This is a genomic window from Microcoleus sp. Aus8_D2, assembly GCF_036702665.1.
In the GTDB taxonomy this organism is placed as follows: Bacteria; Cyanobacteriota; Cyanobacteriia; order Cyanobacteriales; family Microcoleaceae; genus Microcoleus.
Genome location: NZ_JAUBUN010000036.1, coordinates 1 through 57,671 on the forward strand (window position 1 = coordinate 1; position 57,671 = coordinate 57,671).

45 protein-coding genes and 1 pseudogene (1 of these 46 running past the window's edge) are annotated in these 57,671 nt (G+C 47.0%); 26 read left to right on the plus strand and 20 right to left on the minus strand.

Annotated features, from left to right (window positions below; genetic code table 11):
* The first annotated feature begins 275 nt into the window (after positions 1 to 275).
* Positions 276 to 500, plus strand: a complete 225-nt coding sequence (locus QUB64_RS23830; RefSeq protein ID WP_333268624.1) for a hypothetical protein — start codon at positions 276 to 278, stop codon at positions 498 to 500.
* 315 nt (positions 501 to 815) lie between these two features.
* Positions 816 to 3,935, plus strand: coding sequence for a phosphoenolpyruvate carboxylase (gene ppc / locus QUB64_RS23835; protein ID WP_333268626.1), 3,120 nt, complete (start codon positions 816 to 818; stop codon positions 3,933 to 3,935).
* A gap of 442 nt (positions 3,936 to 4,377) precedes the next feature.
* Here ppc and QUB64_RS23840 read toward each other — a convergent pair whose 3' ends face one another.
* Complete coding sequence (locus tag QUB64_RS23840) at positions 4,378 to 4,515, minus strand: hypothetical protein (protein WP_333268628.1); 138 nt, start codon at positions 4,513 to 4,515, stop codon at positions 4,378 to 4,380.
* Positions 4,516 to 4,550: 35 nt separating this feature from the next.
* Between QUB64_RS23840 and QUB64_RS23845 the strand changes: the two genes are divergently transcribed.
* Positions 4,551 to 5,726, plus strand: coding sequence for a phosphodiester glycosidase family protein (locus tag QUB64_RS23845; RefSeq protein ID WP_333268630.1), 1,176 nt, complete (start codon positions 4,551 to 4,553; stop codon positions 5,724 to 5,726).
* Between the two features lie 225 nt (positions 5,727 to 5,951).
* Here the strand turns inward: QUB64_RS23845 and QUB64_RS23850 are convergent, their stop codons facing one another.
* The 7 genes from QUB64_RS23850 to recN all read right to left on the minus strand — a co-directional run bounded on the left by QUB64_RS23850 (position 5,952) and on the right by recN (position 16,152).
* A complete protein-coding gene (locus tag QUB64_RS23850) occupies positions 5,952 to 6,518 on the minus strand; it encodes a diheme cytochrome C (protein ID WP_333268632.1) in 567 nt (188 codons plus the stop codon).
* A gap of 74 nt (positions 6,519 to 6,592) precedes the next feature.
* Positions 6,593 to 7,501: an MBL fold metallo-hydrolase gene (locus QUB64_RS23855; RefSeq protein ID WP_442921706.1), complete on the minus strand. Its 909-nt coding sequence runs from the start codon at positions 7,499 to 7,501 to the stop codon at positions 6,593 to 6,595.
* A gap of 552 nt (positions 7,502 to 8,053) precedes the next feature.
* On the minus strand, positions 8,054 to 8,566 hold the full coding sequence (locus QUB64_RS23860; protein ID WP_333268636.1) for an inorganic diphosphatase: 513 nt from the start codon (positions 8,564 to 8,566) through the stop codon (positions 8,054 to 8,056).
* 328 nt (positions 8,567 to 8,894) lie between these two features.
* On the minus strand, positions 8,895 to 9,038 hold the full coding sequence (locus QUB64_RS23865) for a hypothetical protein (RefSeq protein ID WP_333268638.1): 144 nt from the start codon (positions 9,036 to 9,038) through the stop codon (positions 8,895 to 8,897).
* Between the two features lie 124 nt (positions 9,039 to 9,162).
* Positions 9,163 to 9,789, minus strand: coding sequence for an inorganic pyrophosphatase (locus tag QUB64_RS23870; RefSeq protein ID WP_333268640.1), 627 nt, complete (start codon positions 9,787 to 9,789; stop codon positions 9,163 to 9,165).
* A gap of 442 nt (positions 9,790 to 10,231) precedes the next feature.
* Complete coding sequence (locus tag QUB64_RS23875) at positions 10,232 to 13,450, minus strand: GAF domain-containing protein (protein WP_333268642.1); 3,219 nt, start codon at positions 13,448 to 13,450, stop codon at positions 10,232 to 10,234.
* 950 nt (positions 13,451 to 14,400) lie between these two features.
* The gene (recN, locus tag QUB64_RS23880; protein ID WP_333268644.1) at positions 14,401 to 16,152 is read right to left on the minus strand and encodes a DNA repair protein RecN; all 1,752 of its coding nucleotides are present in this window, start codon (positions 16,150 to 16,152) and stop codon (positions 14,401 to 14,403) included.
* A gap of 310 nt (positions 16,153 to 16,462) precedes the next feature.
* On the opposite strand from recN, the gene QUB64_RS23885 reads away from it, so the two are divergent.
* Both QUB64_RS23885 and QUB64_RS23890 read left to right on the plus strand, forming a co-directional pair.
* Positions 16,463 to 17,758, plus strand: coding sequence for a TAXI family TRAP transporter solute-binding subunit (locus tag QUB64_RS23885; RefSeq protein WP_333268647.1), 1,296 nt, complete (start codon positions 16,463 to 16,465; stop codon positions 17,756 to 17,758).
* Positions 17,759 to 17,793: 35 nt separating this feature from the next.
* On the plus strand, positions 17,794 to 18,279 hold the full coding sequence (locus QUB64_RS23890) for a hypothetical protein (protein ID WP_333268649.1): 486 nt from the start codon (positions 17,794 to 17,796) through the stop codon (positions 18,277 to 18,279).
* Between the two features lie 497 nt (positions 18,280 to 18,776).
* Here the strand turns inward: QUB64_RS23890 and ruvB are convergent, their stop codons facing one another.
* Positions 18,777 to 19,877, minus strand: coding sequence for a Holliday junction branch migration DNA helicase RuvB (ruvB, locus tag QUB64_RS23895; RefSeq protein ID WP_333268651.1), 1,101 nt, complete (start codon positions 19,875 to 19,877; stop codon positions 18,777 to 18,779).
* 71 nt (positions 19,878 to 19,948) lie between these two features.
* On the opposite strand from ruvB, the gene QUB64_RS23900 reads away from it, so the two are divergent.
* The 8 genes from QUB64_RS23900 (at position 19,949) to QUB64_RS23935 (ending at position 35,800) form a co-directional block, all read left to right on the plus strand.
* Positions 19,949 to 20,485, plus strand: a complete 537-nt coding sequence (locus QUB64_RS23900) for a hypothetical protein (protein ID WP_333268706.1) — start codon at positions 19,949 to 19,951, stop codon at positions 20,483 to 20,485.
* A 263-nt stretch (positions 20,486 to 20,748) separates the two neighbouring features.
* Positions 20,749 to 21,597, plus strand: a complete 849-nt coding sequence (locus QUB64_RS23905; protein WP_333268708.1) for an ABC transporter permease — start codon at positions 20,749 to 20,751, stop codon at positions 21,595 to 21,597.
* A 441-nt stretch (positions 21,598 to 22,038) separates the two neighbouring features.
* Positions 22,039 to 23,451, plus strand: coding sequence for an ABC transporter ATP-binding protein (locus tag QUB64_RS23910; RefSeq protein ID WP_333268653.1), 1,413 nt, complete (start codon positions 22,039 to 22,041; stop codon positions 23,449 to 23,451).
* Positions 23,452 to 23,466: 15 nt separating this feature from the next.
* Positions 23,467 to 24,987: a methyltransferase gene (locus tag QUB64_RS23915; protein WP_333268655.1), complete on the plus strand. Its 1,521-nt coding sequence runs from the start codon at positions 23,467 to 23,469 to the stop codon at positions 24,985 to 24,987.
* A 160-nt stretch (positions 24,988 to 25,147) separates the two neighbouring features.
* Positions 25,148 to 30,526, plus strand: coding sequence for a glycosyltransferase (locus QUB64_RS23920; protein WP_442921710.1), 5,379 nt, complete (start codon positions 25,148 to 25,150; stop codon positions 30,524 to 30,526).
* Positions 30,527 to 30,717: 191 nt separating this feature from the next.
* The gene (locus QUB64_RS23925; protein ID WP_333268657.1) at positions 30,718 to 31,425 is read left to right on the plus strand and encodes a class I SAM-dependent methyltransferase; all 708 of its coding nucleotides are present in this window, start codon (positions 30,718 to 30,720) and stop codon (positions 31,423 to 31,425) included.
* A gap of 384 nt (positions 31,426 to 31,809) precedes the next feature.
* Positions 31,810 to 33,090, plus strand: a complete 1,281-nt coding sequence (locus QUB64_RS23930) for a glycosyltransferase family 4 protein (RefSeq protein WP_333268659.1) — start codon at positions 31,810 to 31,812, stop codon at positions 33,088 to 33,090.
* A 430-nt stretch (positions 33,091 to 33,520) separates the two neighbouring features.
* Positions 33,521 to 35,800, plus strand: coding sequence for a carotenoid oxygenase family protein (locus QUB64_RS23935; protein WP_333268661.1), 2,280 nt, complete (start codon positions 33,521 to 33,523; stop codon positions 35,798 to 35,800).
* An 80-nt stretch (positions 35,801 to 35,880) separates the two neighbouring features.
* Here the strand turns inward: QUB64_RS23935 and gatC are convergent, their stop codons facing one another.
* Positions 35,881 to 36,162, minus strand: coding sequence for an Asp-tRNA(Asn)/Glu-tRNA(Gln) amidotransferase subunit GatC (gatC, locus tag QUB64_RS23940; protein ID WP_293128462.1), 282 nt, complete (start codon positions 36,160 to 36,162; stop codon positions 35,881 to 35,883).
* On the opposite strand from gatC, the gene QUB64_RS23945 reads away from it, so the two are divergent.
* Positions 36,152 to 36,391 carry a hypothetical protein gene (locus QUB64_RS23945; RefSeq protein WP_333268663.1) on the plus strand — a complete coding sequence of 80 codons (240 nt, stop codon included), beginning with the start codon at positions 36,152 to 36,154 and terminating at the stop codon, positions 36,389 to 36,391. The two genes, gatC and QUB64_RS23945, sit on opposite strands and share 11 nt — an antisense overlap.
* Here the strand turns inward: QUB64_RS23945 and QUB64_RS23950 are convergent.
* Together QUB64_RS23950 and QUB64_RS23955 are read right to left on the minus strand one after the other, a co-directional pair.
* A complete protein-coding gene (locus QUB64_RS23950; RefSeq protein ID WP_333268665.1) occupies positions 36,388 to 36,525 on the minus strand; it encodes a hypothetical protein in 138 nt (45 codons plus the stop codon). The two genes, QUB64_RS23945 and QUB64_RS23950, sit on opposite strands and share 4 nt — an antisense overlap.
* Before the next feature lie 6 nt (positions 36,526 to 36,531).
* Positions 36,532 to 37,053 (minus strand): photosystem I assembly protein Ycf3, encoded by a 522-nt coding sequence (locus tag QUB64_RS23955; RefSeq protein ID WP_333268667.1) that lies wholly within the window; start codon positions 37,051 to 37,053, stop codon positions 36,532 to 36,534.
* A gap of 146 nt (positions 37,054 to 37,199) precedes the next feature.
* Here QUB64_RS23955 and QUB64_RS23960 point away from each other — a divergent pair, with 146 nt between their 5' ends.
* The gene (locus QUB64_RS23960) at positions 37,200 to 37,424 is read left to right on the plus strand and encodes a hypothetical protein (protein WP_333268669.1); all 225 of its coding nucleotides are present in this window, start codon (positions 37,200 to 37,202) and stop codon (positions 37,422 to 37,424) included.
* 19 nt (positions 37,425 to 37,443) lie between these two features.
* Positions 37,444 to 38,763 (plus strand): hypothetical protein, encoded by a 1,320-nt coding sequence (locus tag QUB64_RS23965; RefSeq protein ID WP_333268671.1) that lies wholly within the window; start codon positions 37,444 to 37,446, stop codon positions 38,761 to 38,763.
* Between the two features lie 728 nt (positions 38,764 to 39,491).
* Here QUB64_RS23965 and QUB64_RS23970 read toward each other — a convergent pair.
* Entirely contained in the window at positions 39,492 to 40,667 is a 1,176-nt protein-coding gene (locus tag QUB64_RS23970) for a SpoIID/LytB domain-containing protein (RefSeq protein ID WP_333268675.1), read from the minus strand.
* Between the two features lie 261 nt (positions 40,668 to 40,928).
* Between QUB64_RS23970 and QUB64_RS23975 the strand changes: the two genes are divergently transcribed.
* The 5 genes from QUB64_RS23975 (at position 40,929) to secA (ending at position 46,403) form a co-directional block, all read left to right on the plus strand.
* Positions 40,929 to 41,867 (plus strand): ribonuclease Z, encoded by a 939-nt coding sequence (locus tag QUB64_RS23975; protein WP_333268677.1) that lies wholly within the window; start codon positions 40,929 to 40,931, stop codon positions 41,865 to 41,867.
* A 72-nt stretch (positions 41,868 to 41,939) separates the two neighbouring features.
* Complete coding sequence (locus QUB64_RS23980; RefSeq protein ID WP_333268679.1) at positions 41,940 to 42,269, plus strand: hypothetical protein; 330 nt, start codon at positions 41,940 to 41,942, stop codon at positions 42,267 to 42,269.
* The gene (locus QUB64_RS23985; RefSeq protein WP_293128444.1) at positions 42,262 to 42,687 is read left to right on the plus strand and encodes a retroviral-like aspartic protease; all 426 of its coding nucleotides are present in this window, start codon (positions 42,262 to 42,264) and stop codon (positions 42,685 to 42,687) included. Before QUB64_RS23980 ends, QUB64_RS23985 begins: the two co-directional genes overlap by 8 nt.
* Positions 42,688 to 42,756: 69 nt before the next feature.
* Complete coding sequence (locus QUB64_RS23990; RefSeq protein WP_333268681.1) at positions 42,757 to 43,086, plus strand: hypothetical protein; 330 nt, start codon at positions 42,757 to 42,759, stop codon at positions 43,084 to 43,086.
* 500 nt (positions 43,087 to 43,586) lie between these two features.
* Positions 43,587 to 46,403 carry a preprotein translocase subunit SecA gene (gene secA, locus QUB64_RS23995; RefSeq protein WP_333268683.1) on the plus strand — a complete coding sequence of 939 codons (2,817 nt, stop codon included), beginning with the start codon at positions 43,587 to 43,589 and terminating at the stop codon, positions 46,401 to 46,403.
* 664 nt (positions 46,404 to 47,067) lie between these two features.
* Here the strand turns inward: secA and QUB64_RS24000 are convergent.
* The 6 genes from QUB64_RS24000 to QUB64_RS24025 all read right to left on the minus strand — a co-directional run bounded on the left by QUB64_RS24000 (position 47,068) and on the right by QUB64_RS24025 (position 52,410).
* The gene (locus QUB64_RS24000; protein WP_333268685.1) at positions 47,068 to 47,361 is read right to left on the minus strand and encodes a DUF3288 family protein; all 294 of its coding nucleotides are present in this window, start codon (positions 47,359 to 47,361) and stop codon (positions 47,068 to 47,070) included.
* Positions 47,362 to 47,591: 230 nt separating this feature from the next.
* Positions 47,592 to 48,428: an RNA-guided endonuclease InsQ/TnpB family protein gene (locus tag QUB64_RS24005; protein WP_333325670.1), complete on the minus strand. Its 837-nt coding sequence runs from the start codon at positions 48,426 to 48,428 to the stop codon at positions 47,592 to 47,594.
* Positions 48,429 to 48,482: 54 nt separating this feature from the next.
* A complete protein-coding gene (locus QUB64_RS24010) occupies positions 48,483 to 48,842 on the minus strand; it encodes a transposase (protein WP_333278014.1) in 360 nt (119 codons plus the stop codon).
* Positions 48,843 to 48,931: 89 nt separating this feature from the next.
* Positions 48,932 to 50,446: a beta strand repeat-containing protein gene (locus QUB64_RS24015; RefSeq protein WP_333278012.1), complete on the minus strand. Its 1,515-nt coding sequence runs from the start codon at positions 50,444 to 50,446 to the stop codon at positions 48,932 to 48,934.
* Between the two features lie 440 nt (positions 50,447 to 50,886).
* Positions 50,887 to 51,792: a hypothetical protein gene (locus tag QUB64_RS24020; RefSeq protein WP_333278010.1), complete on the minus strand. Its 906-nt coding sequence runs from the start codon at positions 51,790 to 51,792 to the stop codon at positions 50,887 to 50,889.
* Positions 51,793 to 51,864: 72 nt separating this feature from the next.
* Positions 51,865 to 52,410, minus strand: a complete 546-nt coding sequence (locus QUB64_RS24025; RefSeq protein WP_333278008.1) for a tetratricopeptide repeat protein — start codon at positions 52,408 to 52,410, stop codon at positions 51,865 to 51,867.
* 436 nt (positions 52,411 to 52,846) lie between these two features.
* Here QUB64_RS24025 and QUB64_RS24030 point away from each other — a divergent pair, with 436 nt between their 5' ends.
* The 5 genes and pseudogenes from QUB64_RS24030 (at position 52,847) to QUB64_RS24050 (ending at position 55,839) form a co-directional block, all read left to right on the plus strand.
* Positions 52,847 to 53,389, plus strand: coding sequence for an SDR family NAD(P)-dependent oxidoreductase (locus QUB64_RS24030; RefSeq protein WP_333278006.1), 543 nt, complete (start codon positions 52,847 to 52,849; stop codon positions 53,387 to 53,389).
* Between the two features lie 287 nt (positions 53,390 to 53,676).
* Positions 53,677 to 53,790, plus strand: a complete 114-nt coding sequence (locus QUB64_RS24035) for a hypothetical protein (RefSeq protein ID WP_333278004.1) — start codon at positions 53,677 to 53,679, stop codon at positions 53,788 to 53,790.
* Between the two features lie 536 nt (positions 53,791 to 54,326).
* A pseudogene (locus QUB64_RS24040) lies at positions 54,327 to 54,422 on the plus strand (urease subunit gamma); the annotation flags it as partial.
* A 31-nt stretch (positions 54,423 to 54,453) separates the two neighbouring features.
* Complete coding sequence (locus QUB64_RS24045; protein ID WP_333278002.1) at positions 54,454 to 54,714, plus strand: SDR family oxidoreductase; 261 nt, start codon at positions 54,454 to 54,456, stop codon at positions 54,712 to 54,714.
* 138 nt (positions 54,715 to 54,852) lie between these two features.
* Positions 54,853 to 55,839, plus strand: coding sequence for an NADPH:quinone reductase (locus QUB64_RS24050; protein WP_333278000.1), 987 nt, complete (start codon positions 54,853 to 54,855; stop codon positions 55,837 to 55,839).
* Between the two features lie 481 nt (positions 55,840 to 56,320).
* Here the strand turns inward: QUB64_RS24050 and QUB64_RS24055 are convergent, their stop codons facing one another.
* Positions 56,321 to 57,671 carry the 3' portion of a serine/threonine-protein kinase gene (locus QUB64_RS24055; RefSeq protein WP_333277998.1) on the minus strand. Its footprint extends 689 nt past the window's final position, so the window shows 1,351 of its 2,040 coding nt (coding positions 690-2,040); the start codon falls outside the window, past its right edge — the gene reads right to left on this strand; its stop codon occupies positions 56,321 to 56,323.

Genomic DNA, 57,671 nt, shown 5'->3' on the forward strand with positions numbered 1-57,671 from the left:
CTTTTGCTGAGGGAATACAGGGCGTAGTAGTACGTCCGGTAAGGGTCACACCTTACAAAATGGTTGCCCGAGGCAAGTGTAATATTTGCCTAGAAAACCTGTAACTATTTTGGCACAATTAGACCAAGTTAAGCGAAGTGAGAAGTCAAGATGATTATTTTCCCCTGTTTAGCAGTGCCCAAAGATTAGGACGTTCTTAATTGCTGAAACCCTTGCTATTCTTCCTTCTGCCTTCTGCTGTAAACTAAGGATACTGAATTACACAGGAGGGAGCTATGCCGTCGGAAAACCAAGACTTGCCCAAACCTCAAACCCCTAACAATCCTAAGTTGCCAATTCCCTCAGATATTTTATTGAGTTTGGCCGCCTTACCCATGCTGGGCGGTTTGGTGGCGGGCAAAGCTGCTGCTGAGTTTATTAGCTCGATCGGCATTGAAAGCGAAGAAGTCTTTCGGGGCTCGCGCCTCCCGGTGCTCAACTTTCCTCGATCGCAGGACTAGAAAGCCCAAGGAAAGTTCAACGCTAAATTTTTTGACCAAAAAGCTTGACAGTCGGTAGAATCCGTGCTGTGAAAATTTTTCTTTCCTTCTACCTTCTACATAAGTGCCTTCACATCTGATTAGTTTCAAAACAGAAGGGAAGGCTAGGCCCGTACTCCAAACCATGATGTCATAAGTCATCCGCCATCGAAAATCGCAAATCGAAAATCGAAAATTGTATAAGATGTCTCAGATTTGACTGCAAACAAAAGTGTTTTTAGGCGAAACTAAACAATACAATTTTCTTGACACCCGCAGCTATTGAGGAACAGCCCGATGAGTTCAGTCCTCCAGTCTTCAGAACAGGCTATTGATGCAACATCTATTCCCCATTCTGCCCCTTACTCAAAATCAGACCTGTTTCTGCGCAATCGCCTCAAAGTAGTAGAGGACTTGTGGGAATCGGTGCTGCGACAGGAGTGCGGACAGGAATTGGTGGATTTGCTCCAACAAATGCGATCGGTCAATTCGGCCGAGGGACAAGCCACTCACTTTCGCGAGTCGAATGTCCTACAGCTAATCGAAAAGCTCGATCTCAACGCCGCCATCCGCGCAGCCCGGGCTTTTGCACTGTATTTTCAGTTAATCAACATTGTCGAACAGCACTACGAACAGCGAGACCAACAGCTAGCTTACTCTGGCAGCAACGATGCTGGCGGGCGGATGTTTGCTAAGCTGCCGGGACAAGCAACGGATGCACCCGATCGCCCGCGGCACAGGGAAGGCCCGGCCCAAACAGCTCTGAGCAAGGCAAACAGCAGCGAGACGATCGCCAAAGACGCCGGAACATTTCACCAACTGTTCCCGATGCTGCTGCGCTTAAACGTGCCCAGCCAGCAAATCCAGCGCTTGATCGATCAGTTAGACATCCGCTTGGTATTCACTGCTCACCCGACGGAAATTGTCCGCAACACGATCCGCACCAAGCAACGGCGGATGGCGAAGATTCTCCAAAAGCTAGACCAAGTTGACGAGAAATTTCAGGTACTCGGGGCAGACCCTGAAAGCCCCTACCCGGTGTCTTCCTGGGAAGCTGCGACTCTCCAAGAGCAACTAATGGAAGAAATTCGCCTCTGGTGGCGCACTGACGAACTGCACCAATTCAAGCCGACTGTGCTTGACGAGGTGGAGTACACCCTGCACTACTTCGACGAAGTGCTGTTTGATGCTATTCCAGAGCTCTACCAACGCTTAAAGCAAGCGCTGCACGCTTCTTTCCCTTACCTGAAACCACCTAGTTACAATTTTTGCAAGTTCGGTTCTTGGGTGGGCTCCGACAGAGACGGCAATCCTTCTGTCACCCCAAAAGTTACTTGGCAAACTGCTTGCTACCAACGCCATTTAGTGCTGTGCAAGTACATCAGTGCGGTGAAGCGGTTGAACGAACTTTTGAGTTTGTCGCTGCACTGGAGCGACGTATTGCCGGAATTGCTCGAATCTCTCGATCGCGACAAATCGGAATTTCCCGAGGTTTACGAGCAGTGGGCGATCCGCTACCGCCAAGAACCCTATCGGTTGAAACTGGCCTACGTACTCCAGCGGCTGGAAAATACGCGCGATCGCAATTGGCGCCTCTACAAAGGAGACGAGTTGCAGCGGGAGCGCGAAGCTTTGTCGGAACATCCCGGAATGACCGGCCTTTATCGATCGGGAACCGAGTTTTTGACCGAGTTGCAGCTCATCGAGCGAAATTTAATCGAAACAGGTTTGAGCTGTCGGGACTTGGAAAATCTGCTCTGTCAAGTAGAAATCTACGGATTTAACTTGGCTTACTTAGATATCCGCCAAGAGTCAACAGTACACTCCGACGCTTTGAGCGAAATTGCGGAATACTTGCAAATTTTGCCCAAGTCTTACAATCAAATGTCCGAATGCGATCGAATTATTTGGCTCGCCACAGAACTGCAAACTCGCCGCCCATTAATTCCAGCAGAATTGCCATTTTCTCCCAAAACTTGCGAGACGATTAATACCTTCCGCATATTGCGGCAAATGCACCAGGAGTTCGGCCCAGAAATTTGCGAAACCTACGTCATCAGCATGACGCACCATGTCAGCGATATGCTGGCGGTTTTGCTGTTAGCAAAAGAATCAGGACTTTACGATCCAGCGACAGGAATTAGCAGCATTCAAGTAGTCCCCTTGTTTGAAACGGTGGAAGATTTGAAAAAAGCACCGGAAGTAATGCAGCAGATATTTGAACTGCCGCTTTATCGGGCTTTGCTAACTGGAGGATACGCGCAGGAAGTAGCGGAAAAAAGCGAACAAAAGCTGCACTGCTCAATCCAAAATCTTAAATTGCAAGAGGTGATGCTGGGCTATTCCGACAGCAATAAAGATTCGGGTTTCCTCAGCAGCAATTGGGAAATTCACAAAGCTCAAAAAGCTTTGCAAAGAATTGCGGAAAACTACAATGTAGAATTGCGGATTTTTCACGGCCGGGGCGGATCGGTAGGGCGCGGCGGCGGGCCTGCTTACAAGGCGATTTTGGCTCAGCCCGGAAAGAGTATCAGCGGGCGAATTAAGATTACCGAACAAGGCGAGGTTTTGGCTTCTAAATATTCTTTGCCGGAGTTGGCGCTTTACAATTTGGAAACAGTGGCGGCGGCGGTAATTCAAGCTAGTTTGCTGCACACTGGTTTCGATGGCATCGACCCTTGGAACGAGATTATGGAAGAGTTATCGGCGAAATCGCGATCGCACTACCGTCATTTAATCTACGAACAGCCAGATTTAGTCGATTTCTTCCACCACGTTACCCCAATTCAAGAAATCAGTCAGTTGCAAATTAGTTCTCGCCCAGCGCGGCGCGGCGGCAAGAAAGACATCAGCGGTTTGCGAGCAATTCCGTGGGTGTTTAGCTGGACTCAAAGCCGCTTTTTGCTGCCTTCCTGGTACGGTGTCGGCACAGCTTTGCAAGAGTTTTTGCTGGAGGAACCGGAAGAACATTTGAAACTTTTGCAGTATTTTTACCTGAAATGGCCGTTTTTTAGAATGGTAATTTCCAAGGTGGAAATGACGTTATCTAAGGTGGATTTGCAGATTGCTGAACACTACGTGCAGGAGTTGGCTTTGCCGGCCGATCGGGAGCGTTTTAAGGCTTTATTCGAGCAAATTGCTGCGGAATTTTACTTGATTCGGGATTTGGTTTTAACTATTACCGGACACCAGAGTTTGTTGGACGGAGATCCGTCGTTGCAGCGATCGGTACAGTTGCGAAATGCCACGATTGTGCCTTTGGGTTTGTTGCAGGTTGCGCTGCTAAAACGCTTGCGGCAGCACGGTACTGGCGGGGTTCCGGGGGTGATTCACTCGCGTTACAGCAAGGGTGAATTGTTGCGGGGAGCTCTGCTGACGATTAATGGTATTGCTGCGGGGATGCGGAATACGGGCTAAGAAATAGGTTGGTAGTGAGGACTTCAGTCCGGCTGTTTCAGAGGACTAAAATCCTCACTACGAACTGAGGTTGATAGGCTGGTAGTGAGGACTTCAGTCCTTCTTTTTCAGAGGACTTGCATTCCGAACGATCGAACAGGTTTGATCGTGAGGACTTCAGTCCTTCTTTTTCAGAGGACTTGCATTCCGAACGATCGAACTGATGTTGACAGGTTTGATCGTGAGGACTTCAGTCCTTCTTTTTCAGAGGACTTGCATTCCGAACGATCGAACAGGTTTGATCGTGAGGACTTCAGTCCTTCTTTTTCAGAGGACTTGCATTCCGAACGATCGAACTGATGTTGAAAGGTTTGATCGTGAGGACTTCAGTCCTTCTTTTTCAGAGGACTTGCATTCCGAACGATCGAACAGGTTTGATCGTTCGGACTTCAGTCCTTCTTTTTCAGAGGACTTGCATTCCGAACGATCGAACTGATGTTGACAAAAAAAGTGATTTGTAGTAACTGGTAAAATGCGCTGCGGCGCACCTATTGCTGATATTTTCAGAATTAGCGCGATCGCCAGTTGTAGTCAAAGACATAGAAAACCGTTCTCTATCATAGCTGAGATTTTTTTATGTCTAAACGCAAACAGGCTGAAGGTTGTCGCCCGATGCTGCGGCGCACTTTTTTGTTTTTAACCGGCATAGCTTTGGCGCGGGTTTTGGCTGACTATTTGGCGATCGCCCAAAACCGAGATAATTTCTTGACTCTCGCGGGTCAACTGTGGCAAAAATCACTCGCTTTTTTATCAAGTATACAATCAAATCAAACTCCTGAACCTCTACCCAGCAATTTTGTTGTAAAATCAGGAAAAAATCCTCAAAATCTGCCCAACAATCCCATCGTCAAAGCCCAGGAAACTCCTCAACCAAACGCCGCAAATTCTCCTTTGGTGCAGTCTCAACCTCAAATTATCAGACGTTCCGCTAAGCAAGCAAAACCAGTACAATTCAGCAGCCAAACTCTAGCTGGTGCCAGTTTTTATCTAACAACTATTGACCTCGCAGATCCGGAAACTTATATCACTATTGGTTTAGCTAATGATGCAGCTTTAGCAAATAATTCTCAAGTAACGCGGGGCGACGAACCTTTTGAAAATATGGTGGGGCGTTACCGGGCTGCTGTTGTTGCTAACGGGACTTTTTTTGGCAAAGACGACCAAAAAGCTGTGCTGGGAAATATGGTGGCGGCGGGTAAGTTTCTCAAATACAGCCGCTGGGAAAATTATGGCACGACTTTGGCAATAAAAGCGGGAAATCAATTGTCGATGATTACTGCTAGAATTGAAGGCCAGCCGGATTGGCGCGAACATTGGTTTTCTCTAACTTGCGGGCCGAGATTGGTGAAGCAGGGAAAGGTTTGGCTGTCTCCTTTGTCGGAAGGATTTAAGGATTCTCACGTTTTGGGCGTGGGTTCGAGGACGGCGATCGGCTTTCCGGCTTCGAGGGATAAATTATTTTTGGTGACTTTTCTTGACAGTTTGTCTCTGGAAGCTGAAGCTAAAGTTATGCAGGCGATGGCGTCCCGCCCCGCAAGCTACGGCTGTTTGGAAGCGATGAATTTGGACGGCGGTGCTTCGGTGGGTTTGGCTGATCAAGGACAGATTTTATTGCCGCCGGGACGGAATTTGACGAATGTGTTGGCTGTTTACGATCGCGATTATCCGGCGCCGCTTCAGTTAAAGCAGTCTTGGGAGCGATTTCAAAAGGGCTCTCGACCTTCTCCCGATCCGTCGGTTTTTTTTGATTAGACGAGCAATTGCATAAATTTTTGATTGATAGATCCACCGCAGATAAAAGGCAGATAAACACAGATGAACGCAGATGCATTTCCTGAATTGAAAGTGAATGAATGCAATGCAATGCAAGTCTCTTGAAAGATCGCTGTTTTAAAAATTGTTTGTAGTAAGGACGAAGAGTCCTGATTTTCCTATCATTAGGAGGACTGAAGTCCGAACGATCGAACCTCATGTTCGTTACGGGGAGTTTTCCCATTCGGGGGTAAGCTTGCGGAAATTGTACTGAGATACGCCGGGATGACAAGTCACGCAACTGCTGATATTTGCCGGTTGCGCCAGCTTGACTCTGGGGTGCAGAGCTTTGAAATAGCGAGAGGTGGCGACTCGGTAGGCGAGTTCTTCGTCTTTGGCTTGGGGACGGGAAAAAGTTTGCAGGTAGTTCCACACTAGCAGGCGGGGCGGGTCTACTAGGAGTTTCAGGGTTTGTCCGTAGTGTTGCGAATCTTGCAGCAACCGGCGCCAGGTTTCTGTTGGTAATACTTGGGGCGGTAAACCGATGTGACAGGTGGCGCAGTTTTCTAGGTAGAGTTGCTGTCCGAGTTGGTAGCGTTCGGGGATGCGATCGACAGTGCCATTATCTTCAATGGCAGACACCTGAGCAAGTCGCGCCGGAGTGTGAGAGCCGGCAGTCTGGGCTGCCACCCATCCGCCTCCGGTACAGCAGACAATTATCAACACCAGCAACGTTGAGTAAAGCCCCCGCAAGCTACGATAGCGACGCTTGAGGGGGGTTTCGTGGTTCATTGTGTTTCTGCGCATTCTAGCTGCTAATTTCTGCGGTCTGGAAGCATTATTTTCCCAGCCCGCATGGATGTTATCTAAATCACTGGTACGCTCATGCCTTCGCGGGCCAAGCAGCTATTGGCGAAAACTGCTTGCACGTCTGCTTCGACGCGATCGAGAAAATTGTCGTCGTGACCGGGATCGTGGTGAAACATCACGATCTTTTTGACTCCAGCAGCTTTCGCTATTTCTACTCCGGCTTGCCAAGTTGAGTGTCCCCAGCCGACTTTCGGGTTTTTGAAGTCGTAATACTCTTCGTTGGTGTAGTTGGCGTCGTAAATCAGCACGTCTGCGTCGCGAGCTAGGTGTACTACATTCTCGTCGAGTCGATCGGGAAAATGCTCTGTATCGGTGCAGTAGACGGCCGTGTGTCCCTCCCAGGTGACTCGATATCCGATCGCAGTATTGGGGTGATTGAGCAGTGCCGTTTCGATTTTCACATCATCGAGTTCGAGAATATCCCCCGGCGTCAAATCGTTAAATTTGAGGTCTGACGCCATCACTTGGATGGGGACTGGAAAATTGGGGTGGTGCATTTGATCGGCAAGACGCTGTTTGATTGTAGTGCCGTTGGGGGCGATCGCTCCGTAAATGTGAAAGCAGTTCGTCGGGATAAACGCAGGAGTAAAGAACGGAAACCCTTGAATGTGATCCCAGTGAGTGTGACTGAAAAACATATGGGCTTCCACCGGCATTTGCCGCAGCAGGTTGAGGCCCAGAACTCGCAAACCGGTGCCGCCGTCAAATATCAGGCGTTTTTTGCCTAACCGCATTTCTACGCAAGACGTGTTACCTCCGTAGCGAATTGTTTTGCTGCCGGGGGTGGCGATGCTGCCCCGCACGCCCCAAAACTGAACGACAAACTCGGTCAAAGGACTATTTTCCATAGTGGCTTTCTGATCGGAAGGCTGTGGAGTGGTTTGAGAGGGTGCGGAATCTGGCATCTTTTTTAGGTTTGGCGCAGGAACTGGGGAGTTGAGATCTTAGTGTTTAGTTTTTAGTGTTTAGTTTTTAGCAATCCGTACTATAAAACGCTTTATAGGGAAACTATTCGAGTACCGAACCCGGAAATCAGACTTACCTAACACTTTGGCTGTTAGAACCCTCAACCGATGCCAATGTCGGTTGGTGTAGGAGATGTCACGCTCTATAGACCATTGTTTGCACCCTGTGGGCTACCCGGCGTGCGGAACTTTCCTGAGATTAAGATAGCGTTGATGTCAGTGTTCGGGTAAACTTTCCTCAAAAGTAGAACGCCTTCGCCAGCTTGCTGAGAATTTGCGCTTAATCTTACTCTATGATGAGTAGTATTTTTTTCAAGATTGTCGCCGGGGTGGCTGTTTGAGGAATGCCGTTCCGCTGACTCGGCATTCACCAATGATTTTACATTCTAGCCACCCGCTCCTCGACTGCATTCGGAGACGTACACCAGTTGCCTTAAGTTCGGCCTCCTGAATTTTTAGTCTGGTTGCTGTCGAGGAGTGCGGGCTAGGGGCTTATTTGCGATCGGCTGCGATGCACTTTTCCACTAATGGCATTACTTGATCGACATCTTGCCAACCCAAAATTTCTGTGACTTTTTTCTCCAAATTTTTGTAGGTTCTAAAAAATTCGGCTATTTCGTCCAAGCGGTGGGGGGCTACGTCTTTGAGGGACTTCACGTGAGCGTAGCGGGGGTCTTTGTCGGGAACGCACAGCAGTTTTTCGTCCCTGTCGCCTCCGTCGATCATTTCCAGCATTCCGATCGGACGCGCCGCGATTATGCACCCTGGAAATGTGGGCTCGTCCATCATCACCATGCCGTCTAGGGGGTCGCCGTCATCGGCTAAGGTATTGGGTATGAAGCCATAGTCGCAAGGGTATTGCACTGAGGCATAAAGCACCCGATCGAGTGCAAAGGCTTGCATCTCTTTATCAAACTCGTATTTGTTTTTGCTACCGGCGGTAATTTCGATCAGGATGTTAAGCAGTCCTGGTTTCGGCTGTGCCGGAATTAGCGATAAGTCCACAACAATATCTCCAAGTTAACAGGTGAGCGGGGGTGAATGCGATATCGGTTCTCACGGCCGAACCGTACTTTTTCTAGTCCTCGCTCTGCAACCGCCAGACTTGGGCGATGCGGGGCGACAAAGCTAGAAGTAAAGTTGAGCTTGGCCCTGAACCGTTACAGGTTTTGACTGGGGATTGGGAGTTGAATCTCACATTTCCCATTTCAACTTGTCAAACCCCTTTCATAGCATTTTAGGAGCGATCGGGCTTTCTCCAAAGCTTTATTATTGCCGACACATAAATCGTTACGGCGGTTTGAGTCGAATTTTCGAGCGCCTGGCCGATTGTTCAAAAGTGAGCGGCTATTTCTGCGATCGAGAAATCGATCGCCCCGTCACCTACTGAGTCTGCTAAAGTCGATCGTGTTGATGCGCCCGAGTTTATTTGAGCGCCATCGAACTCGCCATCATTGCGCCCGACTTTAGCACCCACCTAGTGTTTTGCTTGGGCTGCCCCTTTTTGCCGATCGGGCAACTTTCCTGATAGTAGTCTCGCTACTGAATACTTGCGGTGTGGCGATCGAGCCTTTGATACATAGTGTCGAGCCGCACCTCTTTTAACGTTGAATTTGCTTGTAAATTGACTGCACGACATCTAGCAGGGTCAAGAGTTGCTGCCATTCGGGAGCGTCTGGTTTGTAGCTTTTGGCGCGCTGACTTTTTAAACTCTGATGCAAGAGATTCAGCAGCGCGTCTGGAGACTGCAAAGAGCTCTCATCTTCATCTGTTGGGCTGTGGGCTGCATTGTCTTTGATTGTTTCTTGGATGCTTTGTGGCTTGTCTGCTAGACTCAAATGTCTGTCTGTTGGGCGGTGGGCTGCCTTTTCTTCTATGGTTTCTTTGATGTTTTGTGCCTGATCTGCCAGACTCAAGGCTCGGCCCGCCAGGTTTTCCGGCATTTTTGGCCGTTCCGACAAAGACTCGCCGGTCAGTTCTTCGAGCAGTTGGCGGACTTGAGCCACCCATTCGGGATCGTTTACCGAAAAAGCATCGGATTTAAAGGCTTGTCCCTGGGATCTTTGCTGAATCCTTTGTAATTTCTGGATCAGGGGAAGAGTTTTTACAGTGATATTTTCGGGGATTCTGGGGATATCTGACAGCGAGCTGCGAGCAATCTCTAGCAATAGTTGGTAAACCTGATCTACCGACTCAATATCTGCCGACTGCGAATTCCAATTATCCATAACTGATGCTAGTAGTTTTTTATATCTAAGACTAGAATGTTGACTATCTGATGAAAACAAGCTGCTTTTACGAGCTACCAACGGTATTAAGGCTGACGCGGGCGGGGTCAAAAATCCGGTTTCTGAGCGGATGTGTTGTCGCCTTTCCCCAAGATTTTCTCAACCAACTGGGTAATGCTGGCGCAAGTCCTAACTATTTTCTCAGCTCTTCTGATGGTAGAAGTGCTTAGTTTGTTCGCGCTCGCGCGCGCCAAACGCGGGCAATTGGCGATCGCGAGCGCGAGCGAGTTCAAGTCCGGTTATCTAACCATGATACCTGTTGGAGCTCTTTAAAATTGGCTCAACAGGATATTCAGGTTAATTGGTCGGATGGGAGGGATCTCAGGATCGCGATCGATCCCCGAACCTGGGCACCGCCGCCAGCATTTGCTGCGACACGCTGCTATTTTTCTGTGAGATTCCACACGCCGTCCCAGTTTAGTACGTCGGGAGGGCTGAGCTTATATAACTTACAGCGATCGACGTGCAATTTAGCTGCCTTGTTTTTGGGGTCAACTTCCAGAACGAGGTTAAATTCGCGTTCGGCGTCTCTAAAAGCTGCCTTGGCTTTTGGTTCTAAGGCTTTCTTAAACTCGCTCAGCAGTTTTTTGACGGGATCTAGTAACAGATTTTCAAATTGGTCATCTAACATTTCTGCAACTGTCTGGGATACCCGGCTTTTAATTTTTGCCTGCAATAGCTGCCTGATCTGTGCGGGTTTGAGCCTCTTGATTTTGGCATTTGAGGGTTCTAAGATGTCTGCTTCCAACAGTTTTTTGACTTCGCCCTCTTGCAAGGATTGAATCTCGTCTGCTGATAGCTGCTTGATTTTGGCTTGCAGCAACATTTTGGCTTCATCTTCCGAGAGGTTTTTGAGACCTTCCAATTTCAGCAGTTGGATTTCCGGCTGCAACAGCACGATCAGTTTGTCTGCTTCGGACAGATTTTTGGGATCGTACTCTGACAGCTTTTTCAGTTGATGTAACAGCTTCTTGAGTTCTTGTTCCAACTGCTGCTCGACATTGTAGGAAAGTTTCTTAATCTCTGCTTCCGGCATTTGCGCGACATTCTCTAAGATGTTTTTCACCTCACTCTCTGAGAGTCTTTGAGTGACTGGTGTCTTGTAATATTCGCGGGCCTTGTTATAATGTTCTACAATTTTTTGCTGCGTTTCGGTTAGTGGCTTGCCAATGGGCGAACATCCTTCTTTGATGCCGACGAGTTCGTAAACGATTACGGGTTCGCTTTTGCCTTTGACAGTAATAAAGTCGAGTTCCCGCACGTAGACTCGATCGGCATACTTTCTGTAAGTATTGTCACTAATGATTAAGTCAGTCCCGTACTGTTTGCTGGCGCCTTCTAAGCGAGAGGCGAGGTTTACGCCGTCGCCGATGGAAGTCAATTCCATGCGTTTACTTGAGCCGATATTGCCGCTGACAACTTGATCCGAATGTATGCCCATGCCGATACTGATGGGCAACTCGCCATTAGCTATGCGAGCCACATTGAATTCTTGCAATTTTTCCCGCATTTCCACTGCGGTTTGCATCGCGCACCACGCATCATCGGTTAGGGGCGCTGGCGAGCCAAAAACTGCCATCAGAGCGTCGCCGATGTATTTGTCGAGAGTACCTCCGTACTTGAATACAACATCTACCATCACTTCAAAATACTTGTTGAGCATCACCACGACTTCTTCGGCTTGCAATTTTTCCGTAAGTGTGGTATAGCCGCGAATATCTGAGAACAGCACCGAAACTTCCTTGCGCTTGCCGCCCAATCCTGTATCTCCTGAAGCTAACAGCGCTTCGGCTACTTCTGGGGTCATGTAACGGTACATCAAGTTTTTGACTTGCTTGGCGCTGCTAATATCTTCCATGACGACTAACGCGCCGTTGACCTTGCTGGGGTCGGTAGCGTCGGTCATTGAGTTGATCGATAGATTGATACTCTGCGATTCTCCTTCACAGGAGAGCAAAACTTGATCTGGGTAATACTGCTGGCGATCGTTATCGTCTTCTGGAGACAAAGACGCATCGAACCACTTGGCAAAATCGCCTTTTTCTAACTTAATTAACTCGCGCAAAGATTGGCCTTCGGCTAATTCGGTATCGCTGACACCCAGTAATTTTTGGGCACTGGGATTTGTCGCGACTATATTGCCTTTTTTATCGGTAGAAATCACGCCGTTAGTCAGGGCGTGCAGCATATCTTTTTGTCTTTGTTCTTGCTGTTTGACTTCTGCAAACAGTTTGGCGTTTTGCAGCGCGACTCCTGCTTGGATGTTAAACGACTTCATGAATTCCAGGTCGTTGCGATTGAAACTCGCTTTCCACTGTTCGGGGGCGTGCGGCCAATCTACCGGGTTGTAGGGCGGGAATTCTCCCTGTCGTTTTTTATTAATTAATTGGGTGACGCCAATCAATATGTTGTCGGAGTTAAACACTGGCATACACAGCATACTGCAAGTGCGGTAGCCTGTTTTTTCGTCTGTTTCTCGCGAAGTTTTGGCGCGGGGATCTTCGTACACGTCAAAGGGAATCAGCAGGGGTTCGCTGGATTGGGCGACGATTCCTGCAAAACCGGCGGTTCTGGGTATGCGAATTTCTGTAAGTGTGCCTTCTTTGTTGGGGAGTTTCGTCCACAGTTCATCTTTATCTCCGTCGATCAGCCACAGGGTGCTGCGATCGGCATTCATGAGTTCTTTTGCCTGATCCATCACCCTTTTTAGGGTATCTTCTAAGTCGAGACTGCTCTTAGAAAGAGCGTTGACGGCATTCATCAGCGCCGTGGCTGCGCGCTGTCTCTGAGTTGCTGCGTAGAAAGATTTGGACGATTCTAGAATTAGGCGAATTGAGGGAGCAAATTCTGTAAAAACTTGTTCGTCTTCTTGAGTAAATCCAGTCCGATCGATTTGTGCGTCTAAAGTAGGATATTTTTCGGGGTTGGGTTTGAGTTTATTAATTAGTTGAACGACTGCTACTAACTCGTTTGTTTCTTCATTGACCAGGGGCATTGCCAGCATTGTATAAGTGCGGTAGCCCGTTTTTTCATCGACTTTTTTGGCGTTAGCCGATCGCGAGTCGTTGTAAAAATCGTAAGGGATGTTAACCACTTTTTTGTGCGTGGCTACTTCTCCTGCAATACCCACGTGGGCGGGAACTCTGATTTCTAGGTTTTTGCCATTTTCGTCTTTAGCGACGATCGCCCAGAGTTCATTTTTTTCGTCGTCTAATAAAAATATTGTGCTGCGATCGGCATTGAGCAATTCCCCGGTTTTGAGGGTAATCGACTGCAACATCTCGTTGAGGATGGCGTCAAATCCCTCGCTCTCCAGGATGTTATCGAGCATTCCCAGGGTTTGATTGACAACCTTAAGTTTTTCTTCTACTTCCTTAACTGCTGCTACGGAACTGTCCTTATCTATGAGACTGAGAATACCGGAGACGTTTCCTTGGCGCCGGATAATTGCACTGCTGGCTGGGGCTGGGGCTGGGGGAGGAGGGGAAGGAGGCGGAGGGGGAGAATAGAGTTCCTGATGATGATTTTCACCGCCGACAACAGCGACATCTATCACGTTGTCCAGAGAAGAGTAATTGGTGGAAGATGCAGAAGAATTCATAGACCTTTACAGAAACTTAAGTGTAAGGGTTAGTCTAAGCTAGGAGAGCGGGCAAGTTGATCTTTTGGGTCACAGGTCGCACAAGCATCAAGTATGTGTGAAACTATTTCCCAGTTTACAGAACTCCTGCCATAGGGCAAGGGAAGGGAAGTTCGCATTGCTGCTCAACTGCTGATGAGACACGGCGACTGTCCCATTGCTGGAATCTTTTTAGAGATTGCGAATTTTGTTTAAATGGTTTATTAACAGATTTTGACATTGTGTGTGCCTGGTTTAAGTAGGTTCGGCCGATCTTGGATGCGATCGCCAGCAGGAAAATGAATGCGTGCTGCTCTCTTGGCTGCTGAAAGAGGGATGACCGCAGTGGGACTAGCGGCAATTGTGACACCAGTAGTTGCTAGTGATGTGTGCCCTGCTCTACACAATAGTGGTTTTTAACTAGAATTTCTGTCAATTTTGCTGCTAGAAGCTTTCATCCAGGGACTAAAGTCACGGGGCTTTGAGCTTTTTTTTTGTAAGGTTTGCGGTTGCTATTTTCAGTGTAACCTCCGGCTCGGAAAAAACTCCGCCTTTTGACCCCCCCGATCGCCTGGAGGGTCGGAAAGCGGGTTTGAGGGACTGAGTTTGACGCCGTTCGACCGTCTGTTGTCCGTTGTCCGTTGTCCGTTGGAGCTTTTGAAGCAGTTTTGCGCATTGAAACTGGTTGTTCAACTCTCATACTACCTTCCTTCAAACCCTGAATCAGATTTAAGAACATCCCGAGAGGGAGAGTGGGAACGCTACAAGACTAGGACTTACGCAGAAGAGATCCCCCAACCCCCTTCTTAAGGGGGCTTTTCAGATTCCCCCCTTAAGAAGGGGGGCTAGGGGGGATCGGGGTTTCAAGCTTCAAGTGCGTCCAGGACTAAAGACTATTTTTGATTGGGGATTCGGGAGCAATTCTCGTACTGTCAAGGTTTGGGGGACTGACTTTGGCGCAATCCGGCGGCTTCGACGAGCAAGGATTCGGCAAAGGCGATCGCCTCTGTGGCTGAGCGGCCGCTGGCGAGTTGCGCGAGTTCTTCGCGCCGCTGTTCGCTGTTGAGGGCGGCAACTCTAACTACTGTGCGTTCCCCCGGTTCGGAGTTGGCTGCGGAGCCGATCGCTGGTTCTGCTTCGATTGTCTGTTTGTTGACGCGAAAATGACAATCAGCCATTGCAGCAATCAAAGGTTGGTGGGTGACGCAGAGAACTTGGTGTTTGTCGGAGAGTTGATAGAGCTTTTTGGCGATCGCGCTGGCGACTCTCCCGGAGACTCCGGCGTCGATTTCGTCAAAAATTAGAGTTCCGGCGCTTTCTATTTGGGAAAAACAGGCTTTGATGGCGAGCAAAAAGCGGCTCATTTCTCCCCCGGAGGCGATCGCCCCCAAAGGTTGCAGCGGTTCGCCCGGGTTGGGGCTGAAACAAAAGGCGATTTGGTCAGCACCGGTGGCGGTTGGCGTACAAGGCGATATCTCAACTTGAAATTGCACTTTTTCCATGGCTAACGGCTTAAGTTCTCCGATGAGGTGAGTTTCGAGTTTGAGGGCTGCGGAGCGCCGCAGGGTGGTGAGGTGGCTGCAAGCGTCTTTTAATTGCTCTAATGCGGTCTGATATGCGAGTTCTAAGGCTTCCATTGACTCGCCTCCTTCTAAAAGTTCGTTTAGTTCGTTTTGGATGCTGTGGTAGTAGGCGATCGCTTCTGAGAGCGGCCCGTATTTGCGGCAAATTTGCTTGAGTTCGCGAATCCGATCTTCTACGAATTCGAGTCTTTCGGGATCTGCTTCTAGTTGTTCGCCGTAGCTGCTAATTTGGCTGCTGGCTTCTGTGGCTTGAGCTAGGGCGTCGCTGACCATTTCTAAAATTGGTTGCAACTGGACATCGTAGACTACCATGTCGTTTAAAATTTCCTCGGCTTTGCTCAACAAGTCGGCGGCTGAGGCGCTGTCGCCGTCGTTTTGGTAAAGCGCTTGGTGAACTCGGTAACTCTGCTGCTGCAATTCGACGATGTGGCCGAGGCGGATTGATTCTTGTTCTAGCTGTTCGAGTTCGCCGCCGTCTTCGATGTGGGCTTCGCTGAGCTCTCGGACTTGGTATTGTAATAAATCGAGTCTTTGCAGCCGCTGCTGTTCGGACTGGCGCCTGCGTTTGAGGGCGGTTTTGGCGGTGGAAGCTCCCAGCCACGCGGTGGTGATTGTCGATCGCGCCTCGGTCAAACTTTTGCCGCCGTATAAGTCGAGCCATTCTCGCTGGAGGGTTTCTTGGCCGAGGTGGACGGTTTGGCCTTGGGCGGTAATTTCCACGAGCCGATCGCGCAGTTGCTCCATTAACTGGCGGTTGACGAGAATTCCGTTCAAACGCGATCGGCTGCGCAGAGCACCGCTAGATGCGTTAATTTCCCGGCTGCAAACGGCTAAATTTCCGTCTATGGGTTCGATTTCTTGCTCGAAGAGCCACTTGGCGGAGGATGAGTCTAATTCAAAGGTAGCTTCCAATATTGCGCGTGTTGCTCCGGTACGAATCGATCGCCGATCGACTTTCCCGCCCAAAACTGCATCGATCGCATCTAAGATAATCGATTTTCCTGCCCCGGTTTCCCCTGTAAATACGTTCAAACTCGGGCCTAAGTCTAGATCCAGGCTGTCAATGAGGGCAAAGTTTTCTATTCTGAGGGATAGTAACATGGGGAATTGCTCATGGGGAATGGGTCATGGGGATTGGTGTCAACTATCGCCCGAAACCATTGATAAATCTCGTTTTTAGCAGAGCGTCGATCCCCCTCGCATCCTTTCAAGGTTGTAGGGGGACGAAAGAGAAGACTCTTATCCCCCCGCAACGATTCGGGGGGCTAGGAGCGGGAGAAGAGCCTTAATCGCCAGACAGAAGACTGATAATAGGTTTGACGTTAAGTTGACACTCCTTGGGTAATGGGGAATTCTAATTTTCAACTACAATACTTTTAATTTTGCCATTATCGATCGAGTCTCAACATCCATGCAAAATAAATTTATGCTGCCCGTTGCTCTATTAAGCTTTATCCTGATTGGATCTTTTGCCTGGAAGCTTCACCAGGACAAGCAGCGAGTCTATCTATTAAAGCTGGCGACGGGAACCAAAACTGGGAATTATTATCCTTTCGGACAGGCACTTGCTGAGGTCGTTTTCCAACAAAATCCGCACATCCGCATTCAAGTTATTGAAACTCAAGGTGCTGACGAAAATATGCGCAAGCTTGAGGCGAATGAAGCTCAGTTAGCGATCGTACAAAACGATACGGCAGCGGTACCTTCGGCTCGCGTAATTGCTTCGTTGTTTAAAGAGGTTTTTCACTTAATTGTTTCCGAACAGTCTGGCATTCATAGTGTTGCTGATTTGAAAGGAAAACATATTGCACTGATGGCTAAAGGCAGCGGATCTTACAGTTCATTTTGGTTCACAAGCGAACATTATGGTTTAAAAGAAACCGATTTTATATCTACTCCGACTTCTTGGACAGAGGCAAGTAAATTATTTAGTAATGGGGAGGTTGATGCTATCTTTCGGGTACTGCCTCCCGGCAGCCATTTGGTGAGAAATTTGCTGCAAAATACGCAGGGAAAGTTAGTACCTATCGACCAAGGAGCTGCCATGAAAATTAAGTTACCTTATCTGGAAGCCGATCAGATTCCTAAGGGTACTTACAAGGCCGATCCGCCTGTTCCCGATGCAGATTTGGCAACCGTGGGAGTGCAGGCTACTCTGTTAGCCCGGGAGGATGTCGATCCGGAGCTCGTGCGGGAAATTACGCGGATTTTGTTCGAGTACCGCCGCAATTTGGTGGCCGCTAATTCGCTGGCGGCAATGATGGGTCAGCCGGGAGGGAGCGGGGGTTTGGCTTTGCCGCTGCATGAGGGCGCTCAGGCTTATTACGATCGCGAAAAACCAGATTTTTTGGCTGCTAATTCTGAACTTATGGGTTTATATTTGTCGATCGGAACGCTTTTCGTGTCTTGGCTTTGGCAGTTGCGCTCGCGCTTTGTACAGACACAAAAAAATCAAGCCGATCAATTTAATTTGGCGATTTTAACTTTGATTCAAAAAATTCGCCAAGCGAAAACCTTGGATGAACTCGATTTGTTGCAAGAAGAGTTATTTGAGATTTTTAACCAGGTGATTGTGGATTTGGATGAAGATCGGATTGATTCTGATTCTTTTCAATCTTTTACTTTTACTTGGGAAACTGCTATAAAAATTGCGCGCGAGCGAGAAAAGATGTTGCGGGAGTTGCGGCTGGGTGCGGATAGTTTGTGATTGATTATTATAGACATATATCAAGTTAATTGTTTATGGCTGCTTCCAAATTTGGCGCTCGCCACAGTAACATGAATAAATCAAAATCCACTAAAATAAAAGCAAAAGCCTCGCTCTACGCCCTGCTCAACTCGGGTGGGCAGCATCAGGGCTTGCACAATCTTGCGGATCGGCTTTTGCTTGACGACTCTGAGGCGGTGGAAATGTGTATTCTGTTTGTGGAGGCTGACACATTAGTGGGAGTAGCTGGGCATGGCAGATCGCGTGCCAGGATGTGTCGTCGTCTCAAGCACTGTACCTTGAGCGCATCGCAAAGCCAACGTCTAGTTTCTTGCATTATGGAACGTCTGGATTCTGGTAATTTTTCCCAACAGTTTAAGGATCAATTGAGACTTGCTCTCCACCTGGACGTTCGGACAACTCTCGCAGTAGCTTTAGCTTCTTGCAACGACTCCCGAGATTATGTCCGCCGATATGCGGAATGGATTGTGACTCATTATTCCCATAGAATTAACTCATAATCGAACCTCGAAGTGAAGTAGGGTGGGTCAGCAGTAGGGTGCGTCGCCCTTGACAAGCCCTAAATTAGACAGACAATCGAGCGAGCGACGCACCAGACCAAATAATTGAGTAAACAAACTCAAAATTTCTTGTGTAGCAAGACGTTTGAGAAATGGTATCACAACTGACGCACACCCGGAATAAATAGGGGTGCATCTGGTTTTTGAAGAGGGCTATAGCATGACCGCATATAAGTTATTAGTTATAATCCCATATTCACGGAGGTCATGCTATAGCCCCTACGGATATATTTGCCAAAACCAGATGCACCCATAAATAGTGCGGAGCGAATAGAATGTTCAGTGATAATTGAGAATTGCCTTTCCTGATGCACTGTAGCGCTGTTTGTCAGGTGCGGATCTGTAAGATTATCGATATTTCTTTGGGGATTTTCGAGGGCGACGCACCCGAAGACTGTTCCATCGCAATTATTTAAGCACACTCCATCTAACGTACCCTACAATAATTTAGGTGAGACAAAACCTAGGTGTTTCCAAGCAGCCGCTGTGGCAATTCTGCCCCGACTTGTTCGCTGCAAAAATCCGATCTGCATTAAATAAGGTTCGTACACGTCCTCAATTGTTTGAGTGTCTTCTCCTGTAGAAGCTGCGAGGGTTTCTAAACCCACCGGCCCACCGTTAAAGTTTTCGATCATTGCTGTCAAAAGAGACCGATCTGTCCAATCCAAACCTAGCGGATCGACGTTGAACAATTCGAGGGCGACGGAGGCAACTTCGGCATTGATTGGCTTTAATTTTTTGACTTCGCTGTAGTCTCTAACTCGGCGCAGCAAACGGTTGGCAATCCGGGGTGTTCCGCGAGCGCGGCGGGCAATTTCTTCGGCTCCTTCTGGGGTAATTTTAGTGTCGAGAACTTGGGCGGTTCTTTGGACAATTAGACTAAGTTCGTCTATTTCGTAATATCGCAGTCTTTGGATCAAGCCGAAGCGATCGCGCAATGGAGATGTCAGCGACCCAACTTTTGTGGTGGCGCCTACTAAGGTAAAGGGTTTCAGCGGAATGCTGCGGATTTTGGCACTTTTTCCTTGACCGATCGTAATATCTAAGCGGCAGTCTTCCATCGCTGGATAGAGGATTTCTTCGGTAACTTTCGATAATCGGTGAATTTCGTCGATAAACAGCACGTCGCCTGCTTTCAGGTTGATTAGCAATCCGACAATATCTCGCGGTTTTTCTAGGGCCGGGGCTGTGGTGATTTTGCATTCAACTTCCATTTCTGCTGCTAAAATTAGCGACATTGTGGTTTTGCCCAATCCCGGCGGCCCGTACAGTAACAGGTGATCCATCGGTTCGCCGCGGGATTTTGCTGCTGCAATTGCGATCGCCAAAACTTCTCTTAAGTCTTTTTGTCCAATATATTCAGCTAACCGCTGGGGCCGGATTTTGTCTTCTTGTTTGTTGTTGATTTCGTCGGGTAGTTCTTGCGATTCTAGTAGCGATTCCGTCTGGGGTTTGGCGGCTTTCTTCCGGGGGGCTGGGGCTATGTCTTCGGGTAGATTTGGATCGGGGGGCTGTTGTTTGGAGGAGATAATTGCCATATTTATTTGCGATCGGGCAATGGGAATTGTTTACAATTATGAGCGGAATCTTTACCAGTATTGAGTTCGCTATGAGTATTCCATCTTCTTTATTAGCCTCGGAAAGCATAACTTTTGAGGGGGCGATCGAGCTGACTCAATCTTTATTGTCGGAAATTGAGGCCGATCGACTTTCAGAGGCCCAGATCGAGCAAGCAGTGGCCTCTCTGGTGAAAACTATGAACGGTGCTCGGGGTTTTTTTGTTACTTATCTGACGGACGAGGGACAGGTGGCAGACCGGCCGTCACCCGGAGTCATCGAGGCGCTGCGATCGGCTCCTGAGATCGTAGCAGAACTGCTGGTGAAAAATTTGGCGATGTCGTCGGCGATGGTTGTGTATCATTCGCGCCATCAAAGCGAGGAAAGGGCGGCGGGTTCTGCTAGAGTGCAGGGGCGATCGCGCAATTTAATTCAAATCCTGCAAATGCCCGCCTGTCAAACTGTAGCGTCGCAAATGCTAGAAAGTTTGCAGAATGCTAGCGGCGAGTACGAGGAATTTTTTGAACGGTGGGGCTACGACGACGAGCAAAAACTAGCGATCCGTTCGGCAGTGGGTGAGGCGATCTAAAATAACCTAGGAAGGAAGTTCGGCAACGGATTGTGAAACGGATTTAACGGATTTAACGGATTTAACGGATGGATGTTCAGGGCAGAAGTCCGAGGGCAAAAGTCCGAGGGAAGAAGGAAGAAGCCGAAGCCAGCGTGACAGATGCTTGATCAAAACGACGGGGCTGTGGAATAATTGCGGTTTAGCAAAAGCTGCGCAATTGTAGCTTGAGTTGATTTAGGTGTGAAGGTTAGTGAACGAGGGCGAAAAAATTGCTGAGAACGGTGAAAGGAGTTGCCCAAAAGGCCCGAACTGCGGGCGGCAGGCTGCCCGCAAGTAGCCAGCGGTGGACGAAGCTGAATCTGCTGGCTACTTTGGTGCGCCGGGACTTGGAAGCTCAATACAAAGGCTCGATTCTGGGCAATTTGTGGCCGCTGCTGAATCAGCTATCGCAATTGGTGATTTATACATACGTATTCTCGATCGTCCTCAAGGTAAAGCTCAAACTTGCAGGCTTCCCCGAAAACAGCGACATTACCTTTGGAGTCTGGTTGTTTGCAGGTTTACTGCCTTGGAGTGCCTTCACCAGCGGTTTGATTAAATCGGGAGTATCGGTGGTAGGGCAGCCAAATTTAGTTAAAAAAGTGGTATTTCCCCTCGGTTTGCTGCCGCTAGTGCCGATTTTGACAGCTTTTATTGAAAGTTCTCTGGGTTTAGCAGCTTTAATTCTGATCGTAGCAGTGTCCACGCAAAAGCTCAACGCTACTTTATGTTTGCTACCACTGGTTTGGGCGCCTCAGTTGCTGCTAACAGCGGGCTTAGGATATTTGACAGCCGGCTTGACCGTGTTTTTGCGAGATATTCCTCAGACATTAGGTGTTATTCTAAATTTTTGGTTTTATTTGACGCCGATCGTCTATCCAGCATCAATCATCCCCGAACAGTGGCGAGCGTGGATATTTTGGCTCAATCCCATGGCCGCCATCTCCGAGATTTACCGAGATCTGATCCTGCTGGGAGAAGTCAAGCATTGGGGCGAATGGGGTGTCGCCACCCTGATTTCTGCTGCTATATTTTGTGCAGGTTTGGCAGTTTACCGCCGTTTGCGCCCCGCTTTTGCTGACGTTCTGTAATATAGCCTTTCTCAGAAAGATGAGGTACTATCCGGCGGCATAGGGCATAGGGCATAGGGCATAGGGCATAGGGCATAGGGCATAGGGCATAGGGCATAAGCCAAACCAGGCTATGGGCTATCCTCACTTTTTTGAGAACCGCTATATGTTTTAGATCTAAAGCCAATCTAACATCAAAAAACTCCATCAAGATGTTTTTTATTCAGTTGACAGCTTTAATCAGTTGACAGCTACATCTCCCTAAAAGTCCGAGGATTGAAACAGTGAATAATTTTGTTTGATTTTCCCCTAGAAGGAGTCGGCTTTAAACCCATTCTTAAGGGTAGTGAGGACTAAAGTCCTCATAAAAATCTGAGGACTAAAGTCCTCACTACAAACCTATTTTTTGTTCTAGCGGACATGATATCAATCTAAAATCTAAAATCTAAAATCTAAAATCGGATGACAGAAAATGTAATTTCACTAAAAAATGTTTCTAAATGCTTTAAGCGATACGATCGCCCAGGAGACCGCTTAAAAGAAATTATTTACCCCACCAAAAAACTCGCTGACGAATTTTGGGCTCTCCACGACATCAATCTGGAAATTCCTCAAGGACAAACTCTGGGAATTGTCGGTCGCAACGGTTCGGGAAAAAGCACTCTTTTGCAAATAATTGTGGGGACTCTGACGCCCACCACCGGCAGCGTGGATGTGAAAGGACGAGTCTCCGCTTTATTGGAACTAGGAAGCGGGTTTAACCCGGAATTTACCGGGCGGCAAAATGTATTTTTCAACGCTCAGATATTGGGATTCAGTCAAAAAGAAACTGAAGAAAAGTTTGACGAAATAGCTGCTTTTGCTGATATTGGAGATTTCATCGAACAGCCAGTCAAAACTTATTCCAGCGGTATGTTTGTCAGGCTGGCTTTTGCTGTGGCGACTAGCGTCGAGCCGGATATTTTGGTCGTTGACGAAGCGCTTTCGGTAGGCGACGAAGCTTTTCAGCGCAAGTGTTTTGCCCGATTGCAAAGCATTCAGGAAGGTGGCGGTACGATTTTATTTGTGTCTCACGCTGCTACTTCGGTGGTGCAACTTTGTACGTCGGCGATTTTAATGGATAGCGGAGAATTGCTGCTGGCTCACACGCCGAAGGTGGTGATTTCTAAGTATCAAAAGTTGATCTATGCAGACCCAGATAAAGTATTGGGGTTGAAGTCAGATATTCGAGCGCTGAATCAACTCACAAAGCAAGAAAGTCAAAACAACCTTCAGGATGCTAATTTAGAAAGCACAAAGACGGAGGTGAAACCGGAGCAATATCACTCGAAATCCCAGGAACATTATGATGAATTTTACGATCCGGGAATGATACCGTCGAATACGGTGAGGTATCCGTCTCGCGGAGCGGAAATTATCAACCCCCACATCGAGACTCGGTCGGGAACTGTGGTAAATCACTTGATTGGTCGTCAAGATTATATTTACACTTACTCTGTCACTTTCTCGCGGTCAACTTCCAAGGTGAGGTTTGGAATGTTGATTAAAACGATTAGCGGTTTTGAGTTGGCTGGTGCTTCTTTAAAGGCTTCTAGTCAGTCAGTTAGGTATGTGGAAGCGGGAACGACAATTGTCGTGAAGTTTCAGTTTAAATGTTTGCTAAATCCAGGGGTTTATTTTTTGAATGCAGGGGTTGTGGGAACGGTAGATGAGGATTTAACTTATCTGGATCGCTGCGTTGATGTGGCGATGTTTAGAGTTCAGTCTTGTACTGAGTCCTGCGGTAACGGCATCGTTGACTTGCTGATCGAACCGTGTTTAACTGTTGTTAATTCTGATTCTCTGGTGAAAGAGGCGTCAACCGAAGTCATCTAAAATTCTGTGAAAACAATGAGCGAGAGCAATTTAGATTTAGTCCAAAATCCGGTAATCGAAGCATTTATTCGAGAGCAAGCTAAGTTTCCCGAAGATTTTAAACTAAATATCTGCGAAGACGATGAAATGTATTTGTTTGCGTTGAGCAATGTCAAGGACGATCGCGATCGGGCTTTGGTGCGCTATTATTCGCTCGGGCGACGCATCCTGGATACGGTTAAACAGGTTGTGGATTGGCATTTTGGCAGTTTTGAAAATGTACCGTCTTTTCTAGATTTTGCCTGCGGTTACGGTAGATTTACGCGTTTTTTGATTCAGGAAATGCCGCCGGAAAAAGTTTGGGTTTCTGATATTTATGCTAATGCGGTCAAGTTTCAGACTGAATACTTGGGCGTCAGCGGTATTGTCTCGACGGGAAAACCAGAAAATTATTTAATCGATCGCAAGTTTGACTGCATTCTGGCTAATTCTTTTTTCAGCCATATGCCGGAAAGAACTTTTACGAGTTGGCTGCAAAACTTGTATGATTTGTTGACTCCTAACGGCATTTTGATGTTCAGCGTTCACGATGAGTGTTTGCGAGCTCCTAATGTAGAAATGCCTGCTCATGGTATTTTGTTCAGCGCCCTGAGCGAAAGTCAGTCTTTAGATAAGGAGGAATACGGCACAACTTATGTAACTGAAAAGTTTGTCAGAGAAGTTGTCGATAAAGTTAGCGCAGGCAAAGCTTTTGTTCACCGCATCGAAAAAGGCATATGCAGATTTCAGGATTTGTATGTTGTCACAAATGAGCTAGTTAGAGATTTTTCGGAGTTGAAATTATATCACCACCCCGAAGGATATGTTGATGTTGCTGCTTTTACGAATCAGGAGAATTTGTATCTGGAAGGATGGGCGGCAGATCTGAATCTCGGCGGTCGAATTGAGGAGGTGCAAGTCCTGGTAAACAACCAGATTGTGCAGAGGTGCGAGCCTTTTTATAATCGCCCGGATGTGGCCGGACATTTTAAAACTGATGTGGCTTTACAGTCGGGTTGGAACTGTTATTTACCGAAAAATACTGTGGCGCCACAGGATGTGTTAACCGTCAAAGCAATCAATAACTACGGTTTGACATGGATTCTGGAAACTTGCACGGTGCAATCGCTGGTAAGCCAAAAGCAATCGCGGTCTTTGTTGGGGTCTACTCAGCTCAAACTCAAATTGGTTGAAACTCAGTTAGCTGCGGCTAAGATAGAATGGGATCAAAGTCAAAGTAAGTTAATGATTGCTGAAACTAAGTTAGAAACATCTCATGCTAAGTTGGAAGAAAGTCAAAATCAATTAATTTCAGTTCATTCGCAGTTGGAACAAACTCAAAGTCAGTTAGTGTCTCTGCAAATGCAGTTGGATAAAACTGAAAATATGCTAATCAATGTGAAGAAAAAATTAGAGCAATCGCAAAGTCGAGTTGTGGCCATGGAAAGCAGCAAGTTCTGGAAGCTGAGAAGCGCGTGGTTTCAAGTCAGGCGCTCGCTAGGCTTAGCGGGAGAATAAGACAAGACCATTTGAGATTTGAGATTTGAGATTTGGGATTGGAGATTGGGAGAGATGATGAACTAAGTGTTGGGATATTACCTAAAGTTGCATTTTTGGGTAAATAGTGTAGCGAGTAAAAATGGTGTGGGAATTAGGGCGAGGGAGAGAAATTGTGAGTATGAATGACAGCAAACCGTCGGTTTTTATTGTTACTGGAATGCACCGTTCCGGTACGTCTTTAACAGCTTCTTTGTTTCAAAAAGTTGGGGTTGATATTGGCAAAAAGTTAGTGGGCCCGGCCGACGGAAATTTGAAAGGTCATTTCGAGAATGTTGATTTTGTGGAGTTTCACAAGAGTGTTTTACGATCGCACGGCATAGATGAACTCGGCTGTACTTTTGAAAAAACGATTCCGGTAGCAGCGTCAGATGTGGAAATTGCCAAACGGGCGATCGACCAAAACCAACTTCCTCACAAGCATTGGGGCTGGAAAGACCCGCGAACCGCCCTGTTTTGGGATTTTTGGCTAAATTTGCTTCCCGAAGCCAATTTCATCTGCGTTTATCGATCGCCCTGGGAAGTAGTGGATTCGCTGTACCGCCGGGGAACCGATGTCAGCTTGCTGCAAAATCCCCAAATGGCAGTAAAAATGTGGCTGCACTACAACCAAAAAGTCTTAGAATTGTACGAAAGTTTTCCCGATCGCTGTCTGCTGGCCAACGTTTACCCGATCGGCAATACTCCCGAACAGTTTATCGATCGAGTCAACGACAAATTTAATGTTAATTTAGGTGCAATACCAGCCGACAATTTTGAAGAATCTTTATTAGTCAACGATATTGTCAAAAGTCACAGACCAAGTTTAATAGAACAATATTTTCCCGAAGCATTAGAACTCTATCAAGTTTTAGAAACCCAAGCCGGCAATCTCAGCAGCGAATCCAAGTTGGCGAGTGACAAAATTATTCACTTCCCAGCATCTCGTGTCGGCCCTTTTGAAGATTGGCTAAAAATCCGCTTGCTGGAAAAACAGCAAAAAACCAGCAATTCCGAAGTCAAACAATGGCAACAAGAATTTCACCAAGCCCAGGCGAAAGTGTTGGGATTGGAGACAGAATTAGGAGAAACTCAAGTACAACTGGCCGGCCAAGAAGCAAATTTTCAAGAAGCTTTAGCAAAACTGCTCGGATTAGAAACAGAATTAGGACAAACTCAGGTACAGCTTGACGGCAAAGAATCGCAATTTCAAGAAGCTTTAACAAAAGTGTTGAAATTAGAAGCAGAATTAGGGCAAACTCAGGTACAACTGGCCGGTAAAGAAGCAAATTTTCAAGAAGCTTTAGCGAAACTGCTCGGATTAGAAACAGAATTAGGACAAACTCAGATACAGCTTGCCGGCAAAGAAGCCCACTTTCAAACAGCGTTAGCGAAAGTCTTGGAATTAGAAGCAGAATTAGGGAAAACTCAGGTACAAATTGAAGATAAAGAATTCAGGTTGCAGGAAAAGTTAGCTGAGTTGCTGCGGTGGGAAACAGTACAAACTCAAACTCAGGAAAAATTAAATGAAAGTCGGGAAGACTTAGAAGAAGCGCGCCAGGAAATCGAAAGAGTTCGAGCAGAAATTGCTGCTATCAAGTCTTCTGACTGGTGGCAACTGAGAGAAAAATGGTGGGAATTTCAGCGCCGAATCCGCGACTTTTTCCCAAGCTTTGTTTTTTCGCTAGACCAACCCACCACTTGGCAAGTTTGCGATTCTAACCTGCTAATTGTGGGCTGGGTTTTTCACAGAACAAAACATATTCAAGCAGTCCGCGCCCGAATTGAAGGCAAGAGTTTCGCTGCTGTTTACGGCATAGAAAGAAGCGATATAGCCGCTGCACATTCTAATATGCCGGCGGCGCTAAAATCTGGTTTTACAATTGAATTGTCAGCGCCGGCAGGACGGCACGAAGTGCTGCTGGAAGCGCAAGATGAGGGCGGGAAATGGTATCTTTTAGCAGCTTATCCGCTGTTGGTTTCAACGATTCAAGCATCGTTAGATGTACCTGTGGTGTGGGAACAGCGTCAGGGTCAAATTTTGTTTGCAGGTTGGTGCTGTCACCACGATCGCAAAATTGCTAAATTAAGCTTTTTGTGCGGCGATACTTCTGTAGAATGCGCCTACGGTTTGCGCAGAAAAGATGTCGGGGAAGTGTTTCCTGACTGGGTTAACAGTTCGGAAAGCGGCTTTGAAGCCCTTGTCGATTTGCCGCCAGGGGAATGGCACGTGGCGCTGCAAGCTGAGTTAGAAACTGGGGAAATTTTGTATTTTCAAGCGCCGAAAATATTGACTGTGCGGCGATACAATATTTGGCAGCGAAGTGCTGATAAATTTGAGGAGTTTTCGAGTTTTGTAGAAGCAATCCGGCAGCGGGCTAGGGAGAGAAAACAGCGTCTGGGCAGAATTGTGCCGATGCCTTGGGAAATAGTCAAGGTGATGCGCCAGTTTGGGAAGATTTATCAGCAGCAAAAACAGTTGATTTCTCCGGGGGATTTGCTGCCGCCTGCGGGTTTTGTGGTTCCTAAACCGATTGATAGGTATGATGCTTGGTTGGAGGTGAATCAGTGGAACGATCGCGCGCGCGATTATCTGATTTCTCGGTTAAAATCCTGTGGGACAGCGCTACCAAAGATTTCGGTGGTTATGCCGGTGTACAATCCGCAGATAGATTTTCTCAAAAGTGCGATCGACAGTGTAATCAATCAAGTCTATCAAAACTGGGAACTCTGCATCGCTGACGATCGCAGTACCGATGCTACGGTTGCTGACGCTTTGAAAGATTGGGCCGAAAAGGACGATCGTATTTGCATCACATTTCGCACAGAAAACGGCAATATCAGCGCCGCCACCAACAGCGCCGCCGCCCTCGCAACAGGCGACATCATCCTATTTTTGGACAACGACGACGAACTAACTCCCGACGCATTGGGCGAAGTCGCCCTATATTTTGCCACCCATCCCACCACCGATTTTCTATACTCAGACGACGACAAAATCGACACCAAAGGTCGCCGTTTCGCCCCACAATTCAAACCGCAATGGTCGCCAGAACTGCTGCTTTCCTATATGTATCTCGGTCATTTGTGCGCCGTCAGAAAACATATTTTTGAAGAAATAGGCGGTTTGCGCCTCGGTTTTGAAGGTTCGCAAGATTACGATTTTGCATTAAGAGCAACCGAAATTTGTCGCCACGTCGCGCACCTGCCTCTAGTGCTGTATCATTGGCGAACAGCACCCGGTTCTACAGCCATATCTGGGGCCGCCAAACCCGCCAGTTTTGGTGCAGGTCAAAAAGCAATTCAAGACGCACTAAACCGCCGACAAATTAACGGCAATGTTGCTCAGCACGCCTGGGCGACTAAAGAAAATTTGGGCATATTTGCCCAGGATTTCCCCGATGATGGCCCGTCAGTAACGGTAATCGTCCCCACGAAAAATCAATTTAAATTGCTAAAAGCCTGTCTGGATTCTCTCGAAGCGACTAGCTACAATAATTTTCAAATTGCTGTCATCGACAATGAAAGCGACGATCCCAAAACTCTGGAATATTTAAAGCAATTGACTTGCCAAGTTTTGCGGATCAAAAATCCTGGTGGAAAGTTTAGTTTTGCAGCAATTAACAACCGCGCTGTCGAGAAAGTTGACAGCGAATATGTCTTGTTTTTGAACAACGATACTGAGGTAATTAATCCGCGCTGGCTGAGTCAAATGGTGGGATACGCTCAAATTAGCAACGTCGGTGCAGTCGGCGCGCGGCTGTTATATCCCGACGGTAGAATTCAGCACGCAGGAGTAATTCACGGCCTCCATCACGGTTTGGCGGGTCACGCTTTTAAGCTGATGGATAAGGATAATCGAGGCTATCTTTCTCAAGCGATGGTAACGCGAAATTACTCGGCGGTAACTGCTGCTTGCACAATTACTCCGCGTCAATTGTTCTTAGAATTGGGCGGCTTTAATGAGGATGATTTTGCTGTTGCTTACAATGATGTCGATTACGGATATCGATTGTTAGAACGGGGTTATCGATGTGTCTATTGTCCCGATGCGGAGTTGTTGCACAAAGAGGGAACTTCGAGAGGTTTTACTGATAATCCTCAAGAAGTGGCGGCTTTTCGGCGCAAGTATGCGGGAAAAACTGACAGTTTTTACAGTCCTCATTTGTCTTTGGAAGATGAGTATTTTCATATTCAACCTCGACGGGTTTTTATGAAAGGAGAGGAAAGTTCGGCAGCGAGCAATGTGCGGGATGTAGCGGATGTAACGGATGTAACGGATGTAACGGATGTAACGGATGGAAAGGAGAAGGAAGAGTTAAGATTTGATGATTCCCGTGTGTTATCAGTAGCTAAACATTTTATTCATCCTCTTAAGGTTTTGATGTGCAGCAATTCGCTGGATTTTACGGGGGCACCGCTGCATCAGTACGAAATTGCGGTGAAGTTGGCGGCTGAGGGTGCGATTTTGCCGATCGTACTTTGCACCACAGACGGCCCCCTGCGCCAAGCTTACGAACAGCAGGGAATTGAAGTAATTGTGCGCGACAATCCCCTCGAACACATCTACCAGCGCGATGCTTACGATGAAGCTATCGGCAGTTTTAGCAAGGAAATTGAAAGTTTAAAAGTAGATGCAATTTATGCTAATACTTTAGAAAACTTTTTTGTAGTTGATGCGGCGCAGCACATCGGCATTCCTGTGGTGTGGAACGTGCACGAAAGCGAACCGTGGCAAACTTATTTTAACAGGTTTGGTTCGGAGATTGCGGCGAGAGCTTTGGATTGTTTTCGTTTTCCTTACAAGGTGATTTTTGTGGCGGATGCAACGCGCGACAGGTATTTACCTCTCAACAGCCACCACAATTTCACAGTAATTCACAACGGCTTAGATTTGAGCAAACTGGAAAATTCTGATAATTCTGAAGAGGCTAGAAAAAGTTTAGGTGTTGCAGCGGAAGATGTGGTATTGTTGCTGTTGGGAACTGTCTGCGAACGCAAAGGCCAGCAGGATTTGGTTCAAGCTCTTTCACTTTTGCCTGAGAAATGGCACAATAAGATTAGGTGTTTCATTGTGGGCGATCGACCGAGTATCTATAGCAATAAATTAGCCGATATGGTGAGCGCATTGCCGGCCCAGTTGCGGCAAAGGGTGACAATAGTCCCGGAAACTGGGGAACCAGGAAAATATTACAAAGCGGCGGATATATTTGTTTGCACTTCTCGCGTTGAAAGTTTTCCGCGAGTGATTTTGGAGGCGATGGCCTGCGATTTGCCAATTATTACTTCGCCCGTTTTTGGAATTAAGGAACAAGTGAGGCCGGGAATTAACGGTTTGTTTTATACGCCAGATCGTCCGGATCAATTACTTGTAGCTTTGATTAGTTTATTGGAGGATCGATCGTTGCGCCAGCAGTTAGCTGGAAATGCTAAATATGTCTTGGATTCACTCAATACTTTTGAGGAGATGACTCAAGCTTATGCAGACATTTTCTGCGAAGCATATTTTAGCAGTCATTAGATATTACAGTGCGATCGCAGGTTGGTAGCGAGGACTGAAGTCCTCATAAAAGCCAGAGGACTGAAGTCCTCACTACTAACCTATTTAATATTTTCGTGACTGCAAAATAACATAATTTATGGAGAGTTGCGGAACCTATCGAAAATTGATCCATCTATACTATAAAATAAGCAAAAATCAACGATGAAAAAATGACCGATCGCCCAAGAGTAGATTATGAAACGGCATGGGACAGTTACGCCCAACAGTGGGAACAAACTAATTCGGAACTTGCCCATATTGGCGATGAATGGATAGGTAAAGCTGCCGGTGCAGCCAACTCCTTAGCCGAATACGAAGCACTGATCGAACAGGAATTTATTGCACCGTACATCAAACCAGAACATAGGGTTTTAGAAATTGGTATCGGTGGGGGTAAAACTGGTTCGCTGTTGCTGAAATATTGCGATCGCCTAATTTGCGCCGATATTTCCAGTCAAATGCTGCAAGCCGCCCGATCGCGCTTAGGAGGCGATCGCGTTTCCTACGTCAAACTCAACGGCTTAACACTAGACGGCATCGGCCAGGGTGCAGCGGATGTCTGCTTTTGCTACGATACAATGGTACACGTAGAGCCTGTGGACATATTCAACTATTTAACTCGCATTCCGAAACTGCTGCGGGGATCTCGCATTTGTGTCTTCCACCACAGCAATATTCTCAGCGAATTAGGGTGGCAAAAATTTGCCGGCGAGTGGGACAAAAACTTGCTGGGACGCAGAGATGGCACTGCATTCTCAGTAATGACTGATACAATTATGGAAAAATTTCTCAACCATTTAAACTATGAAATCATCCTGAAAAATACATCTTCAGTACCGCGAGATTGCGTCTGGATCTGCAAAGCACCGTTAGTGTAAATTGAAGGCTAAAAACCTTGATAAATCGGGTTGGTATCCAAGTCTAGATCCCCCTAAATCCCCCTTAAGAAGGGGGACTTTGAGGATTTGACCTCTTAAAAATTCTGACTGTGATGGTCTTTTGCCTCTTAACAAGGTGGACTTTGACCCTGCTATCTCGTACTTGACAAGGAGAACTTTAACGCTCTTGTCCCCCCCTTAAGAAGGGGGGTTAGGGGGGATCGAATGACTCATCTACAATGCTTTAAAAATATGCGCGCTCTTAACATCAGAGCTTTGTAACTAAAGCAAAATATTTTCTTTCTTCTTCCCTGTTTTTACCCTGAGCGAAGCCGAAGGGCCATCTTCCATCTTCCTTTTTCCATCTTCCTTCTTCCTTCCACAATGAAAGCATTATTTCTCCACCCCAACTTCCCCGCCCAATACCGCCACATTATCACGGCTTTAGGCGCAAATCCCAAAAATCAAATTGTTTTCGGTACTAAAAACGAACGTCCAGAATGGAACATTCCCGGAGTTCGCAAAGCAGCATTTACCCCCAGCCGGGAACCCAACGCGCAAACTCACCAATACGTGCGCTCTTTAGAAAGTGCCGTCATCTACGGACAAGCCGTATTTAGAATGGCAGAACAACTGAAAGCAGATGGTTTTGTGCCCGATGTGATCTGCGGACATTCCGGTTGGGGGCCGACACTATTTGTCAAAGAAGCGTTTCCCAATACACCAGTATTGTGTTATTTTGAGTGGTTTTATCACGCCGTTGGTTCCGACGCAGATTTCGATCCGGCGGAACCTTTAAGCGTTGACGACATGGCGAGAATTAGAATCAAAAATGCGCCGATTTTAATCGATTTATACTCTTGCGATTGGGGTTTGTCGCCGACTTATTGGCAGCGATCGCAATTTCCGCCAGAATTTCAACAAAAATTATCCGTACTTCACGACGGCGTAGACACCGATTACTTCAAACCAGACCCCGGTGCTAAACTGGTTTTGCCTAACTTAGACTTGTCCGGCGTTGATGAAATTGTCACCTACGTATCGCGGGGAATGGAACCTTACCGAGGCTTTCCAGAGTTCATTGAGTCGATCGCCTACGTGCAAGAACGCCGCCCCAACTGTCACGTTGTAATTGTTGGTTCAGACAGAGTTTGTTACGGCCGTTCCCTACCCAACGGCGAGTCTTACAAAGACCATATGCTCAAAAAAGTGCCGCTAGATATGTCGCGAGTGCACTTTGTCGGGCCGCTACCTTACGGACTGTATTTAAAAGTAATTCAAGCATCGGACGTACACGTTTATTTAACCAGACCTTTCGTGCTATCTTGGTCGATGATTGAATCTCTATCGGCAGGATGTTTAGTAATTGGTTCCGATACAGGCCCGGTGAGAGAAGTTATCCGCGATGGAGAAAACGGTTTAATCGTCGATTACTTCTCGCCGAAACAAGTAGCCGATCGCATTGATGAAGTTTTAGACCATCCTACCCGCATGGCAGAAATTCGCGTCAAGGCTCGTCAAACTGCCCTAGAACGCTACTGTTTAGCTAAAATGTTGCCGCAGCAATTACAATTGATCGAGCAAGTAGCCAATCGTTCGATGCCGCCGACAGTTGGTATGCAGCCAGAAAGGGAATTAGCCGCATCTTTTGGAGTGAGAATTTAGCACATTCATCGATGCAATATCATACAGCACTTTCCGATGTTATGAGGTACGAGCGAGCGCGTGGAAAACAACATATAGGCTCATGTAATGAAATCCTACTCCCTCGACCTCCGCTCAAAAATAGTGACAGCGCACTTGGTCCAAAAATTGTCAATAAGTTTTGCTCCCAAGACCCAAGCAATGATTGATAAGATAATAGCAGTTGCCCTAGATTTGATGAATCCTAGCCATTTAAAAAATTGGTTCACTAATTTTTGTTACTGTACCTCATAGCATCGGAAAGTGCTGTAATTGACCAATTTACTATATTGACCAATGTAACTAATTGTGGTTTTAGAGGCTGACAGCAATATAACTTTACACAGACATACCAACTTGTTGAGCTACAAAACTGTATAATACCTAGCAAAATTGTTTGCAGGAGAATCGAATGTCTTTTAAAGTTACTGGACGAGTTTACGAAGCCGAAAGTGGTAATGGTATTCCTAACCTAATTATCGAAGCCTTTGACAAGGATCTTGTTAAGAACGATAAGTTAGGAAAAGTAAAGACCAATAGCAATGGAACCTTTGAAATTACTTACTCGGAAGCAGATTTTAGAGGCAAATTTGAGAAACTTGAAGGCAATCCTGATTTATATATTGTTGTCAAATCGCCCGATCTGAGCAAAATATTGTATAGCAGTGAGAAGAACATTCGCAATGATGCAAAGAATAATGAGCATTTTGATGTTGCAATTCCCAAAGCTACCTTACTTGCAAATACAGAAGGGTCTTCAAAAAATAATAAGCAGTTATTAAAACTCCTCATCGGTATTGCCTGGATCGATGGGGTACTCGAACCAGGAGAACAAGCTTTTTTGCAACGGATGGTAAATGAGAAAGGACTGGCTGACGATCCGGAGATTAAATCCTTGTTATCAGTAGATAAGCCAGTACAGCCTGAAGAATGTTATAGCTGGTTACAAGCCTATTTAGGAAATCATAGTGAAGACAAAGATTTTCAGGAATTGTATGAAGCCCTTGAATCCTTGATGTATAGCGATGGTGCGTTGGATAGCCAGGAAAAGGAACTTGTAGCAGAGCTTGCAGCTACAGACGTAGCGAACGTCTCAAGTCGCCAACTTACTCTACAGCGCCGATTCATGAGTATGATGCTCGATAGCAAATTCCTGGCTAACGTACTACAGATGGAGCGCTCATCAATGGTTAGTCAAACATCAATTGGGACTGGCTATTATGCTCGCGTTCCCTATCAAGTCATAAGTCGCTTCAGTAGCACTGCGAGTACGAAAATTCTCGCAGACGATATGGCGAAACTCTATTTAACTGACAACTTCGCCCCAGTAAAAAAAGAAATCACTGCGGACAACCTGACAGTAGAAGGCCAACTGCCCAAACAATTGGAGGGGATGTTTCTTCGCAACGGTCCCAATCCGCAATTTAAGCCCATTGGACTCCATCACTGGTTAGATGGAGATGGAATGCTCCACTGTGTAGAGATTAGTAATGGCAAAGCTAGTTACCGCAACCGCTACATCCGCACAGATGGGTTTAAAGTCGAGCAAACTCAAGCTAAAGCAATTTGGCCAGGGCTGCTGAACCTGCCAAGGTTTGACACACCCTACGGCTTGATGATGAAGAATACCGCCAATACTTCATGTGTATTGCACGCTGGTAAATTGTTGGCTCTCTGGGAAGCTGGCGCACCCTATGAAATCGGGCTTCCAGATTTAGAAACAGTTGGTGTATATACTTTTAAAGACAAACTAGCTTCTACCTTTACAGCGCACCCAAAAGTTGACCCGGTGACGGGTGAAATGATTGTGTTCGGCTTCGCACCTATTGCTCCGCCTTACCTGGAATATAGCGTCGTTTCAAAAGAAGGGGAATTAAAGCGAACCGTGTCTATTGACATACCAGCCCCGGTGATGATGCATGATTTTGCCATTACTGAACACTACACCATTTTCCTAGATATGCCGCTGACTTTCAAACCGATGCGAATTATGCAAGGTCAGCTACCCATTAAGTTTGAGCCTCAAAACCCCAGCCGTATAGGCATCCTACCGCGCAATGGCGATAATCGGACAATCCGCTGGTTTAAGGTTTCTGCCTGTATGCTCTACCATGTGGGTAATGCTTGGGAAGAAGGTGACGAGATAGTGCTCTTGGCTACCCGAACACCCGATACCTATCTATTTATTCCTCAAGAAGACAAAGGTGAAGGTGGGGAAACTGAGTTTGAACACTTCCGGCTGTATCGCTATCGGATCAACCTAGCGACGGGTGTTGTCAAAGAAGAGGCTTTGGATGATGTTGCCACAGAATTTCCTCGCATTAACGATGATTTCACAGGTCGGAAAACACGTTATATGTACGCTTCACAGCAGGCTACCTACATGAGACCCCGACTATTATTGGATGGTTTGATTAAGTATGATTTGAAAACTGGTAGCTCCCAAGTGCATGAATTTGGACGGGGACGTTTTGGCGGTGATAGTGCGTTTGCACCTCGACCTGGTGCTATTGCTGAGGACGATGGTTGGTTGCTGACGATGGTCTGGGATGCGGTAGCCAAGCAGTCTGAGTTACTGGTTATTGATGCCCAAAACTTCACATCTGAACCTGTAGCGCGGGTACTTATGCCTCAGCGCGTTCCTTACGGTTTCCATGCTACCTGGATCTCGTCTCTTGCAATGGCTACTTAATCAAGTGAACAGGCTTTTCTGCCTGTTCCACGGAAGATTAATTCTCTTGTGGAACAGGTCGAAAAGCCTGTTTAGGAGGACTACATAATTTTAGGCACTTTGAAAAACTCGCCATCGCGATCGGGAGCTCCAGCCAAAATACTCTCGCCGTTAGCAAAAGGTTGCAAATCGTCCGATCGCATAACATTGCTAACATCGATCGCCCGAGTTGTCGGTTTTACCTTACTCGTATCCAGTTCGCTCAACTGCTCAAAATAATCCAAAATACCGTTCAGTTGACCAGTAAACTGCTCTTCTTCTTCCGGCGTTAATTCGAGTCGGGCTAAATTCGCTACTTTCCGAACTTCTTCTTTGTCAATCATAAAAATTAGTCATTGGGCATGGGGCATTGGGCATGGGGCATTGGGCATCGGGCATCGGGCATCGGCCAAACAGGGCATGGGGCATTGGGCATTGGGCATTGGGAATAGGGCAGTGGGGCATGGGGCATGGGGAATTGGGCATGGGCCCGCGCAGGTCATTGGGGATTGGCGAAACAGGGCATTGGGCATTGGCCAAACAAGGCATTGGTCATTGGTCGTTGGTTATTAGTCATTACCGATTAGTAATTGGGAATTGGTCATGCCCCATGCCCCATGCCCCATGCCCCATGCCCCATGCCCCATTCCCATGCCCCATGCCCCATGCCCCATGCCCCATGCCCCATTCCCCTCAAATTGTAACAACCGAGGTTAAAAATACACATCAATTTGCGATCGCCCTGTCGTCTTCAGCCAATTCTGCACCTCAATGTAATTGTTCGGCGCCAAGCGAATAGCCTCCTTCCAGTAATCCGCAGCTTTGTCAAACAGCCCTTCCGCCGCTTCAACATTGCCAGCTTCCTTTTCCCTTTCGCCTTGATAGTGGTAAATCACAGCAATATTGTTCAGCGCTTGCGGCATTCTGGGATTCAGTTCAAGCGCTTCGCTGTAATACTCCAAAGCTTTATCGTGTTCGCCGTTGCTAGTATGGATCAGGCCCATATTGTACAATACATAACTGCGATCGTAAGGATCTTCCTCCAGTTTTAGCGCTTCATGATAATTGTCCAGCGCTTCGGCATATTCGCCATCAGCTTGAGCCGACATACCATCCCGATAATAAGCAAAAGCTTCCTTCGCCTTCTTTTTCGCCGGCATAATCTTCAGAATGATATCGGCCATTACCGTGAAACTTTTGTCAATAAAGTTATCGTTGCGTTGAGTTCTGGGCATAATTCGATTCTTTGGTTAGTAGCTAATCATAAAATTAGCCTGTAAAGTTTTCCTATTAAGAGTTTTGCAACTGTTTGGGTTGAGAGTTGCGCCGAGGATGCTCTCAAAAGCTGGTGAGACACAACTGCAAACCTGAAAACACGCGCTTGCTTGCGACACTAGCGCAAATCCTGTCTATTTTAAAATACCTATTGCCAGACTTGCAAAAAAAACCACATTTCTTTAACTTATTTGCCGGACTAAACGGGCGATCGGGCGAAACCATAGCAATATTTGGCTCTCAAGTCAAGGGCGGCCGCAAAAAAGCTCGGAAGCCCGATCGGCTTGTACCAGCTCTAAATCCCGCAATATATAATAAAAACAACGGGTAATTTTTACACAGAGAAACCTATGGCTCCGAATCCCACCATTATGCAAGCCGTCGAGCAACTTGGCTACCGCGTTACGGTTGGAGACGTGGCGGCAAAAGCTGGATTAGATGTCAATTTTGCCCAGCGAGAACTGTTAACGCTGGCCTCCGAAGCAGGTGGGAACCTGCAAGTAGCAGAATCCGGCGACATAGCCTACCTATTTCCCAACAACTTTCGAGATATTTTGCGAAACAAATTCTTGCGCTTGCAGTTGCAGGAATGGTGGCAAAAAATCTGGAAAATTCTATTTTACCTGATTCGGATATCTTTTGGCATAGTGCTGGTAGCTTCCATCCTCTTAATTTTTGTTGCTATCACGCTTTTAATCTCCAGCATGAGCAACAACGATAGCGGGGGAGGCGGAGGCGGAGGAAGTGGCGACGGAGGTGGTGGCGGCGGCGGCTTTTTCTTTTTTCCCTACTTCTGGAACGACTTAATCTGGATATTTTACTGGAACCATGACGAACCATACTACCAGCAGCGATCGCGCAAAACCGGCCAAAAACCCCAGATGAGTTTTCTGGAAGCAGTTTTCTCATTTATATTTGGAGATGGCAATCCCAATAAAAATCTAGAAGAGCGCAAGTGGAGCGATATTGCAGCAGCAATTCGCAACAACCGAGGCGCCGTCGCCGCCGAACAAATTGCGCCCTATCTCGACAATCTCGGACAGGGATACGCCCGAGAATACGAAGAATATATGTTACCTGCTCTCGCGCGTTTTGACGGCCGCCCCGAAGTCAGTCCCGAAGGGCAAATAGTCTACCATTTTCCCCAATTGCAAACCACAGCCGTCGAGAATAATCCTCAACCAGTAGCAGCTTATTTGCGAGAAATGCTGTGGCGTTTCAGCCACGCCGACTCCGGCCAAATCATGCTCGCAGCAGGGTTGGGAGCCGTAAATCTTGTCGGTGCGTTAGTTTTGGGGAATTTATTGACTAAAAGTGCGATCGCAGGTGGATTCATCGGTTTCGTCAGCGGTATTTATCCAATGCTCCTGATTTACGGCGTCGGATTTCTCAGCATTCCCTTAATTCGCTACTTCTGGATTCAGTGGAAAAATAGCAAGATAGAAGCCCGCAATCAAGAGCGGGAGCAGCGAGCCATGTTATTAAACGAACCCGATGCCAACTTGCAGCAAAAACTGGCCTACGCCCGGGAATTTGCAGCAGAAAATGTTCTGACAGGAGAAGACTTAGCTTATACCACAGAAACCGAATTAACTCAACAAGAACTAGAACAGTCAGCTAAAATAGATGCCGAATGGCAGCGACGAATTGGGCGATCGGACAACTTATAATACTAATGACAAAAAACAAGTATATGTGGTTAGGTTTGGTTGCACAGATATCTTGCACTATTTTCAAGAACAGGCAAGATTTCTGTGCCACAATCCAATATATTTGTTGTGATGGAACTGGCACGCGAGCCCGTTAAGAACAGGCTCTCCGAGCCTGTGCCACAATCCAATATATTTGTTGTGATGGAACTGGCACGCGAGCCAGTCAAGAACAGGCTCTCCGAGCCTGTGCCACAAGAAAATTTTTTATTGAGGTGGAACGGGCCGGAGAGCCCGTTGCTGAGAATGCTGCCAAATTTCAAATTTTATTAATGTCAGAATTTTTCGTATTCCTAGTTTTTTTAACAACCTTAGGGCGTTTAAAAATCAAACAATTTTGGTCGTACTTCGAGTCATGTCGGAGAGCCACAAGTTCCCACCCCTCCTCCCCCAACTGATTGACAAATAGATGCAGCGAGCCTTGTTTCCAATCTCGCAGCTCCTCACCATTTACATATAAACTAATTAGCTTATTTCCAAAAGGATACATATTCGCATCCACAAATAAATAATCCCACTTTTGCATAGCAATCCTTAATTTAGTTATGAGTTATTTGTGATTAGTTATTTGTGATTAGTTATTTGTTGGTGGTTGTTAGGTATTGTTGGTGAATTGTGAGTTGCTACTAATGACAAATAACCAATAACCAATAACCAGTAACAAATAACCAATAACAAATGTGTAGCAATTACTGCACAGCAATTCTAGCCAAAGCAGCACCCCGGTAATAATGCAACAAAATCTGCTGGTAGCCGTATCCCTGCCTAGCCAAATTGTATGCCCCCCACTGACTCATCCCCACAGCGTGACCGAAACCTTTACCAGCAACTTGAAAACCTGTAGGAGGCTTCCCGCTATTTTGGCTACTAAAAATCCCGCCGTACTGAGGAATCACGGTAAAGCGGGTACTCCTCAAATTTAGAACCCGACGCAGATCCGCGCCAGTCATCACCCTAGAACCACCATCTCCGACTACTTTCATTGACAAAACGCTGCCATAAGCGGTAGTGCGTTCTGGCTTCATCGAGATGACGTTACCCACGCCAGAAATCTTGCTGCTCATCTGATCTCGGGAAAAATTTTCTTTCCACTGGTAAACCGGCGCCCCTTGGTCAAAGTCAGGAACACCACGCAGGTAAGGCAGGGGTTCCGTCCAAACATCCTCAACATTTTCGGTATGTCCGCCAGACGCCGAGTGGAAAACGGCTAAAATAATCTGACCGTTGTAGGTGAGAACTTGACCGGCGGTGGCATCGACGGCGGTATAAGTCCCAGAAGATTCTGTTTGCAGTCCTTTGTACACCTGCGAAGACTGAGTGTCGTCCACATCGTAAAGGTCGGTTTCGCTTTTGAGGCGGTTGTGGAGAGCGTAGGAACGGGCGGCGACTGCTTGGGCTTTCAAAGCCTCTTGAGGCCAATTGCCGCTCATTTCGGCGCCCAGAACGCTGTAGAGATACTGTTCGATATCGACGTAGTTGACGGCAGTCAAGGCTCCTTTGTCGGGAACTAGAAGCGTGCGTCCCCGATACCAACGATCGCCAATCCAAACATAACCGTTTCCGGTCGGCTCGATCCAAATTTGATTGGCCGCCCAGGGCCCAATTGCCACTGTTCCCGATCGAAATTGAGCCGACTGAGAACTGTTGGCCGACAGTTCCCCCAAATTGCGCCCGCTACCGTCGCGGATTGCAGCCTTAGTAGAACTACCGACTTTGATCTGACTTGTCCCGTCTTGTACCGCAACTCGCAAAATCAGCCCGGCCTGTGCTGGCGCTACCATTACCAGCCACAAGAACAGCGAAATCCAAAAATAGCGTTTTTTTAATGTCGAAAGAACGGAACCAAAGAACACTCCTGACTGCATTTGAAAATTTTCCTCCTGTGCTGTACGAGTTTGAGAATTTTTAAGGGGAAGGTTCGGGAAAAAGGAAGGATAACGGCAGAAAGAAAACGTTAGAATTGGGTTTGGCACTTTGTGCGTCAAAAATGATTGGAGCGACTAGATGCTAGCAGCAACAGCGATTTATCCCGGTTCCTGCCTGGGACTATTTCCTTTATGTCGGATTGGCCGCACCCTGGATATTTGTAACATATTTTTTAAGATTTAATTGAGGTGATTTGACTCTTGCAGATTACATTTCTCGGAACTAGCTCCGGCGTCCCCACGCGATCGCGCAACGTTTCCAGCATCGCCCTGCGCTTGCCCCAGCGAGCGGAACTCTGGCTGTTTGACTGCGGCGAAGGAACCCAGCACCAGTTTCTGCGTAGCGACCTCAAAGTCAGCCAACTGAGCCGGATTTTCATCACTCACCTGCACGGCGACCACATTTTCGGGTTAATGGGTTTGCTGGCTAGCTGCGGTTTGGCGGGGAATGTCAAGCGCATCGATCTTTATGGGCCTCCGGGACTTGAAGAATATTTGCAAGCTGGCGTTCGCTATTCTCAAACTCATTTTTCTTACCCGGTGAAGGTGCACAAAAGTCACGAGGGAGTTGTCTATGAAGATGACGAATATATTGTTAGCTGCGCTCCTTTGAAACACCGAGTTACTGCTTTTGGTTATCGTGTTACCGAGAAAGACCGTCCGGGACATTTTGATGTTGAAAAAGCGAAGGCTGTGGGTATTCCTTCCGGGCCAGTTTACGGCGAATTAAAACAAGGAAAGACGGTAAAATTAGCTGACGGGCGACAGTTTAAAGGTAGTGATTTTTGCGGCCCGGATCAAGTCGGGCGCAAGTTTGTGTATTGTACGGATACGGTTTTCTGTGACGGGGCGGTGGCATTGGCGAAGGATGCCGATTTGTTGGTGCACGAAGCGACTTTTGCCCATCAAGATGCTCAAATGGCCTTCGATCGCCTGCATTCAACCTCGACAATGGCGGCTCAAGTTGCTTTGCTCGCTGGGGCGAAACAGTTAATTATGACGCATTTTAGCCCGCGTTACGCTCCGGGAAATGCGATCGTCCTGGACGATTTGCTCAAAGAAGCCCAGGCAATTTTTCCCAACACGAAAATGGCTTATGACTTTTTGACTTACGAAGTGTCCCGGCCTGTTGAAGAGTAGGGTTAATCTCACATCTTACACCATTCTCAATAACAGGCTCTCCGGCCTGTTCCACAATCAAATTCATTCTTTGTGGAACAGGCCGGAAAGCCTGTTCAGGAATTAGAGATTGACACTACTGTTTTGGAGTGGTTTAAATCTCAAGGTCGTGGTAAAATGAAAAAACCAATTCAATGGCGTTTTATGTCAAATCTTAAATTATTAACCCAACTTCAGCAATTGTCCCGTACTGATAAATTTCAGATAATGCTGTTTTTAATAGCAGAATTGGCGAAAGAAGAAGGAATTGTCATGGGCAACGAATCTGCTGAAATCATGTATTCCGTGCATACTTCTAATAGTGCAGCAGAGCAATTAATGCAGTTACTAGAAACAGAACAAAAACCAACTCAAAATGTTTAATGGTAGGCGATATTCTTTTCAAGCTAAACGAGATGAGTCAGGTGTTTTAGCTGATGTTCCGTATCTGCCTTTAACACTAACTTATCAAAATCGTTCTGTTGAGGTTATGGGTTTACTGGATACAGGAGCTAGCGTAAATGTTTTGCCCTATAATGTTGGGGTGCAATTAGGGGCAATTTGGGAAGAGCAAAGATTTTCTGTTACTTTAGCGGGAAATTTAGCGAGTGCTGAAACGAAAGGGTTATTAGTCTTGGCAAAAGTAGGGGACTTTGATCCAGTTCAGTTAGTTTTTGCCTGGACTAGGGTGAATAATATTCCCATTCTTTTAGGGCGAACTAATTTTTTTACTGAGTTTGATGTTTGTTTTTATGGGTCACAATTAGCGTTTGAAGTGTCTCCTAAATTTAAGAATAGTTGAGATTATCAATCTTTTAAAATCCTGCGTTGCAGCCCCGTATAGACACTGGAAAATTCTAATTTTTTTAATTTGATATTTACAGAAAAAAAATCTGCGTTATTTTATGAGATAAAATATACAATTATCACAATAGTTAGAGAAATAAAAAACGAGTTGATCGCTGGAATCGCTGCACTTGGTGGTTCGTCATTGGGTTCAATTACAATTGCCACTGTACCTATAGCCACTACTGCAACAGTGCCTGCTGCTGGTGTCGCAGGTTGGTTGGGCTTGACAACGACAGCAACAACTATTGTGGCTGCTCCTGTGACTCTCCCAGTTGCAGGAATTGTGGCAGCAGGGGCACTTTTAACCTACGGAGGTTATCAAGCTTATAAGTTCGTCAGTAAAACTGAGTAACCGTTTTGTTGAGTACAGGACTTACGCATCTATGGTCTGTCATTCCGATCCCGACCCGGAGTTTACTTGCAGAACGGAGTGAAGGGTTCTGCAAGTAAACTCCGGGAAGAATCTCGCTCGATTCTTCGCAGTCCTGAGCCTTGCGAAGGATCAGAAGGACATAATTACAATGACTTCCCGTTGCTCTAAAATCTCCTCATCCGCCTTCGGGCTATACACCTAATCCACAAACTGCCCGCATAACGCCCTTACTCAATAGTTTGTGGAAATGATTTGCTGAATCAGCAAGGGACAAGAGAAGTCACTTCTTCAATCCAAAATCCCAAATCCCAAATCCCAAATCCCAAATCCCAAATCCCAAATCGCCCCCAAGGGCGCCTTCGACGGCCTAGGACTGCCAATGGTTGCTACAATCGGGAAAGGTAAACTCTGTGGCTAACACTACAGCCCGTAACCCTGAAAGCTAATACCTAAATTATTAAAAATCTGCCTCTCCTGCCATGTTTAAAAATCTGCTAGGCGACCCCAACGCGCGCAAACTGAGAAAATTTCAGCCTTGGGTAGCTGATATCAATATCTTGGAAGAAGACTTCCGCGCCCTCTCAGACGACGCCCTTAGAGGCAAAACAGCGGAATTTAGAGAACGTCTGGCCAAAGCTAAATCTCTTAACGAAGAGAAAGAGATCCTAGACGAAATCTTGCCGGAAGCTTTTGCAGTGGTGCGGGAAGCGGGACAACGAGTTTTGGGAATGCGCCACTTTGATGTCCAACTCCTCGGCGGAATCATCTTACACAAAGGCCAAATTGCCGAAATGAAAACAGGTGAAGGCAAAACTCTGGTAGCAACCCTACCGGCTTACCTCAACGCCCTCAACGGTAAAGGCGTGCACATCATCACCGTCAACGATTATCTCGCACGGCGGGACGCGGAATGGATGGGGCAGGTGCACCGCTTCCTGGGATTGACTGTGGGACTGATCCAGCAGGGCATGGATCAGGTGGAACGCAAGAAAAATTATAGCTGCGATATTACCTACGCGACTAACAGCGAAGTGGGCTTTGACTACCTGCGGGACAACATGGCTACTGTCATGGAAGATGTAGTGCAGCGTCCTTTTAATTTCTGCGTAATTGACGAGGTTGACTCGGTGCTGATCGATGAGGCCCGGACTCCTCTAATTATTTCGGGTCAGGTGGAACGCCCCAGCGAGAAGTACATCCGGGCGGCTGAGGTGGCTGCTGCTCTGAGAAAGGAAAATGAGGAACATTACGAGGTTGACGAAAAAGCGCGGAACGTGCTGTTGACCGATGAAGGGTTTGGTGAAGCTGAGAATTTGTTGGGCGTTACCGATTTGTACGACCCGGCTGACCCTTGGGCGCATTACATTTTTAATGCGATTAAGGCGAAGGAATTGTTTATTAAGGATATTAACTACATCGTCAATCTCGATCGCGAAGTGGTGATTGTCGATGAGTTTACAGGGCGGGTAATGCCGGGACGGCGCTGGAGTGACGGTTTGCACCAGGCGATCGAAGCGAAAGAACACGCGGAAATTCAGCCGGAAACTCAGACGCTGGCGACTATTACTTATCAAAATTTCTTTTTGCTATATCCGAAGCTGTCGGGGATGACTGGGACGGCGAAGACTGAGGAAACGGAGTTTGAGAAGATTTACAGCCTGGAAGTCACATTGATTCCGACTAACCGGATTCCCAGCCGGACTGACCTTTCGGATATGGTTTACAAGGCGGAGGCCGGCAAGTGGAAGGCGATCGCCCAAGAATGCGCCGAAATGCACGAAATCGGTAGGCCGGTGCTGGTGGGTACTACGAGCGTGGAAAAGTCGGAGTTGCTGTCGCGGCTGCTTCGGGAACTCAAGATTCCTCACAATTTGCTGAATGCGAAACCGGAAAATGTCGAGCGGGAGTCGGAAATTATCGCTCAAGCCGGACGCAAAGGTGCTGTGACGATCGCCACAAACATGGCGGGACGCGGTACCGACATCATTTTGGGCGGTAATTCCGAGTACATGGGACGGCTGAAGTTGCGCGAGTATTTGATGCCCCGGATCGTGCGCCCCGATGATGAAGACGGGTTTTCGCTGGTGCAAGCGCCCGGTATGGGCGGCCGCCCCGCAGCCCAAGGTTTTGGTCAAACTGCGAAAAAAACTAAGTCTTGGAAAGCTTCGGCGCAGATTTTCCCAACGCAGCTATCGAAAGAGACCGAACAACTGCTGAAAGCGGCGGTGGAATTGGCGGTGAAGGAGTACGGGGAGCGATCGCTCTCGGAATTAGCAGCCGATGACATCGTGGCTGTAGCCTCGGAAAAAGCGCCGACCAAAGACATCGTAATTCAAAAATTGCGGGAAGCTTACAAATTAACTCGCAGCGAGTACGATGCTTTTACCAGCACCGAACACGATGAAGTTGTGCAGTTGGGTGGCTTGCACGTTATCGGTACCGAACGCCACGAATCGCGCCGGATTGACAATCAGTTGCGCGGCCGCGCGGGACGCCAAGGAGACCCCGGTTCTACGCGGTTTTTCTTGAGTTTGGAAGACAATTTGCTGCGGATTTTCGGCGGCGAACGAGTGGCCGGTTTGATGAAGGCTTTCGGTGTTGAGGAGGATATGCCGATCGAATCGGGAATGCTGACTCGTTCCCTCGAAGGCGCCCAGAAAAAAGTCGAAACCTACTATTACGACATCCGCAAGCAGGTATTTGAATACGACGAAGTGATGAACAATCAGCGTCGAGCAATCTATGCGGAACGCCGCCGAGTCTTGGAAGGTTTGGACTCGAAGGAACAGGTAATTAAGTATGCGGAACAAACGATGGACGACATCGTGGGAGCATACATCAATCCCGATTTGCCTTCGGAAGAATGGGAACTCGAAAAACTTGTCAGCAAGGTAAAGGAATTTGTTTATTTATTAGCTGACATGACTCCCGATCAATTAGAAGATTTGTCAGTTGAGGAAATCAAAACTTTCCTCCACGAACAAGTCCGCAACGCTTACGACATGAAAGAAGCGGAAGTTAATGCCATCCGTGCGGATTTGATGCGCGATGCTGAGCGGTTCTTTATCTTGCAGCAAATTGATACTTTGTGGCGCGAACACTTGCAGCAAATGGATGCTTTGCGCGAGTCTGTGGGATTGCGCGGTTACGGACAAAAAGATCCGTTAATCGAGTACAAAACTGAAGGTTACGAGCTGTTTTTGGACATGATGACGGATATCCGCCGCAACGTGGTTTATTCGCTGTTCCAGTTCCAGCCGCAGCCTGCAATGCCTGTTTCGGCTGAGATGGTTTGAAGATAGTTGAGAGTTGACTGCTGACACTTTTGGCTCGTTCCCAGGCAGATCCTGGGGACGCATATCCGGAGGCTCTGCCTCCTCTTTTTCTCCCCCAAGCGAGGCAGAGCAAGAGTGATATCGGTTCCCAGACAGAGCCTGGGAACCTGTTAAAAACTGGTAGAGACTTGATTGCAACAGACAGGCCGAGCTATGAGTGTTTGTTAATTATTTAGTTACATAGGAACTATAATTAGAGTCGGGAAGAGATGTTGTAATACGATCGCGCTCCGCAAAGTAATTAGTTGGTTGTTGTCCATTTACTTTTCTGTTATATTCGGAATATTTTTATTCCTCTCATACACAGAAAACAAGCGACACCAAATAGCTGCTATATGTTCCTTTATTATGCTGCTAATTGTTTTTCCTCCCCTCTGGTCTTTCCTTGAACGAAAATATAATGTCAGAATTAACTGGCTAGTCAAGTTTATTTTATTGATCTTTTGTTACGGATTTCTACTTGCATACGTTAATGTAAACTTCCCCTCGTAGAGGGTTCGTTTTCTATTAGGCTATCTATTTTGCTATTTCATGTTGTAGGTTAGGTTTAGGAACGAAACCCAACATTCTGTAGATAGCCTTTTTCACGTAATATTTCGAGGCGGTATTTAACCTCGATTTGAGATTAAGCCCAATCTTCTTGGTCGCTTTTTTGCTTCCTGTAAACTTCACCGGTAGCGTGAATTTTGCGGGTTTGTTCGTACAGAGTTTCTTCGGTATGATTCCATTGTTGCAGGGCTTTTTTTAAGTCTGCTTGGATATCTCTAGCGCCGGGAAATCCTTTATAGCGAATGATTAATCTTGCTAATTCTGATAAATTTTGGTCGGTTGGTTCTTTGCCTAATAAACTATCGACTGTGGCTCGATCGCGCTTGTATTGCGGATGCTGCTGATCTTGAGTTTTTGCTGCTGAATCCATATTAAGTAAGTGGGTACAAATAAACACTATATAGCCTTTCTCAGATTTCTGGAGGTACTCATGGGCACGCGGGCACGCGGGCACGCGGGCCGAAAAGCATTGGGGTTGCGGGCATACCTCACCACGCTTGAGAAAGGCTATAGAACCCATTTGAGTTCTTGAGGGCGATCGCTCACAGCAGTCGATCGCTCACAGCATTCGAAAATCAAAACAGCAAAACTTCTTAATAGTTACAGGTTTTCTAGGCAAATATTACACTTCTTGCCTCGGGCAACCATTTTGTAAGGTGTGACCCTTACCGGACGTACTACTACGCCCTGTATTCCCTCAGCAAAAGCGTTGGGAAATGCTTTTTTGACAATGTTAGCGCTGCCATTCACATCCGCATTGATCGGTCTGCCATCACCAGCACGAAACAAACCTCGCTTAATTCGCTTACCTTTGTACTCTGAATGCTTGACACAAGGTTCATTATCTAAAAAAGAACACTTTGAAGTGTAACTTTCTTCAATAACCTTCACAACGATTCCTGCTAACTGCGCTTTATAAGTTAGCATTTCAATAAACCTTGCATGAGGTATGGCTGCGAAGTTCTGATTATTCCGCTTGCCGAGATTTATTCCCTGTTTCCAGTTATCGTTTTTACCAATCACCAGTGTCCCGATTCGGTTAGCTGCCAGATGATTGATGATGAATCTACTTGCATTATGCAGGTAATTATCTACTTTTACATTACGCTTGTGAGTTAATTGTTCAATTTTGATTGCTCTCTTTTTCTCCCCCTTCAAGTATGACTGCAATACTGCTTTCTTTTTGTGATAGTAGGCATTGATTGATTTGAGCGGTTTGCCATTTATTATCAGCGGCCGGAACCCTTTTTGATTGGATGTAATTGTCGCTAAGTTATTTAGGCCAATATCAATTCCTGCTATCCATTCACAACCTGATGATGAGCCAGTTACATCCTTGGGTTCATAAACTACCTCTATCGAGTAATGGTAAGTTTTTGGAACGATTCTGACTTGATTTACGACCCTAACTTTAGTAGTCAGAAATATCTGGGTCAAAGACAGATTGATGATTCCTTTCTTGAGCCATGCTTTACTGATGGCTTGAGCGGTCTAAGTCAGGACATTTCTGCCTAATATTTTGTGTTTGTATCTGGGTATTTTGGGTCTGGCTTTGAATTTATCTGGATGGAGGCTATATTCCTTGGTAGCTGCAAAAAATGATTTCCAGCTTTCATGTAATCTCAATAATACTTGCTGAGATACTTGGGCTGGTAATGCTAGATAGTCAGTCTTTCCCTGACATATTTTCTGTATTTTGTAATAATCGAGGTATTCTCCTTTGAGGATAAAATTTTGTCGGATCAGGTAGTTAGCGTAGTTGAAAAGATTCTTAGAGAGAAAGCACAAATTATCTAGCTGCTTGTATAGCCAGTGGTTTCGATCGATCGTGTGCTTGGAAACTAGCTGCATTGTTTGGCAGTCATTTTTGACTATGTATACTATACATGGCTATTAATGGCTATAAAGTCAATGAAGTTTTACAATACTTATCAAACAGGCTAGGCGACACTAATTGTTTGACCGTTGGTTAAACGGCTGAAGTCATAGGTTCTGCTACCAGCTATGAGTTTTTCAAACTCGGAAGTTCTCATAATGCTGCTACCCTTGGTGAAGCTCACGGTTGTTCCCGATATTCCAACGGTATAACTGCCTGACGTTAATTCCAGTGTATCTCGATCGTTGCCGCCCTGGTAATAACCTCTACCAAAACCCTTGAGGTAGTCTTTACCATTTCCTAAAAGCACGAGGCCACTTTCATCAGACGAGCCTACCTCAAAGCCTGCATCAGCAATGATGGAGTCGTTACCATTTCCAGTAGAGATGGTGCCCTGGTTGTAGATGCCAAATTTAGTGCCAACACCAGTTATTATGTCGTTACCATCACCAGTATCGAGGATACCAACGAAGTTCCAGAGGCCATATTGGGTGCCAATGCCAGTGATGCTGTCGTTACCATTACCAGTATCGAGGGTACCGCTCATTTTGATGCCATTGCTCAGAAGTCCGGTGCCAGTCCCAGTAATTGCGTCGTTACCATCACCGAGGAGCATCTTGCCATTGGTGTTGATTGCGTCGCCTCCATCGGTGGTAGTAGCGGCGATCGTGTCATTGCCATTGCCAGTATCAAGAGATCCGCGGTTGTCAATGCCGGTTCTAGTTCCGTTACCAGTTATTTTGTCGTTACCCTCACCGGTATTAAAAGTGGAAGTGTTGGAGATGCCGACACTTCCACTACCAGTGATGATGTCGTTACCCTCACCAGTATTAAAAGTGGCAGTGTTGGCGATGCCCATGCCGATGCCGCTTCCAGTAGCGTTAGTGCCAGTGTTAGTGCCAGTGATGATGTCGTTACCCTCACCAGTATCGAGGGTGGAAAAGTTGAGGATGCCCTCGCCATAATCGGTAGCAAGGCCAGTAATTATGTCCTTGCCCTTTCCAGTATCGAGGGTGCCACCGTAGCGGATAACTATGCCATACCCGTTGCCAGTACCCGCGATCGTATCGTTACCATCGCCAGTATTTATGGTGCTATCGTCGTCAACTTGAATTCCCCTGCCTGTGCGGGCCTCGCTAATGCCAACCATCAGGTCATTACCATCACCGCTATCAATGGTGCCTCCTCCTGCGGTGTAAATACCATAACCAAAATCGTAATCAAAATCGTTGAAGTTGTCTTCTCCTTGGTTGCGGATGCCCCTGATTGTGTCGTTACCATCACCGGTATTTATGGTGCCACTGTTGTAGACGCCGCTGAGACTGTTCCCAGTACCGCTGATACTGTTCCCAGTACCGCTGATTGTGTCGTTACCATCACCAGTATCGAGCGTGCCACTGTTGGAAATGCCGCTGAGCTTGTTCTCAAGGGTGCTGATATTGTTCCCAGTGTCACCAGTGATTTTGTCGTTGCCACCAAGAGTATTAGCGATGCCAGTATTGAGTATTTGCTCGATCCCAGACCAGGGGACAATATCAGCCCGATCGGTAAACGTGATGTTTGAAAGTTCGAGCGCCATAGGAATACCTCGCAATTAAGAAAGAAATCAAAGAATGTTAAATGTTACACTTTATATTTGTATCCCAAGTTAAACTATAGCGGTTCTCAAAAAAGTGAGGTATGCGCGGTTTGGCCTATGCCCATAGCCCATAGCCCATAGCCCATAGCCCATAGCCCATAGCCCATAGCCCGTCAAGTACCTCATCTTTCTGAGAAAGGCTATATTTTATTTCTAGTGTTTTATTTCTTAACATATGGGTTCTCTAGGGGAGCGGGCGGGTTTATGAGATTATTAGTCTTAGGCTATTATGGTTGGGTTTAACCTGCCCCTACAATTCACGTTCTTCTATTTTTTTTTTTGGCGTTTAACTACATATTTATGTTTCCCAATTATTTAGAATACCCAGATACCCGACAACTTCTGCGAAGTCGGGTATCTAATTAGAGTTAGAGTTTTACTTATGTTGTCGCTTCCGTCATCCCCAGAAATTTTTGTGTTTGTTCGGTAATCCCAAATATGCGATCGCCATGACAAAAGATTTCCCAGGCGCGAATTCCCATAAAACCAACACCCGCAACCGCCAAGGGCATCGCCGCAGCACCTAAAAGCGCGGCAATCGGGGGAAATATCATGCAGAGAGTTAACAGAATGCCGGTAATTACACCGCCCGCAATGCCAGCTTTGGCGGTGGCGGTGGCGACTTTTTCGACTAATTCCGATTGGGTAATTTTGCCTTCAACGCACAACAAAGAGTTTTCTAAGATCGAAAATACTAACTCAATTACTGCGGCGGCGATCGCCCCTTTCATTGCAGCCCCAACGACTTCGGCAACTGCCGCCTTAAACGCAGCATCCGCTAAAACTTGCTTAGCGACGGCTAATTCGGCCGCAGTCATGTCTGCACCACCGCGAGCCCGATTTACCCAAAAATGTTCAAAAATCCCGTTACCAGCTTCGCTACCGCCTCCATTTACGTGTGCTTTGATGTGACTCCAATCTTTATCTTGACAGAAGTTGCGAATTGCTTCCGGGCCTTGGGCGCGAATTTGGGCGGGTATGGATTCAAATTTTTTTGCTGCTTCTTGAACATTGCGCATTCCGTCACGCACGCCAGCCCTCTCAAATTTCGATTGCAGATTTGTTGGCAGGTTCTCAAAACGGATGTTGTGTGCTATTTTGAAAGCTTCTTGAGTGGCGATCGCCCCGGCACCAATAATTGAACTTGGCGCTGATTCGATGAATGTCGTTACTACAGTTACATTTTCCTGAACTTTAGCAGCGATTTCGTTCGCTAACTTTTGGGTATCGGCAACAGTTTCTTGCACTTTGGTAGTTAGGAATTCGAGCGGATTATTGATTTCCATATCGAGCCAGCCTGCCTCGTTAATGATTGAATTATTAAAACTATAACATTCCTCTTCAATTAAGTGGTGTTTTTACTTAATTACTTCTAACTCCGGCTGTAAATTTAGAGCTTTTTTTTGGTAAAACAAACCTTCATTGATTCGCCCTTGCTGTTCCAAAACTTTGCCTAAGTTCCAGTAAGCGGCGGCTAAGTCTGGCTGCATGGCGAGCGCTTTTTGGTAGTATGTTATCGCTTCATCTAGCAAGCCTTGTTTGTAACACATACTGCCTAAGTTAACATAGGCTGCGACAAATTTAGGCTCGCATTCGATCGCCTTTGAGTAGGCGCGCACTGCTGCGTCTGTTTTCCCTTGGGCTTGCAGGATATTCCCGAGGGTTTTGTAGGCGGGGGCGAAATTGGGTTGCTGGCGCAGGGTTTGGTAGCACTGGGCGATCGCCTCTACATATTTCTGTTGCGTATAATAAACTTCGGCTATCTTGCTGTGCGCAACCGCCGCATCCGGTTCGAGTGCTAGTATTTTTTGGTATTGGGCGATCGCCTCCTCAAATTTTCCTGATTGCTGGAGGTTCTCGCCCGCTGACAAATACTGCTCTGCTAACTCGGAGTTTACGGTCATAAATTTTTAGTTTAACAGCCGAGTCTACTTTACCATAGATGTTGGCTAAAAAGCGCGATTGTTAGAGATATTATGACTGTTTGAGATGTAAATTTGCTTTTGTACTGGAATCAAAAGTTACGCATGGGGGCGAGAAACCGGGTTTCTACCAGTTTTGAGTTGAGTTACGAGAAATCTCCGAAGAAACCCGGTTTCTGAATTACGCAGGGGGCGAGAAACCGGGTTTCTATGAGTAAGGAGTTGAGTTGCGAGAAATCTCCGAAGAAACCCGGTTTCTGAATTACGCAGGGGGCGAGAAACCGGGTTTCTATGAGTAAGGAGTTGAGTTGCGAGAAATCTCCGAAAAAACCCGGTTTCTGAGGTCTGTGTGTACCGGAAGAAAAAAATAGTATGATTGTTTGGAAGCAGCATCAATCCTAATTGCGGAGCAAATTTCATGGCATCACTAGCAGGAAAAGTGGCAATTGTGACTGGTGCATCGCGGGGAATTGGACGCGCGATCGCCCTCCGATTATCCCAAGAAGGCGCAGCGGTTGTCGTCAACTACGCCAAAGGATCTCAGCAGGCTCAAGATGTTGTATCGGCGATCGCACTCTCAGGCGGTACAGCATTAGCCGTGCAAGCCGATGTCAGCAACACCGCAGAAATTTGCAATTTGTTCGATCGCACTCTCGAAACCTATTCACAAGTCGATATTTTAGTCAATAATGCGGGAGTAATTCTTTACAAACCAGTCGCGGGAGTTACCGAAGCAGAGTTTGACAATCTGTTTGCAATTAACGTCAAAGGCACATTTTTTGCTTGTCAAGAAGCTGCTAAACGCATGGCAGATGGAGGCAGAATTGTCAATTTTTCCAGTTCGACAACTGCTATGCTGTTGCCAACTTACGGGGCTTACGTGGCGACAAAAGGCGCGGTGGAACGGGAGCATCTCAGTTTTGCTCAGCTAAGTAAATCCGCCATATCGATTTTAGATTGAAGAATTGTTGGATTGAAGAATTGTTGGATTGAAGAATTGTTGGATTGGGGGATTGGGTGCCAAGCATCGGCACAGGCGTGAGTATTTCCCGGTACACTCTGCGTTCATTAAAAAATGCTTTTTGCAACCCTGAGATGCTCCCTCGCCCTTCAACAAAGAATGCTGGCAATGGTGGGGTCAGCCGTTTGGCAAGTAAAACCCCTAAGAATTGATACTTGTAATTAATCGCAATTCTGAGCAAACTACAAGTCCCTGAGCAAGAACCAACCGTGCGCTTTACGGTTGATATGTCTGAATCACTGCACCGTAAATTGTCGATATTAGCCGTGAGGACTGGGCGCAAAAAGGTTGATCTTGTTCGGCTTTTGCTCGAAGACTCGCTCAAGGATGTGGAGGTGTAATGCGATTAATCGGTTCGTTTGTTAAAATTAAATGTCGCTACGGGTACTGTGTCATGTCCCTAATTGCCACTCTAATAGTTTATTCTGTTTTGTCGCTCCCCCTACCAGTTTTGGCCGCTTACCCCGACCGCGAAACGGATGAATTTGTCCACCGAAGGTATAACTTGTTTCTGCAAGACACTAGAGAAGGTTGCACTTGGTATGCCAATTCAAAAAGCGCACGAATGTATAGCGATAAAAGCGCACCATTGAATAGCTATGGCAAGCGTTCTGTGAGTGTTTCAGTGAGTGTCTTGCGGGTCAGGGGGGAAGGTGGGGGGACGGCGTGTAACGGCGTTTTCGAGTTCTTGGCCGTTACCGCCGAGTGTGAGTCGGGATACATTTCTTGGAGCAAACAAATTGGGTCTACTCCTTCATGGGAGGTTTTCCGCGACCACAAACCCCAAACCGCCAGCAAAATCTGCTCTCTAATTCACCCAGAAGGCGAGTGAACCGAGCGTCCCCCTTCCCTTATACCGAATTTTTTGTGTATACCTATGGAATGCGTGCCAGAAATGATACGTCAAGTGCAGGTAGAAGTAACATTTTCCGATGGGACAAAATTGGTCACGATTCATAATCTAATTTGTTAAAAAGAGGGCATAATGAAGAAACAAATCACCGGTGGAACAGCTAACTCGATCGCTGGCTAAGGAATTGGGCGATCGGCAAATCACAGTCAATGTCATTTCTCCGGGCCCCACGGATACAGAACTTTTCACTGTCGGCAAAACCCCCGAACAAATTCAAAGATTTACGCAAATGACTGCTTTCGGAAGACTCGGAAAAGTTGACGATATTGCCGATGTGACGGCGTTTTTGTGCAGCGAACAAGCCTACTGGATTACTGGACAAAATAGCCGCGTTAACGGCGGACTTGCCTAATTTTGTTAACAAGATATCTGTGAGGACACGGCAGTGCCGTGTCCCTACCCGGAGTATATTTATCCGTGATAATGCGATCTGGATTGAAAATCCAAAATCCCGCCTATTGTTGCTCTAAACCATCAGGAGAAAACAACTGTGAAAGCTGCTTACTACGAACAACTCGGCAACGCGCAAGATGTCCTCAAAATTGGTGAAATCGATATTCCAGAATTGGGTGCAAATGATGTGCTAGTTAAAGTACGCGCATCCGGCGTTAACCCATCGGATGTCAAGCAGCGCAGCGGTTGGGGCGGACTCACCATGCGACACCCGCGAGTGATTCCCCACAACGACGGTGCAGGAATAATTGAAGCAGCAGGAGAAGGCGTGCAGCCGTCTCGAATTGGCGAGCGTGTTTGGATTTATGAAGCTACATTAATTCGTCCGTTTGGGACGGCGGCGGAGTATGTTGTTGTTCCCAGCGAACAAGCTGTTTTGCTACCAGAAAATACAGATTTTGCAGCGGGTGCTTGTTTGGGAGTTCCGGCTATGACTGCACACCATTGTGTTTTTAAAGATGGTGCTGTTGCGGGGAAAATGGTGTTAGTTGCGGGCGGTGCGGGTGCGGTTGGTAATTATGCGATTCAATTGGCAAAATGGGGCGGTGCTACTGTTATTTCGACTGTAAGTTCTGCGGAAAAAGCAGAAATTGCGAAAACTGCGGGAGCTGATTATATTGTTAATTACAAAGCTGAAGATGTGGCAGCCCGCCTGAAGGAAATTACGGGCGGTAAAGGAGTCGATCGCATAATTGAAGTTGATTTTGCCGGAAATCTCGAAATTAATCTCAAAGCGATCGCCCGTAACGGCACGATCGCCACTTATGCTTCTGATTCGGATGCAACGCCTCAAATTCCCGTGTACTCGTTAATGTACAAAAATCTTACCGTTCATTATGTCCTAGTTTATGCTATGGACTCTTCAGCGCACCAACAAGCGGCGGCAGATATTACAACTTGTCTCAAAGCGGGAGTTTTGCACCACGCGATCGCCCAGCGCTTTGCTTTAGACGAGATTGCTGCTGCACACGAATTGCAGGAAAGTGGCAGGGCTGTGGGTAATTTGGTTTTAGTTATGAATTAGAAGGAAGTTCGGCAACGGATTCGCTCCGCGGATGTAACGGATGTAACGGATGTAACAGATGGAAGTTCGGCAACGAAGCGGTGTACGGGATGTAACGGATGTAACGGATGGAAGGAAAATATGATATTTCCATAGTCGGCGAAGGCGCGGACATTGTTTGTCTAGCAGCGATTTCAATCGCCGAGTTATCAGGAAAATATGATATTTCTACAGTCCGCAGAGGCGGACATCGTTTGTCTAGCAGCGATTTCAATCGCCGAATTATATAGTCTCCCATCAATTAACCGCAATCAAATTTGTTCGCGCGTGCCCACGCAAGTCCGCTTCCGGAGAGCGGACTTGCGTGGGCACGTGCGTTCCGTTTTTTTAGGGTAATCTATCGGACACGATCTTCTCTCTAAGTTTAAGAATCCCCAACCAGAATCTTTGATTTGGTTGGGGATTGTTGAAATTCGATCGCCCGGACAATCAATCGCACAACTTAAGGAGACAGTTGCCACACCTTAATCGTGTCGTCAAAACTGCCGCTGATCAGAGTTTTGTCCTGGGGATTAAAAGCCAATTCCACCCAAGTAGAATGACCTTTCAGCGTGCCTTGCTCCCCGCCATCCATCGCCCACAGCTTGATAGTTCCGCTCAAATCGCCACTGGCTAGCGTCGCGCCGTCGGGACTGAAAGCTAGAGACTGAATTCGATCGGTATGACCGGTAAAAGTCACCTCACCCGACGGTTCTGGCCCGCGATCCGTGGTGATATCCCAAATCCTCACCGTATTGTCCCAGCCGCCACTGCCCAAAATTGTACCGTCCGGGCTGACAGTAAGAGCCGAAACAGCATCCGCATGACCCGTGAGAGTGGCTTGGAATTCCCCAGTCTTCCAATTCCACATCTTGATCGTACCGTCGCCGTTGCCAGTAAACAGAGTGTCTTTATAGGCACTGAAAGCGACCGAATGCACCTCATCCGCAATCCCTTTGAGTGTTTGCAACTCAGCGCCGCCTTCCACTTGCCACAGCTTCAAAGTATTGTCTTTGCCGACACTGGCGAGGGCTTGGCCGTCGGGACTGAACACCACCGAGAACACCCCGTCTGTGTGTCCGTCCAACGTCCGAATTAACTGGCCAGAATAAAAATTCCACAGTTTAATCGTACCGTCAGCGCCGCCACTGGCGATCGTCCTGCCGTCGGGACTGACAGCCACCGACCACACGGGCCCCAAATGTCCGCCTAAAACCTTGAGCACTTTACCGTGACGCTTGTGCAGCAGGCGAATTGTGCCGTCGTTATTCCCGCTGACTATGACGCGGCCGTTGGGAGTGACCGCTACCGCCCAAACCGGGTTTTTGTCTTGCTCCGCCAGAGTGCGCACTGCGGGCTTTTCCGGCGATGGCTCACTGCTGAAATTCTGCATCGGGGGCGGATCGAACCGAATTTCGGGAATGCTAGAAACAGGCTCAGCAGAAGTGAAAGCATCCGGTGCGGTCGATGGTAAGCGAGAACCCAGCACTACGGACAGCAGGGCAACTACGGCTCCCCCCCACAAAGCTAAAGTCCATTTGGGTTTGCCCAGAATCACCTCTACCGGTGCCGGGCCGTATTTCATGTCTGTGAGAATTGCTTCGGTCGATCGATAGCGTTTTGATGGTTCTCGCTGCACCATTTTATCCAGGATGCGGCCGAGTCTGGCCGAAACTGGTACTTTCAAATAATGCCTCCAGGCCCAAGCGTCGGCTTTGATGTCAAACAAATCAAAGGGTGACATTCCCGTTAACAAGTGAATGCAAGTGACGCCCAAACTGTAGATGTCGCTGCTCTTAATTGCTTCACCTTTG

What these genes read in the sequence shown, in the direction of transcription:
- QUB64_RS23955 (WP_333268667.1), bottom strand. Translation starts at nt 37,053, where the DNA reads ATGCCCAGAACTCAACGCAACGATAACTTTATTGACAAAAGTTTCACG.
- QUB64_RS23925 (WP_333268657.1), top strand. Translation starts at nt 30,718, where the DNA reads ATGACCGATCGCCCAAGAGTAGATTATGAAACGGCATGGGACAGTTAC.
- QUB64_RS23845 (WP_333268630.1), top strand. Translation starts at nt 4,551, where the DNA reads ATGTCTAAACGCAAACAGGCTGAAGGTTGTCGCCCGATGCTGCGGCGC.
- QUB64_RS23870 (WP_333268640.1), bottom strand. Translation starts at nt 9,789, where the DNA reads ATGGATAATTGGAATTCGCAGTCGGCAGATATTGAGTCGGTAGATCAG.
- QUB64_RS23985 (WP_293128444.1), top strand. Translation starts at nt 42,262, where the DNA reads ATGTTTAATGGTAGGCGATATTCTTTTCAAGCTAAACGAGATGAGTCA.
- QUB64_RS23920 (WP_442921710.1), top strand. Translation starts at nt 25,148, where the DNA reads ATGAATGACAGCAAACCGTCGGTTTTTATTGTTACTGGAATGCACCGT.
- QUB64_RS23890 (WP_333268649.1), top strand. Translation starts at nt 17,794, where the DNA reads ATGGCTGCTTCCAAATTTGGCGCTCGCCACAGTAACATGAATAAATCA.
- QUB64_RS24000 (WP_333268685.1), bottom strand. Translation starts at nt 47,361, where the DNA reads ATGGATTCAGCAGCAAAAACTCAAGATCAGCAGCATCCGCAATACAAG.
- QUB64_RS23930 (WP_333268659.1), top strand. Translation starts at nt 31,810, where the DNA reads ATGAAAGCATTATTTCTCCACCCCAACTTCCCCGCCCAATACCGCCAC.
- QUB64_RS24020 (WP_333278010.1), bottom strand. Translation starts at nt 51,792, where the DNA reads ATGGAAATCAATAATCCGCTCGAATTCCTAACTACCAAAGTGCAAGAA.
- ruvB (WP_333268651.1), bottom strand. Translation starts at nt 19,877, where the DNA reads ATGGCAATTATCTCCTCCAAACAACAGCCCCCCGATCCAAATCTACCC.
- QUB64_RS23850 (WP_333268632.1), bottom strand. Translation starts at nt 6,518, where the DNA reads ATGAACCACGAAACCCCCCTCAAGCGTCGCTATCGTAGCTTGCGGGGG.
- QUB64_RS23970 (WP_333268675.1), bottom strand. Translation starts at nt 40,667, where the DNA reads ATGCAGTCAGGAGTGTTCTTTGGTTCCGTTCTTTCGACATTAAAAAAA.
- QUB64_RS23900 (WP_333268706.1), top strand. Translation starts at nt 19,949, where the DNA reads ATGAGTATTCCATCTTCTTTATTAGCCTCGGAAAGCATAACTTTTGAG.
- QUB64_RS23875 (WP_333268642.1), bottom strand. Translation starts at nt 13,450, where the DNA reads ATGAATTCTTCTGCATCTTCCACCAATTACTCTTCTCTGGACAACGTG.
- QUB64_RS24025 (WP_333278008.1), bottom strand. Translation starts at nt 52,410, where the DNA reads ATGACCGTAAACTCCGAGTTAGCAGAGCAGTATTTGTCAGCGGGCGAG.
- QUB64_RS23885 (WP_333268647.1), top strand. Translation starts at nt 16,463, where the DNA reads ATGCAAAATAAATTTATGCTGCCCGTTGCTCTATTAAGCTTTATCCTG.
- secA (WP_333268683.1), top strand. Translation starts at nt 43,587, where the DNA reads ATGTTTAAAAATCTGCTAGGCGACCCCAACGCGCGCAAACTGAGAAAA.
- QUB64_RS23840 (WP_333268628.1), bottom strand. Translation starts at nt 4,515, where the DNA reads ATGTCTTTGACTACAACTGGCGATCGCGCTAATTCTGAAAATATCAGC.
- QUB64_RS23910 (WP_333268653.1), top strand. Translation starts at nt 22,039, where the DNA reads ATGACAGAAAATGTAATTTCACTAAAAAATGTTTCTAAATGCTTTAAG.
- ppc (WP_333268626.1), top strand. Translation starts at nt 816, where the DNA reads ATGAGTTCAGTCCTCCAGTCTTCAGAACAGGCTATTGATGCAACATCT.
- QUB64_RS23830 (WP_333268624.1), top strand. Translation starts at nt 276, where the DNA reads ATGCCGTCGGAAAACCAAGACTTGCCCAAACCTCAAACCCCTAACAAT.
- QUB64_RS24035 (WP_333278004.1), top strand. Translation starts at nt 53,677, where the DNA reads ATGTCTGAATCACTGCACCGTAAATTGTCGATATTAGCCGTGAGGACT.
- QUB64_RS24015 (WP_333278012.1), bottom strand. Translation starts at nt 50,446, where the DNA reads ATGGCGCTCGAACTTTCAAACATCACGTTTACCGATCGGGCTGATATT.
- QUB64_RS23855 (WP_442921706.1), bottom strand. Translation starts at nt 7,501, where the DNA reads ATGCCAGATTCCGCACCCTCTCAAACCACTCCACAGCCTTCCGATCAG.
- QUB64_RS23915 (WP_333268655.1), top strand. Translation starts at nt 23,467, where the DNA reads ATGAGCGAGAGCAATTTAGATTTAGTCCAAAATCCGGTAATCGAAGCA.
- recN (WP_333268644.1), bottom strand. Translation starts at nt 16,152, where the DNA reads ATGTTACTATCCCTCAGAATAGAAAACTTTGCCCTCATTGACAGCCTG.
- QUB64_RS24010 (WP_333278014.1), bottom strand. Translation starts at nt 48,842, where the DNA reads ATGCAGCTAGTTTCCAAGCACACGATCGATCGAAACCACTGGCTATAC.
- gatC (WP_293128462.1), bottom strand. Translation starts at nt 36,162, where the DNA reads ATGATTGACAAAGAAGAAGTTCGGAAAGTAGCGAATTTAGCCCGACTC.
- QUB64_RS24030 (WP_333278006.1), top strand. Translation starts at nt 52,847, where the DNA reads ATGGCATCACTAGCAGGAAAAGTGGCAATTGTGACTGGTGCATCGCGG.
- QUB64_RS23965 (WP_333268671.1), top strand. Translation starts at nt 37,444, where the DNA reads ATGGCTCCGAATCCCACCATTATGCAAGCCGTCGAGCAACTTGGCTAC.
- QUB64_RS23935 (WP_333268661.1), top strand. Translation starts at nt 33,521, where the DNA reads ATGTCTTTTAAAGTTACTGGACGAGTTTACGAAGCCGAAAGTGGTAAT.